Source organism: Opacimonas viscosa, from assembly GCF_024199005.1.
GTDB lineage: Bacteria > Pseudomonadota > Gammaproteobacteria > Enterobacterales > Alteromonadaceae > Opacimonas > Opacimonas viscosa.
The window spans coordinates 1-52,251 of sequence record NZ_JANATA010000022.1 but is presented as its reverse complement, the minus strand read 5'-3'; the positions used below and the strand labels follow the sequence as shown (position 1 = coordinate 52,251).

The 52,251-nt window shown below is 42.4% G+C and carries 46 protein-coding genes; 22 read left to right on the top strand and 24 right to left on the bottom strand.

Annotation, left to right across the window (positions count from 1 at the left end; translation table 11 throughout):
- Window positions 1-77: 77 nt before the first annotated feature.
- Together NLF92_RS11135 and NLF92_RS11130 are read right to left on the bottom strand one after the other, a co-directional pair.
- Entirely contained in the window at window positions 78-1,829 is a 1,752-nt protein-coding gene (locus NLF92_RS11135) for a GGDEF/EAL domain-containing response regulator (protein WP_254101915.1), read from the bottom strand.
- Window positions 1,822-4,089, bottom strand: coding sequence for a GAF domain-containing protein (locus tag NLF92_RS11130; protein ID WP_254101913.1), 2,268 nt, complete (start codon window positions 4,087-4,089; stop codon window positions 1,822-1,824). Before NLF92_RS11130 ends, NLF92_RS11135 begins: the two co-directional genes overlap by 8 nt.
- A 365-nt stretch (window positions 4,090-4,454) precedes the next feature.
- Here NLF92_RS11130 and NLF92_RS11125 point away from each other — a divergent pair, with 365 nt between their 5' ends.
- On the top strand, window positions 4,455-5,114 hold the full coding sequence (locus NLF92_RS11125; protein WP_254101911.1) for a hypothetical protein: 660 nt from the start codon (window positions 4,455-4,457) through the stop codon (window positions 5,112-5,114).
- Between the two features lie 25 nt (window positions 5,115-5,139).
- On the opposite strand, the gene NLF92_RS11120 is transcribed toward NLF92_RS11125, so the two are convergent.
- Entirely contained in the window at window positions 5,140-6,561 is a 1,422-nt protein-coding gene (locus NLF92_RS11120) for a phosphomannomutase (protein ID WP_254101909.1), read from the bottom strand.
- Between the two features lie 189 nt (window positions 6,562-6,750).
- Between NLF92_RS11120 and NLF92_RS11115 the strand changes: the two genes are divergently transcribed.
- The gene (locus NLF92_RS11115) at window positions 6,751-7,950 is read left to right on the top strand and encodes an FIST signal transduction protein (RefSeq protein WP_254101907.1); all 1,200 of its coding nucleotides are present in this window, start codon (window positions 6,751-6,753) and stop codon (window positions 7,948-7,950) included.
- Entirely contained in the window at window positions 7,947-9,392 is a 1,446-nt protein-coding gene (locus tag NLF92_RS11110) for a sensor histidine kinase (protein WP_254101906.1), read from the top strand. Before NLF92_RS11115 ends, NLF92_RS11110 begins: the two co-directional genes overlap by 4 nt.
- Window positions 9,393-9,421: 29 nt before the next feature.
- On the opposite strand, the gene acuI is transcribed toward NLF92_RS11110, so the two are convergent.
- Both acuI and NLF92_RS11100 read right to left on the bottom strand, forming a co-directional pair.
- Window positions 9,422-10,387 (bottom strand): acrylyl-CoA reductase (NADPH), encoded by a 966-nt coding sequence (acuI, locus tag NLF92_RS11105; protein WP_254101904.1) that lies wholly within the window; start codon window positions 10,385-10,387, stop codon window positions 9,422-9,424.
- Window positions 10,388-10,459: 72 nt separating this feature from the next.
- Complete coding sequence (locus tag NLF92_RS11100; protein WP_254101902.1) at window positions 10,460-12,346, bottom strand: propionyl-CoA synthetase; 1,887 nt, start codon at window positions 12,344-12,346, stop codon at window positions 10,460-10,462.
- Window positions 12,347-12,671: 325 nt separating this feature from the next.
- On the opposite strand from NLF92_RS11100, the gene NLF92_RS11095 reads away from it, so the two are divergent.
- From NLF92_RS11095 to rimI, 4 genes are read left to right on the top strand one after another with little or no spacing between them, the layout of a single operon-like run.
- The gene (locus tag NLF92_RS11095; protein ID WP_254101900.1) at window positions 12,672-13,613 is read left to right on the top strand and encodes an SPFH domain-containing protein; all 942 of its coding nucleotides are present in this window, start codon (window positions 12,672-12,674) and stop codon (window positions 13,611-13,613) included.
- A 2-nt stretch (window positions 13,614-13,615) separates the two neighbouring features.
- Window positions 13,616-14,074, top strand: coding sequence for an NfeD family protein (locus tag NLF92_RS11090; RefSeq protein ID WP_254101898.1), 459 nt, complete (start codon window positions 13,616-13,618; stop codon window positions 14,072-14,074).
- A gap of 30 nt (window positions 14,075-14,104) precedes the next feature.
- Entirely contained in the window at window positions 14,105-14,530 is a 426-nt protein-coding gene (locus NLF92_RS11085) for a hypothetical protein (RefSeq protein WP_254101896.1), read from the top strand.
- A gap of 9 nt (window positions 14,531-14,539) precedes the next feature.
- Complete coding sequence (gene rimI / locus NLF92_RS11080; RefSeq protein WP_254101894.1) at window positions 14,540-15,043, top strand: ribosomal protein S18-alanine N-acetyltransferase; 504 nt, start codon at window positions 14,540-14,542, stop codon at window positions 15,041-15,043.
- Here the strand turns inward: rimI and NLF92_RS11075 are convergent.
- Window positions 15,035-17,677 (bottom strand): response regulator, encoded by a 2,643-nt coding sequence (locus NLF92_RS11075; protein WP_254101886.1) that lies wholly within the window; start codon window positions 17,675-17,677, stop codon window positions 15,035-15,037. The genes rimI and NLF92_RS11075 overlap by 9 nt on opposite strands.
- Window positions 17,678-18,084: 407 nt before the next feature.
- Here NLF92_RS11075 and prfC point away from each other — a divergent pair, with 407 nt between their 5' ends.
- The 5 genes from prfC (at window position 18,085) to lysS (ending at window position 25,023) form a co-directional block, all read left to right on the top strand.
- Window positions 18,085-19,671 (top strand): peptide chain release factor 3, encoded by a 1,587-nt coding sequence (gene prfC, locus NLF92_RS11070; RefSeq protein ID WP_254101884.1) that lies wholly within the window; start codon window positions 18,085-18,087, stop codon window positions 19,669-19,671.
- 58 nt (window positions 19,672-19,729) lie between these two features.
- Window positions 19,730-21,460, top strand: coding sequence for an arginine--tRNA ligase (gene argS, locus NLF92_RS11065; protein WP_254101876.1), 1,731 nt, complete (start codon window positions 19,730-19,732; stop codon window positions 21,458-21,460).
- 61 nt (window positions 21,461-21,521) lie between these two features.
- The gene (locus tag NLF92_RS11060; protein WP_254101874.1) at window positions 21,522-22,100 is read left to right on the top strand and encodes an NADPH-dependent FMN reductase; all 579 of its coding nucleotides are present in this window, start codon (window positions 21,522-21,524) and stop codon (window positions 22,098-22,100) included.
- Between the two features lie 250 nt (window positions 22,101-22,350).
- A protein-coding gene (gene prfB / locus NLF92_RS11055) for a peptide chain release factor 2 (RefSeq protein ID WP_254101872.1) occupies window positions 22,351-23,449 on the top strand; the annotation gives its coding sequence in 2 pieces (ribosomal slippage) (window positions 22,351-22,425 and window positions 22,427-23,449; 1,098 coding nt in all).
- Window positions 23,450-23,472: 23 nt separating this feature from the next.
- The gene (gene lysS, locus NLF92_RS11050) at window positions 23,473-25,023 is read left to right on the top strand and encodes a lysine--tRNA ligase (RefSeq protein WP_254101870.1); all 1,551 of its coding nucleotides are present in this window, start codon (window positions 23,473-23,475) and stop codon (window positions 25,021-25,023) included.
- A gap of 76 nt (window positions 25,024-25,099) precedes the next feature.
- Here the strand turns inward: lysS and NLF92_RS11045 are convergent, their stop codons facing one another.
- The 3 genes from NLF92_RS11045 to NLF92_RS11035 are packed head-to-tail and all read right to left on the bottom strand — an operon-like array spanning window position 25,100 to window position 27,282.
- The gene (locus NLF92_RS11045) at window positions 25,100-26,047 is read right to left on the bottom strand and encodes a ketopantoate reductase family protein (protein WP_254101869.1); all 948 of its coding nucleotides are present in this window, start codon (window positions 26,045-26,047) and stop codon (window positions 25,100-25,102) included.
- A gap of 8 nt (window positions 26,048-26,055) precedes the next feature.
- Window positions 26,056-26,727: a pseudouridine synthase gene (locus NLF92_RS11040; RefSeq protein ID WP_284700420.1), complete on the bottom strand. Its 672-nt coding sequence runs from the start codon at window positions 26,725-26,727 to the stop codon at window positions 26,056-26,058.
- Window positions 26,728-26,733: 6 nt separating this feature from the next.
- Complete coding sequence (locus tag NLF92_RS11035) at window positions 26,734-27,282, bottom strand: Hpt domain-containing protein (protein ID WP_254101859.1); 549 nt, start codon at window positions 27,280-27,282, stop codon at window positions 26,734-26,736.
- A 300-nt stretch (window positions 27,283-27,582) separates the two neighbouring features.
- On the opposite strand from NLF92_RS11035, the gene gshA reads away from it, so the two are divergent.
- The 3 genes from gshA to NLF92_RS11020 all read left to right on the top strand — a co-directional run bounded on the left by gshA (window position 27,583) and on the right by NLF92_RS11020 (window position 30,533).
- Window positions 27,583-29,196 carry a glutamate--cysteine ligase gene (gene gshA, locus NLF92_RS11030; RefSeq protein ID WP_254101857.1) on the top strand — a complete coding sequence of 538 codons (1,614 nt, stop codon included), beginning with the start codon at window positions 27,583-27,585 and terminating at the stop codon, window positions 29,194-29,196.
- A gap of 375 nt (window positions 29,197-29,571) precedes the next feature.
- The gene (locus NLF92_RS11025; RefSeq protein WP_254101855.1) at window positions 29,572-30,210 is read left to right on the top strand and encodes a transglycosylase SLT domain-containing protein; all 639 of its coding nucleotides are present in this window, start codon (window positions 29,572-29,574) and stop codon (window positions 30,208-30,210) included.
- 197 nt (window positions 30,211-30,407) lie between these two features.
- The gene (locus NLF92_RS11020; protein WP_254101853.1) at window positions 30,408-30,533 is read left to right on the top strand and encodes a DUF3149 domain-containing protein; all 126 of its coding nucleotides are present in this window, start codon (window positions 30,408-30,410) and stop codon (window positions 30,531-30,533) included.
- A gap of 102 nt (window positions 30,534-30,635) precedes the next feature.
- Here NLF92_RS11020 and smrB read toward each other — a convergent pair whose 3' ends face one another.
- A complete protein-coding gene (gene smrB, locus NLF92_RS11015) occupies window positions 30,636-31,193 on the bottom strand; it encodes an endonuclease SmrB (protein WP_254101851.1) in 558 nt (185 codons plus the stop codon).
- 97 nt (window positions 31,194-31,290) lie between these two features.
- Here smrB and prmB point away from each other — a divergent pair, with 97 nt between their 5' ends.
- The 3 genes from prmB to NLF92_RS11000 are packed head-to-tail and all read left to right on the top strand — an operon-like array spanning window position 31,291 to window position 34,540.
- Window positions 31,291-32,259 carry a 50S ribosomal protein L3 N(5)-glutamine methyltransferase gene (gene prmB, locus NLF92_RS11010; protein WP_254101849.1) on the top strand — a complete coding sequence of 323 codons (969 nt, stop codon included), beginning with the start codon at window positions 31,291-31,293 and terminating at the stop codon, window positions 32,257-32,259.
- Window positions 32,260-33,357 carry a chorismate synthase gene (gene aroC / locus NLF92_RS11005; RefSeq protein ID WP_254101845.1) on the top strand — a complete coding sequence of 366 codons (1,098 nt, stop codon included), beginning with the start codon at window positions 32,260-32,262 and terminating at the stop codon, window positions 33,355-33,357.
- The gene (locus NLF92_RS11000) at window positions 33,347-34,540 is read left to right on the top strand and encodes an MFS transporter (protein WP_254101843.1); all 1,194 of its coding nucleotides are present in this window, start codon (window positions 33,347-33,349) and stop codon (window positions 34,538-34,540) included. The genes aroC and NLF92_RS11000 overlap by 11 nt, the downstream gene beginning before the upstream one ends.
- Window position 34,541: 1 nt before the next feature.
- On the opposite strand, the gene NLF92_RS10995 is transcribed toward NLF92_RS11000, so the two are convergent.
- The 5 genes from NLF92_RS10995 to NLF92_RS10975 form a co-directional block, all read right to left on the bottom strand.
- Window positions 34,542-35,387, bottom strand: a complete 846-nt coding sequence (locus NLF92_RS10995; protein ID WP_254101836.1) for a crotonase/enoyl-CoA hydratase family protein — start codon at window positions 35,385-35,387, stop codon at window positions 34,542-34,544.
- A gap of 304 nt (window positions 35,388-35,691) precedes the next feature.
- Window positions 35,692-37,233, bottom strand: coding sequence for a SpoVR family protein (locus NLF92_RS10990; protein WP_254101834.1), 1,542 nt, complete (start codon window positions 37,231-37,233; stop codon window positions 35,692-35,694).
- A gap of 1 nt (window position 37,234) precedes the next feature.
- On the bottom strand, window positions 37,235-38,521 hold the full coding sequence (locus NLF92_RS10985; protein WP_254101832.1) for a YeaH/YhbH family protein: 1,287 nt from the start codon (window positions 38,519-38,521) through the stop codon (window positions 37,235-37,237).
- Window positions 38,522-38,524: 3 nt separating this feature from the next.
- Window positions 38,525-40,447, bottom strand: a complete 1,923-nt coding sequence (locus NLF92_RS10980) for a PrkA family serine protein kinase (RefSeq protein WP_254101830.1) — start codon at window positions 40,445-40,447, stop codon at window positions 38,525-38,527.
- A gap of 303 nt (window positions 40,448-40,750) precedes the next feature.
- Window positions 40,751-41,335, bottom strand: coding sequence for a Fe-Mn family superoxide dismutase (locus NLF92_RS10975; RefSeq protein WP_254101829.1), 585 nt, complete (start codon window positions 41,333-41,335; stop codon window positions 40,751-40,753).
- A gap of 249 nt (window positions 41,336-41,584) precedes the next feature.
- Here NLF92_RS10975 and NLF92_RS10970 point away from each other — a divergent pair, with 249 nt between their 5' ends.
- Entirely contained in the window at window positions 41,585-41,920 is a 336-nt protein-coding gene (locus NLF92_RS10970; RefSeq protein WP_254101827.1) for a Grx4 family monothiol glutaredoxin, read from the top strand.
- A gap of 166 nt (window positions 41,921-42,086) precedes the next feature.
- Here NLF92_RS10970 and NLF92_RS10965 read toward each other — a convergent pair whose 3' ends face one another.
- Entirely contained in the window at window positions 42,087-42,281 is a 195-nt protein-coding gene (locus tag NLF92_RS10965; protein WP_254101825.1) for a (2Fe-2S)-binding protein, read from the bottom strand.
- Between the two features lie 171 nt (window positions 42,282-42,452).
- Between NLF92_RS10965 and NLF92_RS10960 the strand changes: the two genes are divergently transcribed.
- A complete protein-coding gene (locus NLF92_RS10960) occupies window positions 42,453-43,058 on the top strand; it encodes a peroxiredoxin (RefSeq protein ID WP_254101823.1) in 606 nt (201 codons plus the stop codon).
- 58 nt (window positions 43,059-43,116) lie between these two features.
- Here the strand turns inward: NLF92_RS10960 and rnt are convergent, their stop codons facing one another.
- Window positions 43,117-43,788 (bottom strand): ribonuclease T, encoded by a 672-nt coding sequence (gene rnt / locus NLF92_RS10955; RefSeq protein ID WP_254101821.1) that lies wholly within the window; start codon window positions 43,786-43,788, stop codon window positions 43,117-43,119.
- Window positions 43,789-43,962: 174 nt separating this feature from the next.
- On the opposite strand from rnt, the gene NLF92_RS10950 reads away from it, so the two are divergent.
- Both NLF92_RS10950 and NLF92_RS10945 read left to right on the top strand, forming a co-directional pair.
- Window positions 43,963-44,850: a flagellar protein MotY gene (locus NLF92_RS10950; RefSeq protein WP_254101819.1), complete on the top strand. Its 888-nt coding sequence runs from the start codon at window positions 43,963-43,965 to the stop codon at window positions 44,848-44,850.
- 178 nt (window positions 44,851-45,028) lie between these two features.
- Window positions 45,029-45,850, top strand: coding sequence for a 2OG-Fe(II) oxygenase (locus NLF92_RS10945; protein ID WP_254101818.1), 822 nt, complete (start codon window positions 45,029-45,031; stop codon window positions 45,848-45,850).
- A gap of 56 nt (window positions 45,851-45,906) precedes the next feature.
- Here NLF92_RS10945 and nth read toward each other — a convergent pair whose 3' ends face one another.
- From nth to rsxA, 7 genes are read right to left on the bottom strand one after another with little or no spacing between them, the layout of a single operon-like run.
- Window positions 45,907-46,587, bottom strand: a complete 681-nt coding sequence (gene nth, locus NLF92_RS10940; protein ID WP_254101816.1) for an endonuclease III — start codon at window positions 46,585-46,587, stop codon at window positions 45,907-45,909.
- A gap of 53 nt (window positions 46,588-46,640) precedes the next feature.
- Window positions 46,641-47,342: an electron transport complex subunit E gene (locus tag NLF92_RS10935; protein WP_254101814.1), complete on the bottom strand. Its 702-nt coding sequence runs from the start codon at window positions 47,340-47,342 to the stop codon at window positions 46,641-46,643.
- The gene (gene rsxG / locus NLF92_RS10930; protein WP_254101812.1) at window positions 47,342-48,010 is read right to left on the bottom strand and encodes an electron transport complex subunit RsxG; all 669 of its coding nucleotides are present in this window, start codon (window positions 48,008-48,010) and stop codon (window positions 47,342-47,344) included. Before rsxG ends, NLF92_RS10935 begins: the two co-directional genes overlap by 1 nt.
- On the bottom strand, window positions 48,007-49,071 hold the full coding sequence (gene rsxD, locus NLF92_RS10925; protein WP_254101810.1) for an electron transport complex subunit RsxD: 1,065 nt from the start codon (window positions 49,069-49,071) through the stop codon (window positions 48,007-48,009). Before rsxD ends, rsxG begins: the two co-directional genes overlap by 4 nt.
- The gene (gene rsxC / locus NLF92_RS10920; RefSeq protein WP_254101808.1) at window positions 49,071-50,699 is read right to left on the bottom strand and encodes an electron transport complex subunit RsxC; all 1,629 of its coding nucleotides are present in this window, start codon (window positions 50,697-50,699) and stop codon (window positions 49,071-49,073) included. Before rsxC ends, rsxD begins: the two co-directional genes overlap by 1 nt.
- A complete protein-coding gene (gene rsxB, locus NLF92_RS10915; RefSeq protein ID WP_254101806.1) occupies window positions 50,699-51,271 on the bottom strand; it encodes an electron transport complex subunit RsxB in 573 nt (190 codons plus the stop codon). Before rsxB ends, rsxC begins: the two co-directional genes overlap by 1 nt.
- The gene (gene rsxA / locus NLF92_RS10910) at window positions 51,268-51,852 is read right to left on the bottom strand and encodes an electron transport complex subunit RsxA (RefSeq protein WP_254101805.1); all 585 of its coding nucleotides are present in this window, start codon (window positions 51,850-51,852) and stop codon (window positions 51,268-51,270) included. The genes rsxB and rsxA overlap by 4 nt, the downstream gene beginning before the upstream one ends.
- Window positions 51,853-52,251 lie beyond the last annotated feature (399 nt).

Sequence of the window (52,251 nt, the reverse complement as noted above, 5' to 3'; positions counted from 1 at the left end):
AAGCTTTACAGCCGAAGCCCCGTGATCAGACTTGCTCTGTCGCGGGGTAGTTCACTAAGGTGAATGACCTTGTAAAACTAGCTTGCTAAGCGCAACTCAAAGTCATTAAAAGACAGGGGTTTTGCGAAGAAATAGCCTTGGGCTTCATCACAACCCATATCGTTCAATACTTCTGCTTGGACACGTTCTTCAATGCCTTCGGCAACAATTTTAAGTCTAAAAATTTGTGCTAGATGGATGATGGCTTTGACCAGCATATTGGCTTCTTGGTTCTGAGTGATATCGCGAATAAAACTGCGGTCAATCTTCAAAACATCGATGGGGAGTTCGCGTAAATAACTCAATGATGAGTAACCGGTCCCAAAGTCATCTAAAGCGACTGAAATTCCAGCTTGACGCAATATATTTAATTGGTTGTGGATCCACTGAGTATCTTCAATCATGAGGCTTTCAGTGACTTCAACTTGAATATTTTGGGGATCTATACTGCTTTGATCAACCAAATCTAAGAAGATCCCGGTGAAGTCTTTCTCCAATATTTGTGTGACGGATAAGTTAATCGCTAAACAAAAATGGTCATCCACCTTAGGGTGCTGCAAAAACACTTCGAGATCGTGCAAAGCACGTTTAATGATCCAGGTACCCAAAGGCAAAATATCTCCAGTATGCTCTGCAATACTGATAAACTCATTGGGCATGACAAAGCCTAAAGTAGGGCTGTGCCAGCGGATCAAGGCTTCAGCGCCCGTAATTTTATTGGTCGCCAGGTCAATTTTGGGTTGGTAAACCAGCTCAAATTCATTCTTAATAATGGCGTTTACCAAAGCTTGTTTTATGTGGTTTTCACGTTGGATTTGCATCGCTAACTCTTGGCTGTATAAACATATTTTTTCTTTGTCTGTTTTTTTCGGTAAGGCAATAATGCACCGATGTAGCAGCTCTGATTCATTTTTCAATACACTAGAGTTTAAACACGCTCCCATGCGGACTTTGACTCGTAGCAACATATCTTCAACTGCAAAGGTGCCGTTGAGTAATTCATTGATATTGTGCAAGTAATTTTGTACCGCATGCAAGTCGTGGGTGCGCGACAACAGCATTAATTGATACCCAGACCAGCACCCTAAAAAAGGATTTTTTAACGCTGAAGTCACACTACAGATATCAATCACTTGTTTAAATAAAATCTCGGTAATGTTGTGCCCATGAATATTTTCAATATCTTCCATGCCATCAATACTGATGAGGATCGCACTGAGCGGATTTTGTTGGCGATACTGTTCTTTTATATGCAAAGAAATAGCAAAACGGTTGGGTAATTCAGAAATGGGATCTTGTATCGACATCTCAGAGAGTTCATCGATAGAATTCGTTAACAATCGAACGAGCTCTTTGTTGTGCGCGGTTTTTTCTTTGATTTGTATCCCATGGACCAATAAGTTACTGACTTTGCTAACCAACTCTACTTGATCAAACGGCTTTAACAAATAGTCAATGGCGCCCATATCCAGTGCTCTGGTTTTAGCGCTAGCATCATTTTCAGCAGTCAAAACGATGATAAATGGCAATGCGTCTTGATAGTGTTCTTGTAACAACGCCAACACGTCTAGACCCGATAAGTGAGGCATTCTAATATCGAGCAAAATCATATCCGGGTTATGTTGCTGGCAATACTTTAATACCTTACGAGGATCGGTCAACGTCGCGATATTTTGATACCCTTCGTCATCTAAAATATCGGCAACGAGTTGTACGTTGGCTAGTAAGTCATCCACAATCAGAATATGGGCCGACTCTACTTTATTTACAGCATCTATAGAATTAGTCATTGGCTTCTCCAAAGTTAGGGAAGTAGCTTTCAATGACACTGAGCAAATTGGGAATATCGACTGGCTTGACAAGGTAATGTTCAAACCCTGCCGCTTGGCCTCGTGCAACATCTGTTGGCATCGCATTGGCAGACAAGGCGATAATAGGACATGCTTTTGTCTCAGGTTGGTTCTGCAACATGTCTAATAACTCAAATCCATTAATATCAGGAAGGTTGATATCTAGAATGATTAAATTGGGTTGTGTTGTTTTCGCTATTTCAAAACCAATCAGGGCGTCACCGACACACGTCAGTTGGAGTGCGTCTAGATCTTCAAAAATATCTTGCATTAATTCTTGGTTGGCAGGGTTATCCTCAACATACAACACACTCTTTTTCTGTAAACTCGTATCAATTTTATGATTTTTGAACTCTCCGAGATCCGCAATATCAATCGCACTTTGTATACTTTGCTCTGAAAGTGGAAACAGAACAGTAAAACAAGAGCCCGTTGGGCCGCTATCTACCCTGATACTCCCATTCATCGCTTCAATGAGTTTATGGGTGAGTGCAAGCCCTACACCGGTACCTTCAATGCCACTGTTTTCAGCCCCTAAACGATTAAACGGTTCAAATAGGTAAGGCATATCCTCGGGCTTAATGCCTTTACCCGTATCTTTGATGGATATTGCCGCGGAAATATCTTCAACATCAACACTGATCAATACACTGCCATTGGGACGATTATATTTCACAGCGTTACTTAAAATATTAATCAGGACTTGCTTCACACGCGTGTAATCGGCCAAGATCACAAGTTCATTGGTCACATTATTTTCAATGCTAATGTGTGCAGGACTCGCCAAGGGTTCGATGGTCACTAAAGACTCTTCTAGCACCGTATTGATATCTGTCGGTTCGATGGATAAAGACAGCTTGCCGGCTTCAATCTTGGATAAATCGAGGACTTCATTGATTAAATTTAATAAATGCTTACCACTATTGTGAATTTGGTCAATTTGGCGGACGTGTTTTTCCGACAAAGGATGCTTTTTCTGAGTTAGCAATAATTGTGAAAACCCAATGATAGAGTTTAATGGTGTGCGTAACTCGTGGCTCATGGAGGATAAAAACTCCGTCTTCGCCTTGTTCGCACTTTCCATCAGATCTTTTGCTTGCTGCAGTTCAATATTAAATTTTTCAGATGATTCGATCATACGATGCAGCCGAATAATTAAGACACAGGAAGCAATAAAAGGCTGTAACCACTGTTCGAGCGCTTCATCTACACCATGTTTACAATTTGCGATAGCTATCATCCCTAACACTTCTTTGCCATCACTGATGGGGATCCCCAGGTAATTATGTAATTTGGGGTGTCCTTTGGGGAATCTGCGCTGAGGTGCGGTTAAATCAATATTATTCATCAACACCGTCTCGCCTTTGGTAAAGACTTGACCGATTAAGCTATTAGCACTCCCTAAAGTGGCTCTTCCACTGATAAAGTCCTCATACATTACCCGCGAATTTTCATCCCATGACATATCCGTAATCGATAACAGTTTTAGGCGAGCTTCGTCATTATCAACAATCTTTTCACCGATAAAGGCATATTCACTATTAGTCAGTTCTTTTAACGATTGCTGCAAAAAATCCCACAGTAAATTGCCAGAGACTAAGGCGTCAAAATCTGAAATTCCCTTGTGGAGATTACTTAATAAAGCTCTATCACGCAGCAGGTTACGCTTTTCTTGGTTCAGTTTGTCATTGAGTTTGATGGATTGGTTCTGAACTCTATTTAGCTGTAACAAACTTTCGGTCTGTTCAGCAAGCATACGCAACTGTTGAATTTGTTGTTTGCTGTATTCTCTGACACGGGTATCTATCGCGCAGAGCGTACCTACTACCTCAGTGCCACCTGGACGCAATGGAATACCGATATAACTGCGAATAAAAGGACTATCGGTCACCAAAGGATTGTCGGTAAAACGTGGGTCTAAGTGTGTGTCGGGTACATGCATAATGTTTTCATGAAACACCACATGTCCACAAAAAGAGACATCTCGTCCTGTTTCACACACATCCAAACCCACCGTTGATTTAAACCATTGACGGTCCACATCCACCAAGCTCACGGCGACGATTGGGACATCTAATAGTTGACTAACTAACTGGGTAATATTATCAAAGGAGCGACTTTTCTCAGAATCCAAAATCTTCAGTTCTCTGAGTAACGCTAAACGACGCGATTCATTTTGTGGGATAGCAGGTTCTAACATGAGTATGCTCCCTGCTTGGTCATTTGAACACTGTGTTCAAAGGCTGTTTGATTGTGTGCTAGTGCGAATTTTGTTATGCGCTTAGCGGTATATTTTGTTTTGTTTTTTAATAGGCGTGACGAGCCAACTCCTGGCGTAAATATCATATCCATACTGCAACTACTTCTCTATTGTTATGATGTTAAAAGGGACATCAATAAAGATAGTGCTTAAGCGCAGTTCTGCCAGCGCTAGTGGATAGTTCTATACTTTTGTTTAATGCATATTTTTAGTGTTTGATTTAATAAAAAAACACTTTAATAGATTTTTTTATTGAGCTTTATCCTCTATAGTATTGATTAATCAATGTATTTAATGGGAACTTAATGATGAAAAAAATACTGTTAGTCTCTTTATGCGTTGCCCTTAGTGGCTGCGTGAGTACCGATACACTCTTTTCTGGTACGACTGAATCTGCCACTGCTACCGAACAACCTAAAAAGCGAAGTGCGACGAGTGATGAGCACTTTATGTTTATGGCTGGGGATTTAGATGATAAGCAAAATGAGGAGGTAGAGGTCCGGGTTGTAGAGCGTTCTGAGAGCCCTCAAGAAAATGTAGAAAAACGCATAGTAAAAGTTATCCAAACGACCAAATCAGTCAATGATGACAACATGATGCTAATGGATACTGATACTTATGTGATGCCATTTGTAGAATCTGAAACCGAAGTTGACAATACCTCTGCAGAAACCAAGGTGTTTGTTGTGGAAAAAAATACAGCGAAGAACGAAGATGTCAAAGTGTGGGTAACTAAAGGCGATGCAACAGAAGAAACTATTGAAGTGGAAATGGAGCGCACTGAGCCGGGGCAAGTAGTAGCCAAAAAAGTCATGATCGTGACCGCTGATGGAACACATACCAAAGAGACTCATGCAGAACAAAAACTCAGTACAGATATGGCAGATATTATTATCAAACTCGTACAAACTGCTGATTTGTCAGCCGCCGAAAAAGCACGCATTAAAGCGGCTTTAGATCAGTAGTTGGCAATCATTGAGTCCTTCACTCTTACAAAGTTTGGATAGCCTCTAGCGCTGCAACGACTAGCTTCTTGGCCTGGGCACTGGTATTGCTCTCGGCATAACAACGCAATTCCGGAGCATTACCACTGGGGCGTAAATGTACAATGTCCCCATTGGTAAGTGTCAAACGTAGACCGTCAACGGTGTTGGTATCCACAACTTCATCACGCAACGACATAGCATTGAGTAGTTCTGTGCTGTCATTGGTTAATCGAGCCAAGATAGCTTGGCTTTGTTCAGTGGCAAATGCTTTGATACGGTCACTTTCAGTAAACCGTTGTGGCAGAGCTGCAACGATTTGACTGATACTTGCGTTTTCTGCAAGTGCAGCCGCTAGGACCAAAATGCCAGGTAACAATGCATCTCTGGTAGGCAGAGCAGCAATATGCTTGGCGTTGTACTGAACACTAGAGCCTAACAAAAAACCACCGTTAGCTTCAAAGCCGCCGACACTATTATGATCTTTGGCTAAATCAAGAAATTCAGCGATCACATAAGGCGAACCAATCCGAGTGCGCTCTACTTTGGCAAAGCGCTGGGTCTTTTCAATCGCAGTATTACAACTTACCGGCACTGCAAGGGCCTCTAACCCTAAAAATTGCGCGCTGATTAAACCGACAATATCACCGCGAAGCCATTGACCATGTTCATCACTGATCAGTGGACGGTCTCCATCTCCATCTGTGGAAAAAATCATATCGAAACCATATTGCTCAGACCACGCGAGCGCTTTTGCTTGATCAGCATCGCTCACGGCTTCTGTATCAATTGGTACGAATTCATCAGAGCGTTCTAGTGCAACGACTTCTGCACCTAATTCTGTAAAAATCGCAGCGTAAATATCACGCCCAGCACTAGAGTGCTCATAAATACCGATTTTTTTGCCAGCAAAAATAGTTGCAGGGAAAAGCTCAGTGATACGTTGGGTATACGTTTCAATTGCTGCGCTATTCACCACAGGCAATGGGGTTAATGGTAACTCCTTCACAGGGATAGGCGCAGATAAAATAGCTTTTTCATCCGCTTTGCTAATTTCACCCTCTGGGGTATAAAATTTTAAACCGTTACGATCAAAAGGAATGTGTGAACCTGTCACCATGATGCATGGGATATTCTGTTGCATTGCACTGAACGCTAGTGCAGGCGTCGGTAAAACACCGTAATAAGCGACCGCAAATCCCATGGCTTCCAAAGTAGTTATAATGGATTGGGCCATTTCTGGAGAGCTGGGACGGTTATCAATACCGACAGCTACAGTTTTGAATTCAAAGTTTGCTTGCATGGCATGCAAAAAAGCGAGGGTAAATGCTTGGCAAGTAAGAGGGGTAAAATCACTCACTAAACCACGAGCACCTGAAGTGCCAAATTTAACGCCACTATTGGCAATGACAGAACTGCACGTTGTCATCATTCTTCCTTGAAAAGAGGTAAACAAAAAGAACCCTTATTGTAACGGACATAAAAATAAGCACAAGTTCCACTACCGCTTTCTTCAAAGAATATTAGGGGCTGGTCGATATATTATATGGAAAAAAATTTTGGTATTGTAATCCGTCCTTAGGACTCGGCTTAATGCCATCAATAATATGGATATCACATGAATATTATCACTGCGTTTTCTAACCATAACGACACTCATCAGTTGTGCCAGGACGTCATTGCAACCTTACGCAAAGGTTCTGCGCAATATGACTCTGAGCAGTTTAATATCCTCGTAGTTTATTTTAATGTTGATCATGATGTACATTTGATTCATTCAGCGCTAACAGAGGCTTTCACTTGCCCAGTGATCATGGCTAGTTCTTGTCAAGGGGCGTTTGCTATCACTCCAACAGGGCAACACCCTACAGCAAACTTGAGCGTATTTGGCATCATAGATCCGCTTGGTCATTACGGAGTAGGATATGCGAAAGTCAACCCTGCATCACCTGACATAGCCGCCCAAAAAGCAATGCAAATGGCAGTCTCTAATTCTGGTCGGCCCTACGACGCTCCTTCGTTAGTGTGGACGGTTATGCCGCCTGGACAAGAAGAAGCATTAATTGCTGGTTTTAGCCAAATTATTGGCCCAAATGTACCGGTATTTGGTGGTAGCTCCGCGGATAATGATGTTTCTGGAAATTGGTTTCAAGCCACTTGTGATGTGGTGGCCCAAGACCTCGTTTTGGTCCTTGTCATGCACCCTAGTTCTGCCTTGGGATATAGTTATAGTTCTGGCTATGAGCCAACAGAGGTTAACTTAGTCGCACAAAATTGCTCAGCTCGTAAGATTGGCCTACTCAATGGTCAAAACGCGGCACATGAATATAATGCCCATACTTGTGGGAGTATTAGCGAAGCGTTGACGGGCGGTGTGGTTTTGGGTAATACGACACTCCATCCTTTGGGGCGTCCTATTGACAGTAAGATGGGGATCACCGAGTACTTACTATCCCACCCAGACTCGGTCACAGCCGAGGGTGAACTGTGTCTGTTTTCTACCGTTGCCGAAAATCAAGAATTTGTCTTGATGAAAGGGAGCATCGAAGGTTTGGTAAAACGCGCTGCGGTAGTAGCACAAAACGCCTTAGACGTTTTACCAGAAGGCAGAAAACCAGTTGGGATACTAATGATTTACTGTGCGGGTTGTCGCTTGACGATTGGCGATGATGTCGCTGCAATGCAACAAGCTGTACTCGAACAGATTGGTTCTATACCTGTAGTGGCTGCTTACACGTTTGGTGAGCAAGGGTGTTTCTTTGATGGTAAAAATCGACATGGGAATTTAATGATTTCAGCGGTAGCATTTAGCCAATGAATAATGAAACAGAAGTTTTAAGAGAAAATTTTGCCTTAATCCTGCGTTTAAAAGAGCAAGCTGAAGCGCTGCGCAAAGAAAGTGATATGTTGCTTTCTGGCATGCGGGATATATTAAGTGCACAAACACCAGAAGCCTTGTATCAGAATATGTTTGATGTATTCGCTTCGCTGATACCGTATCAAACCTGTTTTATATTAGCGCATGAAACACCTGGTTTTATGGTCTGTAAAACTGCTACAGACTCCCGCTTTTTGGATACAAAATGGGCTGTTGATGATGTTCTTAAACGGACTTTACTGGGTACGCCTACCGCTGTTTTTAATGCGCGTATACAACCAGCCTGGCAAACACTAGAACACTTAACTGAAACAACGGCGGCTGTGTTGTATTGCCCTTTCATAGACAATAATAAAACGTCTATCATCGTGTTTTGTGCCACTGAAATTGGTTTTTATACCCAAATGCACGTTGCGACAGCCGAGCGTTATAGGGAGTTTACGGAACAGACTTTGATGTCAGTTCAAGCAAAGTTAGAAGCCTTACAATCACAAAAACTCAAAAAAGAACGCGAACAAGTCGAATTATCCATGGTGCAATCTGAAAAAATGGCCTCGTTGGGCTTACTTGCCGCAGGTGTGGCCCATGAAATAAATAATCCTTTGGCATTTGTGAATTCAAATTTTGATGCCTTATCTGGATATATGCCATCGTTGGCTAAATTTTTTGCTAAGACGCACTGCGTATTGAAATCAGAATTACCCAGCGAAGAAAAATTGCTACAAATAGAAGCACTATTCAATGAATACGATATCGAAATGCTTATGGAAGATCTTCAAGAGATCAGTGAAGACTCCAAAGAAGGGATCGAGCGGGTCTGTGATATTGTGAAAAGTTTACAAGCCTTCACCCAAGATAACGATCAGGACGAAGCAGCAGTGTTTGATTTGAATCAGTGTGTTGCAGACTCTTTAAGATTACTAAAATCGAAAGTTAAAAATACGGTCAGTATTACGCAAAATTTACAAAAACTTCCCAAACTGAAAGGGAGTGCTGGTAAGGTCAATCAAGTTTTGGTGAACCTGATGGTCAACGCTTTACAAGCCATGGATAGCTCGGCTCAACTCCAGATCACCACCGGACATCTTGATGCTCCTGAAATACAACAGTTACATCCAGATTCTGAATGCCATACCGCAGGTGTAACTGAGCAGCATGCTTTTGTTGCAATTCGAGATAATGGTTGTGGTATAGCTGTAGATAAACTCGACAGTATTTTTGAACCGTTTTTTACGACGAAACCCATCGGAGAAGGTACCGGTTTAGGCTTGTATATCACATACACATTGGTACAAGCCTTGGGTGGAGAGATTTCTGTAACCAGTGAACTCAATGTTGGCACTGAATTTACCGTCACCTTCCCGATACCTTTCACATCTTGAGTGAAGCTGTATTTTCAGCTTAACGAGATTTACAGCTTAACGAGGTAGCGTCCAGTGACCGTTCCGGCCATCATGTTTTTAGCCGCAGCAATACACTCATCCAAGCCTATCGTATGAGTGAGTTGGGCAAAAACACTAGGGTCAATTTCGTTGGCGAGGTCATCCCAAGCACGTTGACGTTTGTCTTGTGGGCAGTACACAGAATCTATCCCCAACAAGCTAACGTTCCGCAAAATAAATGGCGCCACAGAAGCGGGCAAATCCATCCCTTGAGCTAAACCACAAGCTGTTACCACACCACCATATTGGGTATTCGCAATGATGTTGGCCAGTGTATGACTGCCCACTACATCAACTGCACCGGCCCAGTCTTGTTTGCCCAACGGGCGGCCTTTTTCGGCATAGACAGAGCGGTCCATAATCTCATTTGCACCTAGGGCTTTGAGGTAATCCGCTTGGTCTGGCTTGCCACTTAGCGCGGTGACGTCGTAACCGCGTTTAGCTAAAATCGCCACAGCAATAGAGCCAACCCCGCCCGTCGCACCAGATACAATAATTTTACCTGCATCAGGCGTCACGCCTGCATCTTTTAAGGCATTACAACACAGCATAGCGGTATAGCCTGCGGTACCGATACTCATAGATTGTTCTGCACTCAAGCCTGCTGGTAATTTAATTAACCATTTGGCTTTCACTCGTGCTTGTTCCGCTAGACCGCCAAAGTGTTTTTCACCGACTCCCCAACCATTTAACACAACCGTATCACCCACCGCAAAATCAGCTGACTGAGAGTCTGTGACTTCTCCCACAAAATCGATGCCTGGCACCATTGGGTAAGATTTGGCAATCGGTGCGGATGCTGTTAAAGCCAAGGCATCTTTATAGTTTAGGGTAGAATAAGTTACCTTTACCGTTACATCACCTTCAGGGAGTAATGCAGGATCTAACGTTTCAAGTGCTACTTGTTTGTCTTCACGTAATACCAACGCGCGCATATTATTATTCCTTTCGTTCTGTCATTAAGTACCGTTTATTGGTGTCAAAGAAGACCCAATAAGCCGCTTTATTTAGATTAAGCCCTTGCTTTGCATGATGTCTTTTATTTCATCCAAGCTGGCTGGGTCATCAATAGTAGAAGGTACCACATAAGGTTGGTTATCTGCCATCTGACGCAATATTTTTCGCAAAATTTTACCAGAACGGGTTTTCGGTAAGCGGCCGACAATTAAGGCCTCTTTAAAACATGCGATAGGACCAATCTGCTTCACCATCATCGCCTTTAGCTCAGCAAAGAGTGTTGCTTCGTCAATCTCGACACCATCTTTTAAAATCACCAGACCGACGGGGAGTTGCCCTTTCAGTTCGTCTTTAACGCCAATCACGGTACATTCAGCCACAGCGTTATGATCGGCCACAACCTCTTCCATTTCACCAGTACTCAAGCGGTGACCAGCAATATTGATGACATCATCGGTTCGTCCCATGATAAAAACATACCCATCGTCATCAATGTAGCCACCATCACCAGAGCAGTAGTACCCAGGGAATTCACTAAGATAGCTCTCTTGGAAACGTGGGAAATTATTCCAGATAGACGGTAAACAACTTGGTGGGAGCGGCAGTTTGATAGCAATCGAACCTTGGGTATTCGCCGGTAATGCATTGCCATCATCGTCTAAAATAACAACATTGAAACCAGGGGTAGGGACGGTTGCTGACCCCGGTTTAGGGGCTTTGGTTTCCACACCTAATAAATTACCACAGATAGCCCAACCCGTTTCGGTCTGCCACCAATGATCGATGACCGGCTTACCTGTTTTTGCAACAGTCCACTCGTAAGTAGGTGGATCTAAACGTTCACCCGCCATGAAGATATTGCGCAGGTGACTGAGATCATATTGGCCAATGAGTTCCCCGTTAGGATCTTCTTTTTTAATCGCACGAAAGGCAGTCGGCGCAGCAAATAAAGTAGTAATTTTATACTCTTCGCACATCCGCCAAAAACCACCTGCATCAGGTGTTCTGACTGGCTTACCCTCATAAACCACCGTCGTACAACCTTTTAATAAAGGGCCGTACACAATATATGAATGACCCACTACCCAGCCAACATCAGATGCCGCCCAATACACGTCACCGACATCCACGTCATAAATCGCTTTCATCGAATAATGCAAGGCTACCGCATGTCCACCATTGTCTCTAACTACGCCTTTGGGCGTGCCGGTGGTCCCTGAAGTATACAAAATATAAAGTGGATCAGTGCCTTTTACCGGTACTGGTGCGACGGGTTTTGCTGCGGCAACACACGCAGTCCAATCTGCATCATGGGCGCGGTCTAATTCAGCGACGACTTGTGGGCGTTGCAGGACAATTACACTGTCTGGTTTGTGTTCTGCTAACTCAATCGCCTCATTAATCAAAGGTTTATATGGAATGATTTTTTGAATTTCAATGCCACATGAAGCGGTTACGATCACTTTGGGCTGAGCATCGTCGATACGCACCGCTAGTTCATTGGGGGCAAAGCCACCAAATACCACTGAGTGGATAGCGCCTAATCGAGCGACGGCAAGCATGGCGACTACAGCTTCTGTAATCATGGGCATATAGATAACAACACGGTCGCCTTTGGTGACGCCTTTGTCCTGCAAAGCACCAGCAAAAATGGCGACTTTTTCTTGTAGTTCGGCATAGCTGACAGTGTATTTTGTGTCAGATACTGGTGAGTCATAAATTAACGCAGCTTGTGCGCCTCGCCCTTGCTCAACATGATAATCCACTGCCATGTAACAGGTATTCATTTCACCGTCCGCAAACCAACGGTCCATCCCGTTTTCGTCTTTGCTTAAGATGTGTTTAGGTTGGGTAAACCAGGGCAGTGCAGCAGCTTTTTCTTGCCAAAAAGATTCAGGTTGATTAACGGACATGCCGTATTCATCTTGGTAAGTCATGTGTAGGGGACTCCGGAGGTAAATTAATTGTAATAAGTATGTTGCATGTTATACGTTAAAATCCCCCCAAATGGCTATAGTTTTACGACTAATGGCTAGGCAGTAATGTCTGTTTTTCTAAACTATTTGAAGCAAGAATTACCTTTGGCAATAAGTGCTTACACTTTGCTCTAGCAAAAGGATTGATAATTAAGTGATTAAATTTATACTCGAGTAATATGTACTAGGTGTGTGCTAAGATCATAAGTATCTTAGTGACTGTTGTGAAGAGACAGCTAGCCGAGTGCAGTGTTATTTGCACCTTATATTGTTACAAGGAACCGTCATGCCAGCAGAAATTTTTGAAATTTTATTCAGTATTCCTTTTTTCTTGATTATTTTAGTGATTTTGTTGCTGAAATTTTCAATTAAATTTGTGCCACAGAACCGCGCCTTTATTATTGAGCGTTTTGGTAAATATCAATCCACGCGAGAAGCTGGCCTAAACTTTTTGTTCCCGTTCATTGATTTAGTTGCAGCTGATCGCAGTTTAAAAGAGCAAGCGGTAGATGTACCTGAGCAGTCTGCCATTACCAAAGACAATATTAGTTTATCCGTTGATGGCGTCCTGTATTTTCGCGTCTTGGATCCGAAAAAAGCCACTTATGGCGTAGAAGATTATGTATTTGCTGTGACCCAACTCGCACAAACCACAATGCGGAGCGAAATTGGTAAAATGGAACTCGATAAAACGTTTGAAGAACGTGACATGCTCAATGCCAATATTGTTGCATCGATAAACCAAGCCTCAGCGCCTTGGGGGATTCAAGTATTACGTTATGAGATTAAAGATATCACACCTCCTTCATCAGTGATGGAAGCTATGGAAGCACAGATGAAAGCGGAACGTGTCAAACGTGCTCAGATTTTAGAGTCGGAGGGTGACCGCCAAGCTGCAATAAACCGCGCTGAAGGTGAAAAACAATCCGTTGTTTTATCCGCTGAAGCAGATAGAGCTGAACAAATTTTGAAAGCTGAAGGTGAAGCCAAAGCGATTATAGCGGTTGCTGAAGCTCAGGCAGAAGCCTTAAAACTGGTAGGTGAGCAAGCCAATACCACCGAAGGTCAAAAAGCAATTCAGTTGGACCTAGCGACTAAAGCGATTGAGGCTAAACAAGCTATCGCCAAAGAATCATCTGTGGTTTTACTGCCGGATTCGACCCTAGATGCTTCTTCTATTGTCGCTCAAGCTACCACTATTATTAACAAATTAAATGCAGGGAAATGATCATGAATTGGCTCTTTGCTAATATGGCTGAAACCCTTTTTATTGTTGGGTTACTCTTATTAATTGTCGAAGTAACGGTATTGAGTTTTTCCACCATTATTTTGTTTATGATCGGTGCTAGTTTTATCCTCACCAGTATTTTTGTGTTTATGGGGTTGGTTGAGCCGAGTATTTTAAATGCCCTGTTTAGTGTGGCTATATTGACGGTATTGTTGAGTATTACACTTTGGAAAACATTTAAAAACTTGCAAAATCAACAAGAGGATAAACCTGTCACATCGGATTTAGTCGGGTTGGTGTTTATTCTGTCTGATGATGTGGGACCCGGTAAAGTCGTGCAGCACCAATACTCTGGGATCCAATGGCAATTAGTGGCAAATGAGGACATCCCTGCGAAGACGAAAGTCGTTGTTACCCAAGTTGATGTAGGCACTTGGACGGTCAAGATGTTACAATCCTAAAAAATTGTGAGGTAATTGTGAGGTAATATTGTGAGCGAACAGACAGAACCATCTATGGCGTTTCCGGAATTAAGTGCTTATCAAAAAGCTATCTTGACGGCTATGGAGATTACCTTGTTTGTCTCACGAGCTGAGCGAACGTCTGAACTCGCTCCAGAATTCGCTCCAGAACTAAGACCTGATAAAGCCTCCGACCAAAAGCTTGGCCATATTCAAGTAGACAAATCCTCGGTAGCCGTCACTGAAAACAAGGTGCTCACGCCACATCCTTTGTTGACAATGACGGCTGATCTACAATTATTTTTAGCCGATACTCATTCTGCAATGACAGTGTTTGTCCATGAGGATGTTGTTTTGGATGAACGCGGTATAGGTTTACCGATTGAAGTCAATGCGACTCACAAAAAACGTGTTTGGGCATTGTTACAAGCACACCTCGCTAAGCTGTCTAAATAAGCACTCCACATGGAAGCTCCCACAAACTACACAAGAGACAACATCAAGATCCGTTATTTGGGCACCCAAGATCGTGCCTTGGCTTATTCAATTATGGTGAATGCCCAACCACACCCTTGGAGTGAAGCGACATTTACGAGTTGTCTAGCGCACCCATATTCGGCTATTGGCATTTATGTCGGCGCTGTCTTGCAAGGGTTTTACATCACTTTAGAAACCGATATTGCGGATCATAAAGAACTCACCTTGATGGAAATTGTGATTGCTACGCACAGTCAAGGGCGAGGTTTAGGGGATTATTTGCTCACTTATTTAATCGCACAAGCAAAGCATGCTAAAGCAGCTGAGATTTGGTTGGAGGTAAGAGCCAGTAATGCATCCGCTATTCATTTGTATAAAAAACACGGCTTTGTCCAAGTGCAAGTACGCAAAGGTTATTACCCTGACGCGTCGTCTGGCTCCATAGGTAGAGCCAGAGAAGACGGTTTGGTACTCAAACTTAGCTTACTTTGACTCTTTATTATGCGACATAACGGCATATTCAGTAATGATTGTAGATAGTTGTACCTGGTCAAATGGTTTCGCCAAATGGTCATCCATGCCTGCTTGTAAACACGTTTGCTTATCTGATTCTTGAGCATTAGCAGTTAATGCAATGATCGGAATTTTACTGCAGTAAGGAATATCACGGATCAGTTTGGTTGCACTAACCCCATCCATAACAGGCATTTGCATGTCCATAAGAATAAGATCATATTTGCAATCCCCTTTAGATAACTCATCAACGGCTTGTTGGCCATTATCCAGAACCGTCACAATCGCATTTAATTGCTGCATCATATTGACCACGACTTCCTGGTTGATGAAGTTATCTTCCACCAACAAAATATGTAAGCCACTCAAATCAGCTTTAAATGTTTTTGGTAAAACAGGCATATCTTCTAGTTTAACCTTTCTCATGACACGACTAATCGTATCGAATAACGTCGAAGGGGTGATAGGTTTAATAAAATGTCCATCTAACAAGAGTAATTCTTGTTTTTCATATGCGTCATTCAACTCAGTGTTGAGTGTAACGACCATGAAAAACAATGGCATATTATGGTTTTCACAGAGTTGCTTAAGATGCTTGACCAATGCCCAATCATTCATTGCCGCAAGCTTTTTATCAATCATAACGATATCAAATGGTTTGGAGTCAAAGCTGTTGAACATAGCCTTTGCTGCATCTGACGGTGCGCTCGAGGTGACGGTCGACCATGAGAATTGATGACACATACGCTCCAAAAATTCAGCGCCAATTCCACTTTGACAGACCAGCAAAAAGTGCAGGTTTTTCATATCGGGGATACTGTCAGATAATGCAACAAAACGATCTCTGCGCGTATCTGCATCACCGGCATGTTTCAATTTGACTTCAAAGGAAAAGGTAGAACCGATGCCGACCGTGCTGACAACCTTGAGTTCACTGTCCATGAGCTCGAGCAAGCCTTTGGAAATACTCAAACCCAATCCGGTGCCCCCAAAGTCTTTAGAGATACGTTTATCCGCTTGTTCAAAACTGTCGAAAATACGGTGAATTTGTTCACCGCTCAAGCCGATACCTGAGTCTGCAATTGAGAATTCAATTGTGCTACTGTTTTGACTATTTGCAATTCGCGTAATGCGAATGATAATAAACCCCTCATGGGTAAATTTTATTGCATTATTCGTCAAGTTGACCAAAATTTGTTTCAAGCGAACATCATCACCCAAGAAGTGAGTTGAGAGACTTTCATCAATATCAAACCAAATATCTAAAGGTTTGTTTTCTAAATTTGCAGTCATTAACACGCCGACTTCACGGACCAATTCATCCAAAGAGAATCGCGTGTGATTCAGCTGCATTTTTTGGACTTCTAACTTACTAAAGTCCAAAATATCATTAATGATTTGCGTCAGAAGTTTGGTGGTATTAAACCCTTCTTTGGCATAGCGTAGTTGCCGTACAGACAGTGGTTCGTTGACCAGTAACTGGAAAAAGCCCATGATACCGTTCAATGGAGTACGGATCTCATGACTCATATTAGCTAGGAATGTACTCTTGACTGCTAATGCTTGTTTGGCTGCTTCTTCTGAGGCTTGAGCACGTAAAGTTTGTGCATGTAAAGCGGTCAAAGATTTAGAAATATAAAACACCATAGACAAGAATAAGAGGCTGGAAAAAAGCACTATCCAAAACCAAATATCTCCCATTATTTGGGTGATTGATAACGTATACAGCGGTAGCTCAAAGCTCAAATAAATAGGCTTGGCGTTGGGGGCTAGGTGAGCAAACGAAAGTTTGGTGATAATGCTTTGATTTTTTTGTTCTAGTTGACCGGACTTGAGGTTTTGTAGTTCAGCCCATTTTTGCGGATTTTGTTCCTTTAATGATCCTATCCCATCAAGCAACCAACTCCATGCGTTTTGACCATTAAGATAGAAACCTTCGTGGTTGATAATATTTAAGCGACTGTCCGCCAGTTTCGCTATGTCGGTAAAAACGCTTTCTGCATAATAGTTAATAACTAAAATACCTGATTTGTAGTCAGCATAGTCCAGTTTATAAATAAAGCGGATAGTCGGCATGATGGGTTGTTGGATTTGGCCAAATTCTTGATTTAAATCGAAGGGAGTTATCGCCAAAGTATTGGGGATCATATTTAATGACGATTGCACATAATCTCTAGCAATTTTGTTCTGCATTTGGGTCGGAACCATCGGTTGTTCACCTATGGCGTCCCGAGATACTCTAATTTTTTCAAAACCCGTACTATCTAGATAGCGAACTTGTTGGATGTTGGAGCGATACTTCACCAAAGCTAGCCAGTCAGCCTCTAGTTGTTCCTTGTTTTGTGTGTTTGGCGTCGTGAGGTAATTTGTTAAAGGAGTGGAGTAGGCAACGCGCTGCACTTCATTACTGACAGCGTTCATTTCTTTGTTTAGAGATTGTGTGACTAACTGAATTTGGTTAGTACCATCTAATACATTTTTCTCGTTGAGACCTTGGTTTACAGAGTTGTACTCGTTGTACAAAAGTAGCCAGAATAGGGTCACAAAAATACCGGCAGGCAGCAGCAGGTGCAAAGCTGAATGGCGTTTAAATAAGGAAAGCTGAAACGGCATACTACATCCTGTAAAATAGAAAAATGATTTCTCCTATAATATAGGTTCTTTTTAGCCAAAAGTATAATTTTTAGTCCATTTTTGTTTATGATGGTGGTGTTTTACAACGAACTGGTGGCGCTACTGAAAGACGTTTGAAGCATTCTCCAGGCTTATAGCGTGTGATTCTGACTCTGCTTAATAGTCTTAATGCGCTATACAGCCGAAGCCCCCGTGATCAGAGCCTAGTGATGTCGCTGGGTAGTTCACAGTACTTCGTTATTTTGCTAGAATAGTGTTAAAATTTTTCAATGCTTTGATGGGAGGTTTTGCTGGCCGTAAGCCGTGGCAATCTGCTTGATGATCAGAGCTTAGAGTTAACTTTATTTTTTGTACAAATAGTTGTACAAAAAAGGGAATGCACATACATGGCAAACGCCGATTTTCTTAATGAAATCAACAAACGAAGAACATTCGCTATCATTTCTCACCCTGATGCGGGTAAAACCACGATTACTGAAAAGGTCCTATTGTTTGGTAATGCCCTACAAAAAGCGGGTACCGTAAAAGGCAAAAAATCGGGACAACATGCCAAATCTGATTGGATGGACATGGAAAAAGAACGGGGTATCTCAGTCAGTACATCCGTCATGCAGTTTCCATATGGTGATAAATTAGTCAACCTGCTAGACACTCCTGGACACGAAGATTTTTCTGAAGATACTTACCGTACTCTGACCGCTGTGGATTCTTGTTTGATGGTAATCGATGCCGCGAAAGGGGTTGAGGACCGTACGCGTAAATTGATGGAGGTCACTCGTCTTAGAGATACGCCGATTGTGACTTTCATGAATAAGTTAGACCGTGATATTCGTGACCCTCTCGAACTTTTGGATGAAGTTGAGGCCGAACTCAATATCATGTGTGCACCTATTACATGGCCGATTGGCTGTGGCAAATTATTCAAAGGTGTATATCACTTAGCCAATGATGAAACGTATCTCTATCAAACGGGGCTGGGGCATACCATCCAAGACGTGCGGATTATCAAAGGCATCGATAACCCAGAACTGGATGACGCTGTGACGAGTGATTTGGCGGCACAATTACGGGAAGAATTAGAATTAGTCCAAGGTGCGTCGAACCCGTTTGATCAAGAAATGTTTATGGCGGGTGAGTTAACCCCGGTTTTCTTTGGCACTGCATTGGGTAATTTTGGCGTAGATCATATGTTAGACGGATTAACTCAATGGGCGCCAAAACCTCAATCACGAGCTACGGAAGGTCGTGAAGTGACCGCAGAAGAAGAAAAGTTTTCCGGCTTCGTGTTCAAAATCCAAGCGAATATGGATCCCAAACACCGAGACCGTATTGCGTTTTGTCGTATCGTGTCTGGCAAATACAAAAAAGGCATGAAAATGCGTCATACTCGCACCGGTAAAGACGTCCGAGTATCGGATGCTTTGACCTTTTTAGCTGGTGATCGCTCATTGTTAGAAGAGGCTTATGCCGGTGATATCATAGGCTTGCATAACCATGGTTCGATTCGGATTGGCGATACGTTTTCTTCAGGTGAAGATTTCCGTTTCACTGGTATTCCTAACTTTGCACCAGAATTATTTAAACGCATTCGTCTCAAAGACCCTTTGAAAATGAAGCAGTTACAAAAGGGTTTGATTCAGCTTGCTGAAGAGGGCGCGGTCCAAGTATTTCGCCCACTGACCAATAATGATCTGATTGTGGGCGCAGTCGGTGTGCTGCAGTTTGATGTCGTGGTGGCGCGCTTAAAAGCAGAGTATAACGTCGATGCTTTGTATGAGTCTGTCGGTGTCTCGACAGCGCGTTGGGTGTATGGTTCGGAAAAAGATGTGGATGATTTCCGTCGCAAAACACAGTCTTATTTGGCCTTGGACGGTGCTGATAACTTAGCGTACATTGCACCGACGATGGTGAACCTATCGTTAGCCCAAGAACGTTACCCAGATATCACTTTTGCCGCAACCCGCGAACAATAACACGTAAACAGTAACCCTTAAACAATGACGCGCGTACAATAACACCGGATTTTTTTATATGAATATACAACACTTACTCATTGCTCGTTTTCAAGCTGCTCTAGCGAGTTTAGATGCCGCTGACGCACCTGTTCCTGTTAGCAAGTCTACTCGCCCAGGTTGTGGTGAATACCAATTCAATGGCGCGATGGGACTAGCTAAAAAACTCCAAAAAGCACCACGTGATATTGCGCAAATGATAGTGGATGCTGTGGCGTTAGATGATGTGGCTGAGCAGTTAGAAATTGCGGGTCCAGGATTTATCAATATTCATTTAGCACCCAAATGGTTAGCGCAACAAAGCCAAATATCTCTGGCCGATCCACGTTTGAATATACCGCCTCAACCTGCACAAAACATTGTCGTCGATTACTCGGCACCCAATTTAGCCAAAGAGATGCACGTTGGACATTTGCGTTCTACTATCATTGGTGACGGTGTGGTCAAAGCTCTTGAATTCATGGGGCATAACGTCATCCGACAAAATCACATGGGAGATTGGGGGACGCAGTTTGGTATGCTACTTGCGCATTTGAATGACAAATTAGCTGCTAACGAAGTCGCAGAAACCGCGTTAAGTGATTTAGAAGATTTTTATCGCCAAGCGAAAGTGCGCTTTGATGAAGAAGAAGGATTTGCCGAACGTGCGCGAGAGTATGTAGTGCGTTTACAGGGTGGTGATGCAGAGTGCTTAGCCCTATGGCAAAACTTTATTGATGTCTCTATCCAACACTCCGTGGATGTTTATGAAAAGTTGAATGTGTCCCTACAAACTTCAGATGTTATGGGGGAGAGTGCTTATAATGCCGATTTAGCGAATGTCGTTGCGGACTTAAAAGAACAAGGTGTTGCCGTCGAAGATCAAGGCGCACAAGTGGTCTTTTTAGATGAATTAGCGGATAAAAATGGTAAACCTGCCGTTTATATTGTCCAAAAATCAGGTGGCGGGTATCTCTATGCGACGACGGATTTAGCAGCAATTCGCTACCGCTCGCAGCAATTAAACGCTCAGCGTACTCTTATTTTTACCGATGCACGACAAGCCTTACACTTTAAGCAAACCGAAATTGTTGCGCGTAAAGCAGGTTTCATTGGTGCAGATGAAGAATATCAACATTGTCCTTTTGGTATGATGTTGGGTAAAGACGGCAAACCCTTTAAAACCCGTACCGGTGGTACAGTGAAATTAGTCGATTTACTCGATGAAGCGGTTGACCGAGCACAGACCTTGTTAAACCAAAGAGACAATGACTTTTCTGCGGATGAACTAGCGACAATGGCCCAAAAAATCGGGATTGGCGCAGTCAAATACGCCGATTTATCAAAAGCAAGAACAACGGACTATATCTTTGATTGGGATACTATGTTGAGCTTTGAAGGGAATACTGCCCCCTATCTGCAATATGCCTATACGCGGATCCAAAGTATCTTTGTAAAAGCCGGAGCAGACGTTGATACCCAAGCAGAAATCAACATAGCCGCAGACCAAGAAAAAGCATTAGCCACTAAGTTATTACAATACCAAGAAGCGATTGAAACGGTAGTGACTGAAGCAACGCCACATGTGTTATGTACTTATTTATACGAGTTGGCGAGTTTGTACATGAAATTTTATGAAGCATGTCCTATCCTCAAAGAAGATGTAGCAGAAGCTGATAAACAAAGCCGTCTGCAGTTGTGTCGTTTAACCGGCAACACGCTTGGACACGGACTCAGTCTCTTGGGCATTGATACTTTGGAACGGATGTAAGTACAATAACCAAACATACAACCAAACATACAACCTATAAAAACAACAAAAGGGGTACAATATGGCAAAATTATTAGCATTTAGTGGTTCTTTACGTGCAGGTTCATACAACCAAACGGCGTTAAAAGAAGCCGTAAAGGGAGCAGAGTCAGCCGGCGCAGAAGTAACGGTTGTCGAATTAAATGATTATATTGCGCCATTGTTTAGTGAAGACATTGAGGCCGACTCGGGGATCCCTGCCCAAGCTCAGGCATTTAAAGAACTCATGATCACACATGATGGTATCCTGCTCGCTTCGCCAGAGTACAACGGTTGTTTTACTGCCGCGTTGAAAAACGCGTTGGATTGGGCATCTCGTGCCACTGGAGATGAACCGATGATGGCAGCTTTTCGTGGTAAAAGTGCCGTGTTGATGGCTGCCTCACCAGGCGCTCTTGGGGGGATGCGTGGATTAGCAATGACACGTACACTTTTGGCCCAATTAGGTATGACGGTCCATGCGACACAACTGACCTTGGGTAAATTTACCACTTTGTTAGATGCAGCAGGAAACTTAGTTGATGAAAAGGCCATCGAGAAGTGCCATAAACACGGTGCACTAGCTGCCGCATTTACGGCCAGTTTTTCACAAAATAGTTGAGCGTTAGAACGACAGCGCTCATTGGTTCCAGTGTCATGAGTCAATCTTCTTGGCTCATGGGATTTGTGTCTTGGGACTAAGCTCAAGCGAAAGAGACTATCTAGATTAAGCACTACCATTTTTACCCGAAATTAGGTACTATCCACGCCCTTATTTGAAATTCAATCACTGGCATTATTCTCCTCGACCAATAGCAATAAAATTGCTCAATCATCGAATAAGCGAGTGAACTTAGGACGTGACATAAGACATGTTTGAAATAAATCCTATCGTTTTAGCGATTGCTGATATTCGTGAGCGTACCACAGCGCTTAGGGGGTATCTTTGACTTTGCTGCAAAGCAAGAACGTCTAGAAGAAGTTTCCCGTGAATTAGAAGATCCTGATGTCTGGAATAATCCTGAAAAGGCACAATCTTTAGGGAAAGAAAAAAATACGCTAGAGCAGATTGTCGAAACGATTCTCGTACTTGATCAAGGTACTGAAGACGTCGAAGGGTTATTGGAGCTAGCCGTCGAAGCCGAAGATGAAGAAACCCTTGAAGAAGCCCAATCTGAATTAGCGGAACTGACGAAAAAACTCGAAGTGTTGGAGTTTCGTCGGATGTTCTCAGGCCCTAATGACAGCAACGATTGTTATATTGACCTGCAATCTGGTTCTGGTGGTACGGAAGCTCAAGATTGGGCCAATATGCTATTGCGGATGTATTTGCGTTGGGGTGAAGAGCATGGCTTTAAAACAGAGTTACTAGAAGTCTCAGATGGTGATGTCGCAGGGATCAAATCTGCTACCATTCGGTTATCAGGTGAGTATGCATTTGGTTGGTTACGCACCGAGACAGGCGTCCATCGCCTCGTGCGCAAATCTCCGTTTGATTCCGGTAATCGCCGTCATACTTCATTTGCATCCGCCTTCGTGTATCCAGAAATAGATGATGATATCGATATTGATATTAACCCTTCAGACTTACGGATTGATACTTACCGTGCGTCTGGTGCCGGTGGTCAGCACGTCAACCGAACTGATTCGGCAGTGCGAATTACTCACGTGCCGACCAATATAGTCGTGCAATGTCAAAATGACCGTTCACAGCATAAGAATAAAGACCAAGCGATGAAACAACTCAAAGCGAAGTTGTATGAGTTTGAACTACAAAAACAAAACGCAGAAAAACAAGCTCTTGAAGACAGCAAGTCTGATATAGGGTGGGGGAGTCAGATACGCTCTTATGTACTTGATGATTCCCGTATCAAAGATTTACGTACCGGTGTTGAAAACCGAAATACCCAAGCCGTCTTAGATGGTGATTTAGATAAATTTATAGAAGCCAGCTTAAAATCTGGGCTTTAGACTGCAAATAGATAGGAATAAACATGACTGACCAACATCAAGATGAAAACAAGCTCATTGCTGAGCGTCGTGCAAAATTAGCTCAAATACGAGAAAATTGTAGCGCGAATGGTTTTCCTAATCAGTTTCGTCGTGAAGCTTATGCAGCTGACTTGCAAGAGCAATATGGCGCTGAAGAGAAAGCAGCTTTAGCTGAACAAGGTACCGTCGTCGCGATTGCTGGTCGAGTTATGGCGAAACGTGGTCCGTTTTTATTACTCCAAGATATGACGGGACAAATCCAAAGTTACGCAGATAAAAACACTCAAAAAGATATCAAGGAAAACTACGGTACCTTAGATATCGGCGACATTATTGGTGTTAAAGGTGTACTGCATAAGTCAGGCAAAGGTGATTTATATGTGAATATGGATGAATATATCCTGTTGACGAAATCTTTGCGTCCCTTACCAGAGAAATTCCATGGTTTGAGCGATCAAGAAACCAAATATCGCCAACGTTATGTCGATTTAATTACCTCTCCAGAGACCCGCGAAACGTTCTTTATGCGCTCTAAAATCGTCAACGGTATTCGCAACTTCTTGACCGAAAGAAAGTATATGGAAGTTGAAACACCGATGTTACAAGTCATTCCAGGTGGTGCATCGGCGAAACCTTTTGTCACGCATCACAATGCTTTAGATATCGATATGTATTTGCGTATTGCGCCTGAATTATATCTAAAACGTCTAGTGGTAGGCGGTTTTGAGCGTGTGTTTGAAATCAACCGCAACTTCCGTAATGAAGGTTTATCGACGCGTCATAACCCTGAATTTACGATGCTAGAGTTCTACCAAGCCTATGCTGATTATCATGACTTGATGGATCTTACCGAAGAGATGTTGCGTTACTTAGCTCAGTCAGTACTGGGTACAAACATTGTGACGAATACGATTAAAAACTCAGATGGTGAAGTGGTTGAAACCAAGACTTACGATTTTGACCAGCCGTTCCAGCGCTTGACGATGGGAGATGCGGTACTTAAATATTGGCCTGAAGCCAATGCCGCAGCGATTAATGATCCCGAAAATCATTTACCAGAACTCAAAGCGATGGCCAAGCAGTTACATATTAAAGAGCCAGAAGTAGATGGTATCTGGGGCCCAGGTAAGTATTTATGTGAAATTTTTGAAGCGACAGCGGAAGAGCAATTAGACCAGCCTACCTTTATTACCGCTTACCCTTGGGAAGTATCACCCTTGGCACGACGCAATGATGACAACCCATTTGTCACCGACCGTTTTGAATTTTTTGTGGGTGGACGTGAATTAGCCAATGGCTTCTCGGAGTTAAATGACTCAGAAGACCAAGCCGCACGCTTCAAGAAACAGGTTGAAGAAAAAGATGCGGGCGATGATGAAGCTATGCACTTTGATGACGACTATATCCGCGCACTTGAATATGGTTTACCACCAACAGCGGGTGAAGGTATTGGGATTGATCGCTTGGTCATGTTGTTTAGTGATAGCCCGACGATCAAAGATGTTATTTTGTTCCCACATATGAAACCTGTGCCAAGCGATAACGACGCATAAGGTTTTATGCCCTATAGGGAAACCACATGTATTGACTATCAAGAGCATCCTAGCTTAGGTGTTCTTGATGAAATACTTATAAACGCTCCTCAAGGATATGAATATGCTTGAGGAGTTTTTCATTTTCAGGCACGTTTAACCCTATCTTTTGTGCTTCACGCACGACAAAACCATTGATAAAATCCACCTCTGTACGCCGACCGTGAGTAATATCTTGGTGCATGGATGAATAATTATCACCAGTAGCATGCACGATCCCCAATACGATGTTCCAGATCTGTGTATAACTTAAAGACAGGTTTTTGTGTTTGGCCAACATGACAATTTCTTGTGTGATTGCCTGCATCGTCATCATATATTCTGAATCAGCCAAACGTCCGTTTTTGATGTTGTGTATGGCTGTCAAAGGGTTAATCACTGCATTGACTGCTAGCTTGGTATACAAGGCCTCTAATATAGAGGTTTTGTGGTGTAGTTCAGGGATGATGGTACTCAAATAGGAGAGTGTATTGTCCTGTGTTGAGTCGTTGGCTGACCTAGCGTTTTGAATGTTACCAATCTGGGTTTGCCCCCAAGCTGTGTGCTGAATACAGGTCAAAGTATCAGTAGTGGTAGTAAATGCATAGCCCGCCATACTAGTAGTAGCGGCATAAATGGTATGCTTGGGAAACAAAGCTTGTGCTGTTTCATGTGTACCTAAGCCATTGTGTAGCAATACTAAGACCGCATCGTCGGCAATGAGGTTTTGTAGGTCAGTCAGAACATTCGCAACTTGATATGCTTTGGTGGGAATGATGATGATCCCCGACATGCGTTTAGTGCCAGCGACTGCATGGTTTAACACTGTCGCCGTGGGCAATGCGTAGTTTTCACCCGATAACCAATACATGGTCGGAGCGGTGCGCTGTGTTCGTACATATTGTGTAAAAGGGCGTTGTGCGAGGAGTGCATGGGTCGCAATAAGTGAGCTAATCACCCCTTGGCCAATGAGATGAATATGCGGTGCAGCATTGCGCTGGTTCATGTGCTGATTCATACTGCAGGCCAGGCTAGGGATGAGACATTGTCCGAGTGCAAAAATTCCGTTGCTGTAGCTAGTGCATGAAAATCGGTGCCTGAATTCGGTGAGGCGCTAACATGGATGTTTGTGCCATCGTAGTCAAACTCTAGGGCAAAGGCATGCAAGTATAATCGATCTGCAGATGTCCCTTTATAAACCGTATCGCCAAGAATAGGGCTGCCATTGCTTTTGAGTGCCACTCGGATTTGATGCGTTTTGCCGGAAAACGGACGCACCCAAAACAAATAACGTCCATTGCCTAAACCTTGTCTAATGAAATAACTCACTGCTGGGTTCGTCTGGGTGTTTTTTAATCCCCATATTCCACTGCGGATATTTGCCATATCACCTTTGACCCAGCCCATTTTGCGTTTGCCTTTTTGGTCAGATAACGCAATATATGTTTTTTGGATGGTATGAGAGGAAAACAATACTCGAAAACGCTCAGCTGCCTCTGCTGATTTTGCGAGTATCAAACAACCACTAGTCTGGTCATCAAGTCGATGCACGATAAAATACTGTTGAGCAAGTTCATGGTCTAGTAACGCTGGACATACAGACTGTGAACTTTGGTGCATGGTTACACCTCTGGGTTTGTGAATAATGACAAAGTCACAATGGTCGTACAAAATGTCATACTGCATAGAAGCTTAGATCTTGCGTAATATATCGAGAGCATCCTCGTAGTTTAATTGTTGAATGTAAACAAGTAAATCGTCTTTTTCAGACTGGCTTATGTCAATATTTTGCATATAACTAGCGAGTTTATCACTGGGTACAAACTGGTTTTTTTCGAGTACACTGATCAGTGAGGCAACGGTATCTGCTTTGTTGGCATTTAGTTCATAAACCGTTTGGGGCGCCACTTCAGTGTTAATAAAATGGTTTACTTCTTTTATGGTCTGGGCGATCAAATTACCTAAGTCTTTTAACTGCTGTTCAGTTAGCGTCTGAGCTTTGGCGGCTTCTTCTAAAGCTTTACTTGCGTCGTATAACGCTTCCAGTCCTAAGTTACCACTAATACCCTTAATGGTATGAATGAGTAAGACGGCAGAATCCCATTGTCGCTGTTCCAACATATCGAGCAATTTGGACTGTGCACTTTGATAATCATCAATAAATTTTGTTAGCAAGCGACATAACAATTCATGATTTTGATTAAGCTGATTTAAGCCGAACTCTGAATTAAAAATTTCCATTTTACAACCAATTCTATAGATGAAGTACCTGAACATTGCGATGTAAGACATATCCGTTCAGTGTCTGGTATGTCTTGTATTCTATCTTGTAGAATACTTAGGCTTTTATGATTTAAATGTATTTTTTAAATAAATATAACTGCCTAGCCATACATCAAAATAAAATACATTTGTTGAGAACATTACAAACAACACATTTATTTAAAGAGTTGGAATGTCGATAGGGTAATAGTAGCTAATATCTCCCAAATAACCACTTTTATTTTATCACAACCAAGGTAATTTTCTTCATAGTGCGTTATGATCCAGACTATAAATCATCTGATGGACTCTACATTGAATACAGGTACTGCTGCTTTTGAAACAAGGCTGACTGATCTTAACCAATCTTTAGACGCTTTTGCACTTTCAGATATCCAACACGGGATCGAACGAGAATGTCTGCGCGTATCCCCTGAAGGTCTTCTTTCCCAAGATACACATCCTATCGAGCTAGGTGCAACACTCACGCATTCCTTAATCACAACAGATTATGCAGAGTCTTTGTTAGAGTTTATTACACCGCCGAGTAATGATATTTCTCTGACTATAAAGCAACTGGATGACATCCATACTTTTACTTTGCAAACGCTAGGTGATGAATATTTATGGCCGTTTTCTATGCCGTGTTTTGTGGGGACAGAAGACGATATTCGTTTGGCCGAATACGGTACGTCAAATATTGGCCAAATGAAACATGTGTATCGGGTTGGGTTAAAACATCGCTATGGAAGTATGATGCAGGTCATCGCAGGTGTACATTTTAACTTTTCTTTACCAGAACAGTTTTGGCAGAGTTGGTGTCGCTCCCAAAATCTAACGTATTCACAAGATACCATTTCCGCCGAATATTTCGCAATGATCCGCAATTATCGTCGCACATGTTGGTTAATTCCTTATTTATTTGGTGCATCACCGGCTATTTGTCAGTCGTTTCTCCAAGATCAACAAAGCACTTTACCGTTTAAAAAATTAGGTAAAGGGACATTGTATTTACCCTATGCTACTTCTTTACGGATGTCTGATTTAGGCTATACGAATGCGGCTCAATCCTCTTTGAATGTTTGCTATAACAATCTTGAAACGTATATTAAAGGCGTCCGAGAGGCGATAGAAACCCCCTCTGATTTGTATCAAGATATTGCCTCTGGTGAGAATGGTGTGTTTGACCAGCTCAATAAAAATATCTTACAAATAGAAAACGAGTTGTATTCACCTATTCGTCCCAAACAAATTGCTAAAAGTGGAGAAAAACCTTCTCAGGCCCTTGCGGAACGTGGTGTTGCTTATATAGAAGTGCGTGCGTTAGACCTTGACCCGTTTTCTAAAATTGGTGTCAATGAACAGCAAATCCGCTTTTTAGATGCTTATCTATTGTATTGTTTGTTACAACCTTCTCCAGAAATGTCTCGTGCTGACTATGACCAAACCGAAGATAACTTGAATCTGACAGTGATCCAAGGGCGTGACCCGGCACTGTTACTGAAAAATGGCTCAGATTGCGTTTTGTTGACTCAGTGGGCGCACGATTTATTCAGTGATATTCAAAAAGTCGCCAAACTGTTAGATAGTGCGAACCAAACTACTGCTTATAGTGAAGCGGTTCTGGCTGAATGGGAAAAAGTGCACAATAGTGACCTAACTCCATCAGGCAAAATGTTAGCTAAAATGCTCGCTGAAAACCTCGACAACAGCTTATACGGGAAGGAAGTCGCGAGACAACATAAAGACGCGTCAAAGAGTCGGGCATATGCAGTATTTAATTCAGACTATTTTATAACGGCGGCAGAAGAATCTATTCGTGCCCAAGCTGAGATTGAAGCGAATGATACATTACCATTCTCGGAATTTTTGGCGAATTATTTTAAGTATTAGCATGGTATTGCAAACTAGCACAATGTGATGCAAAAAAGCGTTATTGTGGTGGTTTTAAAATAGCAGATAAAAAAAACCTGGCGTCTTAGTGAAAAGATAAGCCAGGTAAACATTTTAGGAAAACACATACTACATATTGATAGAGTAGGTAGTTGGTGATTAGTTCAATAAAAAATGATTTTTATAAGATGATTTTTATACGATGATTGTTACTCAATGATTATTGATGAAATGGTTTACCCTAAAAATATTAAAGATAAAATTAGGGCACAGAAAATATTAGGGCAAAAAAAACCTGGCGTCTTAATTAAAAGATAAGCCAGGTAAAGATTATTTCAGGGAAAACACATACTACACAATAATAGAGCAGGATTAATGATTAAAGTTCCCCATACATATAAAAAAATTCAGATTATTTTTCTGACCATCGTCTGTGTCTTATTCCTCGGGGCTTGTACGAGCACGCCGCCGAAAAATCCAGATAATTTATGTGAAATTTTCTTTGAAAAAGACGATTGGTATGACGCTGCTGTGCAGATGCGAGATAGCTGGGGAGTGCCCATTCATGTGCCTATGGCCATCATGTATCAAGAAAGTTCTTTTAAAGCTAAAGCTCTGCCGCCCAAAGATTATATTTTCTTTGGGTTAATTCCATGGGGCAGAGTGTCTTCTGCTTATGGTTTTTCTCAAGCGAAAACACCTACTTGGTCCGATTATATTCGAGAGTCTGGTAACTCTGGTGCTGATAGAGATGATTTTGATGATGCGATTGATTTTATGGGGTGGTTTATTAGTAAATCAGCCAAAATTAATGGTGTATCCAAGTGGGATGCTTATCAACAATACTTAAATTACCATGAGGGATGGGGAGGCTATAAACGCAAAACTTACCTTAAAAAAGGTTGGTTGGTTAAAGTCGCAGCAAAAGTGAAACAGCGTTCCTTAAAATATGCCCAACAACTCAAAACGTGTGAAGATGAACTAGATTCCGGTTGGTTTTTTGGATTTTTCTAAACTAACACAGAAGATTTGTTGATCTACATCAAGACAATTTAGCACAGCGTCTCTATCATTTTTTTTCGTTGATCCAGATCAAATCTGATGCCCTGCTCTAAGGCTATATTTACTGCATAAAGGTTCGATAGTCAGTGTCTTCACTGATTGATGAGCGCAATACAGTAAATTAATACAGTAAATTTTAGAGGTGACTTATGATTGATTTATTATTAACAGATCCAGTGGCATGGGGCAGTGTGCTAGGCATTTTTATTATAGTAGTTATGTGTGCTTACTACGCATATATGTTTATTCATAACAGTGCCGATGAAAGCAAATAAGCGCACTGGCACAAAACTATAGCGCACCCACACAAGACCATAGCGCATAGACATAAACCAGAAAAGCCCATAATCCTCTAGGTCTGGCTTAAAGGTTTTGCGCTAACGTCGTATGAGTTCTTCAGGGATATCCATTAGGACTAAGATAGCGGCACTTCCACCATCCCCCTTGGGAGCCTGACAAAAACCTACGATATCAGGATGTTGGACTAGCCAGTTTGGAATGGCTTGTTTTAGCCTACCAGTACCATGGCCGTGTAAGATTTTCACACAAAGGCAATTTTCACGTTTGGCTGTAAATAGTAAATCGGCAATTTCTCCTTGAGCATCAGCAAGGGTTAAACCATGTAAGTCACATTCAATATCAGGTGGGAAGTTACCTTTGCGCAGATGCTTGATTTGTGAACTTTCTGCTTTATCTCCGCGGTGCCAAAACAAGGGTTCATCTGGATTAAAGTATGCTTGGTACCCATCCGAAAAGGCAAAAGCTGCGGCTTGTTTTTTTTCTTTGTCAGCCAGGCTTGGCGCCAGGACCATTTTTACTTTGTGCGGTTTTGGCGGAATGATTTTATCTTGTTGCAATGGCTTAACGTCACTAAATAAGCCCGCAAAAGATGCGTTCTCATCTGTATTTGTATATTTATCATCTGTTTTTTTCATAGTTTTCCAGAATTAAGCCAAAAAGACATGTAACCAGATAGTGTTTTAGGTATTATAACACCATATTAAAAATAGCCATATAATGACTGCCAAGTAAATGACTACCCTTCTGCCTGAGACGCCTTCCGCGTTGCCTGAAACCTACGACGATAGCTTAGATGCTTTAACCAGTTTATTGGATTGGGTACGCTTTTGTGCTTCGCGTATGAATGAAGCTGACGTGTTTTTTGGTCATGGTACTGATAATGCCTGGGATGAAGCCATTGTCTTGGTGCTGTATTGTGTTGCTTTGCCGCCAGATATGGCCCAAAAAACCTCTGATGCTTTGTTTTCTGCACAGCTCACTCGGGTTGAAAAACAACGTATTTTTGCAATGCTCATGCAGCGTATTATATCCAATGAACCACTGCCATATTTAACCAATCAAGCGTGGTTTGCGGGCTATCCATTTTATGTTGATCATCGGGTATTAATTCCGCGTTCACCATTTGCTGAGCTCATTCATGACCGCTTTGCTGAGTGGTTGACTCAACCGCCACAGCTCATCATGGATTTATGCACAGGAGGCGGCTGTATTGCGATTGCGTTAGCTCATGCTTTTGAGTATGCCCAAGTTGACGCTTTAGATATTAGTGAAGATGCACTAGATGTCGCGCGAATCAATATTGTTGAGCATGGCTTGGAAGAACGTGTCTTTGCTGTCTCATCAGATGTGTTTTCAGGCGTGATTGGGCAACAATACGATCTGATTGTCTCGAATCCACCGTATGTAGATGCCGAAGACATGGGGGATTTACCTCAAGAATTTTTACATGAACCTGCTTTGGCTTTGGCCGCAGGTCATGATGGTCTGGATATTGTCGAAACTATCTTACAACAAGCTCCAGAACACTTAACAGATAATGGTTGGTTATTTGTTGAAGTTGGTAATTCATCTGTACATATGCCACATCGTTTTCCCGGTTTAGATGTTCAGTGGATTGATTTTGAATTAGGTGGTCAAGGCGTGTTTGCCGTAGCAAAACAAACACTGGTTGATTACTGGCAAGCACAAAAGGTGAAATAGGTGTCAGGTAATACATTTGGAAAGATTTTCTCAGTAACAACATTCGGTGAAAGCCATGGCATTGCGATTGGTGGTATCATTGACGGTTGTCCTCCAGGTTTAGCCTTAACCGAAGCCGATCTGCAAATTGATTTAGATCGTCGCAAACCAGGTACCTCGCGTTATACGACAGCCCGTCGTGAAGATGATGAAGTACAAATTTTATCAGGTGTTTTCGATGGTGTGACTACTGGAACCAGTATCGGCTTGCTGATCAAAAACAAAGACCAACGCAGCCAAGATTACTCCAAAATTGCAGACCGTTTCCGCCCAGGCCATGCGGATTATACCTACCAACAAAAATACGGTACACGTGATTACCGTGGGGGAGGTCGAAGCTCCGCTAGAGAAACGGCTGTGCGTGTTGCTGCCGGTGGGGTCGCCAAGAAATATTTAAAACAAGAATTTGGTATTGAAGTGCTAGGTTACTTGTCCCAACTAGGGCCCATCAAAGCTGAAACGATTGATCATAGCGTGACGAATACAAACCCATTCTTCTGTCCTGATCCTGATAAATTAGCAGCATTAGATGAATATATGCGTGATTTGAAAAAATCAGGAGACTCGATTGGGGCTAAGGTTTCTGTGCAAATTACCAATATGCCAGTAGGTCTTGGTGAGCCAGTATTTGATCGTCTAGATGCAGACTTAGCACATGCTATGATGGGGATTAATGCGGTCAAAGGTGTTGAAGTCGGTGACGGTTTCTCGGTGATTGAGCAAAAAGGCAGTGAGCATAGAGATACATTGACGCCGGAAGGCTTTGCTTCAAACCACTCTGGTGGCGTTTTAGGTGGCATTTCTACCGGGCAGGACGTGATAGTGCATATGGCGCTTAAGCCGACTTCAAGTATAACCGTTCCTGGAGAAACGATTACCACTGAGGGTAAAACGACTGATGTTATTACTAAAGGTCGTCATGACCCATGTGTTGGGATCCGTGCTGTACCGATTGCTGAAGCAATGGCTGCTCTAGTTATCATGGATCATTTGTTACGCCATCGTGCTCAAAACGCCAACGTCCAATCCTCGACACCAGTGATCCCTGGTGCCATTTAACGTTTTACCATCAAGTAAAACCAATCTAATATTACTCGGGCTGACCTATTTTTTTTACTACGGTCAGCTGGGTGTGTTAGTCCCCTATATCGGTGTCTTTTTGGATGGTAGAGGTTACTCTTCTGAGCAAATTGGCCAAATCCTTGCCTACATAACGGTTGCCCGTATTATCGGACCTAATATTTGGTCAGTGCTAGCCAATTATTGTAAACCCGGTTTGTTTATCATGCGACTGGGAGCGATCTTAGGCTTTATTTGCACGTTTCTCGCTTACTATTTTTATGGTTTTTGGGCAGTTACCCTAGCATTAGGCCTAATGATGATGTTTTGGACTGCCATCTTGCCACAGCTCGAAGTGGTCGCCATGGATTGTTGTCAAGGTAATGCCCAAGGTTATGCTAACCTCAGAATGTGGGGCAGTATTGGGTTTATTGTGTTAAGTATCATATTGGGGGCTCTACTCGATGTGACTTCAACAGAAGTCATCCTCTATGCGATGACGCTAGTGTTGTTTGCACTATTTGTGATGACCTGTTTGATAACCGCACCAGAACACCCGATTGAGCATACTGACCAATCTGCACACAACAAAGCCCAATGGCAATTAGCCCGCAGTACCCCTTTTGTGCTATTTATCCTCAGTGCACTATTATTACAATTTTCTTTTGGACCGTTTTATACCTTCTTTGCTTTGTATACCGAAGATTTAGGTTATACCGGCACACAAACTGGTTGGCTAATCGCTCTAGCTGTCATAGCTGAAATCGGTATGTTTGTTGTTGCTGGGCGATTGTTACAGCGCTATTCATTAAATAGTATGTTGATTATCAGTATGATGTTGACTGCATTGCGCTGGTATTTACTGGCATACTGGGCAGAATCAGCTGTGTTGGTTGTCATTTCCCAACTCTTACATGCGTTTAGTTTTGGTTTGACACATTGTGCTTCCATAAGCTTTATCCATCGTTATTTTGCCAAATCATTTCAAGCACAAGGGCAAGCCATTTACGTCAGTGTCGCATTTGGTATTGGCGGTGCGGCAGGGAGTTATTTGAGTGGGGTATATTGGGATCAAGGCGCAGGGGCCCAATTTACCTTTAGCTTGTCTATGGGCATTGCTTTACTAGCCGGTGCGATACTGTTATTTGCCAAGCATCCTTTGTTACAAAGCCCAGCAAAATGACTTAGTCTTTTTTAGGATGGAGTTCCGCATATACAGGTGGCGTTTTAGTTTTTTCTGCATGTAACGCCGTTTGAATATCCGGCATCTGCAACATCCCAGATTGCCATGTTGCCATGTAATTGAGACTATCGGCAACGGTGTGGTCACGTGCATAATTTAACATGGCTTTACTGCCTGTGACAGCTACTGGAGAGTTCGCCGCTATTTGTGCAGCAATACGCATTACATCGTCTAACATAGCCTCTTTGTCTGTGTAAATACCATTGATAAAGCCGTGCTGTAATGCTTCTTTAGGGGTGAAGTTTCTGCCGGTATACGTTAATTCTCTAACGAAACCTGGCGACATAAGTTTGGGTAAACGCTGTAGGGTGCCTACATCCGCAGCTAATCCCAATTGCGTTTCTTTGATGGTAAAAAAACTATCTTGCGTTGCATAGCGACAATCACAGGCACAGATCATATCAATAGCTCCGCCAATCACGCCACCATGCACAGCAACTAGAATAGGGATACGGATCTCTTCTAGCGCGGTGAAACTTTCCTGGAGTCCCAACACCATGCGTCTAACTTTCTCGGCTCGACGGGCAGGTTCACCGGTGTAGTGCTTATCTAAATTGTGTAATACTTCTAAATCCAAGCCTGCACTAAAATGCTTACCTTGCGCGGAAATGACAATCACTCTGGCCAAACTATAGTCGTCAATGTGGTGAACAGTCTCTGGCAACTCTTGCCAAAAAGCATGATTCATTGAGTTTAATTCTGCGGGTCGAGATAGCTCGATATGGGCAATTTTTTGGTCGATAGAGACGCTGAGAGTCTCAAGATGAGCAAAAGAATGAGTCGACATGGTAAATCCTATTGTTTAATTAATGAGTCTAATATAAAAACTCAAAGTAAACCAAGCGACACAATGAATATATATTTATTAACTTTATAAATAATTACTTTTCTAAATTTAAAAAACAGTAGACACAGCTGTGTCTACTGTCTAATTTCTTGTAAAACTTTAACATGATCTGCTAACTACATATTACAAACTCTTGTAATACCTTCAGTATAATTATTATAGCCACGATACAGACAAACACATTGCCGAGGGCTAAATACATTAATACCTATAACCTAACGTTGTATGACGACGACTCATAATCTTACGTAAACTCATTAGGGCAACGAGCTAGCGTTTTAACACTCCCATCGGTCTGTTCTTCTTCGATTTTGACATCAAAACCCCACAAGCGATGCAAGTGTTTCAACACCTCATGACGAGATTCTCCCAATGGGATTTTATTGTGTGGGACGTATCTGAGTGTTAAGGAACGATCCCCCCGCATATCCACATTATAAACCTGAATATTGGGCTCCAAGTTACTCAGGTTGTATTGTGCAGATAGTTTTTCCCTGATTTGACGATAACCCATTTCATCGTGGATTGCAGAGACTTCTATATATGTTTTTTGTTCATCATCATGTACAGCAAATAATTTGAAATCCCGCATCACTTTAGGTGATAAAAACTGACTAATAAACGACTCGTCTTTAAAGTTTTGCATGGCAAAATGCACGGTCTCTAACCAATCTTTTCCTGCGATATCTGGCATGTGTTCATAGTCTTCTTCGGTCGGTTCTGTACACATCCGTTTTATATCCATAAACATTGCAAAGCCCAACGCATAAGGGTTAATGCCTGAGTAATAAGGAGAGTTATATTCTGGTTGGCTCACAACAGAAGTATGTGAATGCAAGAATTCCATAATAAAACTATCACTGACTTTGCCTTCATCGTACAAGTGATTCAGAATATGATAATGCCAAAAGCAGGCCCAACCCTCATTCATAACTTGGGTTTGTTTTTGCGGATAAAAATACTGTGATACTTTACGGACGATGCGGACCAGTTCGCGTTGCCATGGCTCCAACAAAGGCGCATTTTTCTCTATAAAATACAAGATGTTTTCTTGTGGCTCAGAAGGAAAGCGCACTTCTTTTACTTTCTTTTCGGTATGTTCTTTGGGCAAGGTACGCCATAGATCATTGATCTGAGACTGCAGATATTCTGCTCTTTGAGTTTGCCGCGCTCGTTCTTCTGCCATGGATATTTTACTGGGGCGTTTATATCTATCTACACCATAATTCATCAAGGCATGACAAGAGTCCAAAACACTTTCCACATCTTCAATGCCGTATTTCTCTTCACAATCAGCAATATACTTTTTGGCAAAGACCAAATAGTCAATGATTGAACTGGCATCAGTCCATGTTTTGAATAAATAATTGCCTTTGAAAAAAGAGTTATGGCCATAACACGCATGAGCCATAACAAGGGCTTGCATAGTAATCGTATTTTCTTCCATCAGATAAGAGATACACGGATCGGAATTAATCACTATTTCGTAAGCAAGGCCCATTTGACCTCGGCGATACCCCTGTTCAGTAGAAATGAATTTTTTGCCAAAGGACCAATGCGTATAGTTTATCGGCATACCAATACTGGCATAGGCATCCATCATTTGTTCAGCAGTAATAATTTCAATTTGATTTGGATAGATATCCAACTTATATAATTTGGCGACGCGATCAATTTCTTTCTCGTATTGACTGAGCAAATCAAAGGTCCAATCTGGTCCGTCTGATAACATCCCTTCAGGTGCTTGTTGTGGGGATGGTTTGGGTGTGACATTGTCTAAAGGCATGTTACCCCTCCGTTTGTTTGGCTTGTTCTTTTTTGAACAACTCACGGAATATCGGGAAGATATCCTGTGGATCTTGGATGTGTTTCATCGCGAAATTGCCATTGCTTTGAGCAACCGATTCGTACTCACGCCATAAGCTTTGATGAGAACGCGTGGTAATTTCGATATAGGCATAATAACGCGTGTATGGCAGCAAGGCTTTACGTAATAATTCACCACAAGTCGGTGAGTCATCTGCCCAATTATCGCCATCAGAAGCTTGGGCTGCGTAAATATTCCACTCCTGCGAGTCATAGCGTTCCTGAACGATTTGGTCCATCAGTTTGAGCGCACTGGACACAATCGTTCCACCGGTTTCTTGGGAGTAGAAAAACTCCTGTTCGTCAACCTCTTTTGCCTGGGTATGATGACGAATATAAACGACATCAACGTCTTTATAATTACGGGTCAAAAAAAGATACAGCAAGATATAAAAACGCTTGGCGACTTCTTTGGTAGCTTGGTCCATCGAACCTGATACGTCCATCAAACAAAACATCACCGCCTTGCTGGTAGGGATAGGGCGTTTATCATAGTTTTTGAACCGCAGGTCAAATGTGTCGATAAAAGGGACGCGCTTAATACGTTGTTGTAATGCTTCAATTTCTAATTCAAGTGCTGCAATTTCAATGGGGTGTTCATGTGTGTCAGCCTTAAAGGCTGCAATCTTTTGTTGCGCCTCTTTAATTGCTCGCTTTTTGCCTGCCGTCAAAGCGATGCGTCTAGCAACAGAGCCTTTGAGTGAGCGGACAATATCTAAGTTGGCTGGGTTACCATCAGTCTGGTAACCAGCGCGATAAGTTTCGTATTGAACGACTTTGTTGTATTGGGTCTTTTTAAGGTTGGGTAATTCAAGATCATCAAACAACAGATCTAGATATTCATCCTTGGAGATTTGAAATGAAAATTCATCTTGTCCTTCGCCTTGGTCTGAAGCATCCCCTTGGCCAGAACCGCCACCACCTTCATTATCTTCAGGACGCTCAATCCGGTCGCCTCGGGTAAATTGGTCATTACCTGGGTGAACCATATCGCGAACGCCTCCTTTACCGGTATGAAATACCGGCTCAGAGACATCTCTTTTGGGGATGGTAATACTTTCTCCACTGTCAACATCGGTTACAGAACGTTGGCCAATAGCATCCGCTACTGAACCTTTGATTTGTTTTTTATAGCGGCGCAGAAAACGCTGTCTATTGACGGTACTTTTCCCTTTGCTATTTAACCTTCGATCAATGAAATGGGCCATAGGCTACGACGCCTTTCTAACACGCAAATACCATTCACAAAGCAATCTGACTTGCTTCGCTGTATATCCTTTACTTACCATGCGATCAACAAAATCGTCATGTTTTTTCTGATCATCCGCTGAGCTTTTGGTATTGAATGAAATCACCGGTAACAGATCTTCTGTGTTAGAGAACATCTTTTTCTCAATGACCGTGCGCAGTTTTTCATAACTGGTCCATGCTGGGTTTTGTCCGTCGTGATTTGCTCGAGCACGCAGCACAAAGTTGACAATTTCGTTTCTAAAGTCTTTCGGATTAGAAATGCCCGCAGGTTTTTCGGTTTTTTCTAGCTCGTTATTTAACGCTTCACGGTCGAATAATTGTCCCGTTTCAGGATCGCGATATTCTTGATCTTGGATCCAAAAATCAGCATAAGTCACGTAGCGGTCAAATAGGTTTTGTCCGTACTCTGAATACGATTCTAAATAAGCGGTTTGAATTTCTTTGCCAATGAATTCTACATATTTAGGAATGAGGTATCCTTTGAGAAACTCCTTATAGCGCTCGGCAATGTCGACAGGGAATTGTTCACGTTCAATTTGTCGTTCTAAGACATAAAATAAATGCACCGGATTTGCTGCAACTTCTGCGTGATCAAAATTAAATACTCGCGATAAAATTTTAAATGCAAAACGGGTAGAAAGCCCATTCATCCCTTCATCAACACCTGCATAGTCGCGATACTCTTGATAAGATTTCGCTTTGGGATCGGTATCTTTGAGGCTTTCTCCGTCATACACACGCATTTTAGAATAAATACTCGAGTTTTCAGGGTCATGAATGCGCGACAACACTGTAAATTGAGCCAATATCTCTAAGGTATCTGGTGCACAAGGTGCACCGTGAAGTTGCGAGTGTTCCAGTAACTTTTTATAGATATTAATTTCTTCGGAAACCCGCAAGCAATAAGGGACTTTGACGATGTAGACACGATCCAAAAAGGCTTCGTTGTTTTTGTTATTACGAAAAGTTTGCCACTCAGATTCATTTGAGTGAGCTAAAATTAATCCGTCAAAGGGCAGGGCTGAAAAGCCTTCTGTGGGATTGTAATTACCTTCTTGAGTTGCTGTGAGGAGAGGATGTAAAACCTTGATGGGGGCTTTGAACATCTCTACAAACTCCATCAAACCTTGGTTGGCCTTGCACAACGAGCCTGAATAACTGTAAGCATCTGGATCATTTTGGGCAAAGTCTTCCAAACGACGAATATCGACTTTACCAACCAGTGCAGAGATATCTTGGTTATTTTCATCACCCGGTTCAGTCTTAGCGATGCCCACTTGGTCTAAAATAGACGGGTATACTCTCACTACTTTGAACTGACTAATATCACCGTTGTATTCATGCAAGCGCTTCCGGGCCCACGGTGACATAATCGTTTTTAAATATCGTTGGGGGATCCCATATTCACTTTCTAGAAGATGACCATCTTCGGCAGCATCGAACAAAGCAAAGGGGTGATCATTTACCGGAGAGTCTTTGATGACATAAATCGGAATTTTCTGCATTAATTCTTTCAGTCTTTCTGCCAAGGATGATTTACCGCCACCCACTGGTCCTAACAAATATAAGACTTGTTTCTTTTCTTCCAAACCTTGTGAAGCATGCCGTAGATAAGACACGATTTGTTCAATCGCTTCTTCCATGCCATAAAATTCTTTAAATGCTGGATAACGAGCAATGACACGATTCGAGAAAATACGACTTAACATTGGGTCCTGAGAGGTATCTACCATCTCTGGTTCACCAATCGCCTGAATCAAACGCTCTGCTGAATTTGCATAGGTGGTTGGATTGGTTTTACAAAGCTCAAGATATTCTTGAATGGTGAGTTCTTCTTGCTTGAATGATTCGTATCGTTGCTGATAATGCTCAAATATTCCCATGACTTCTCCAATAACACATTAGGTATTTTTTATGCTTATACTTTAAGCTTAGACGGCTTTTAAGGTCTCGCTAAAAAAAATTAAAGTCTAAACTTAGGTGTAAACTTTATTTCTACGTTGCTTTGGTCTATCTGTTGGTGCGTATATTTTGTGGCGAAAATTTTCACTAGTACACTATAATGGCTACATCTTGAGTATAAGAATGGTTTAAAAAATAAGCATTTATTTGTTTTATGGCACAAAAAAGCCTGCTATATAAAGCAGGCTTTACAAAGGGTAGAGGCGGAAATCGCCGCAAATTAATTACGCACCGAAGTTCGCTGCTGCAAATTCCCAATTCGCTAATGCCCAGAAACCTTCAAGGTAGTTAGGACGTACGTTACGGTAATCAATGTAATAAGCATGTTCCCACAAATCGACAGTAATTAGTGGTGTTACACCTTCTTCTGTGATTGGTGTGCCTGCATTAGATGTATTAACGATATCTAGGCTACCGTCAGCAGTTTTTACTAACCATGTCCAGCTTGAACCGAAGTTGTTAACTGCTTTGTCATTAAACGCAGCTTTAAACTCTGCAAAAGAACCCCATTTGGCGTTGATTGCATCAGCTACCGCACCAGTAGGCTCACCGCCACCATTTGGGCTCAAGCTGTTCCAGTAGAACGTGTGGTTCCAGATTTGTGCTGCATTGTTAAATACGCCACCTTCAGAAGTCTTAACGATTTCTTCTAATGATTTGTCCGCTAGATCAGTACCTTCGATAAGACCATTTAATTTAGCAACGTAAGTTGCATGGTGCTTACCGTGGTGGAAATCTAACGTTTCTGCAGAAATATGCGGTTCTAGAGCATTTTTTTCATAAGGTAATGCTGGTAATTCAAAAGCCATGTGGTTCTCCATTCGTTGCCATATTGATTAAATTGTCGAAACTCGCTCAATGGCTGGGGCCAGTTTCAATAAATCTAGTGAATAATATAAGGACGTATTGCCTTGATTCAAGTCTTATCGTGTACAATCGTAAACAAAGACACACTAACATATATGTTTTTTTACTAAATAAGTTCATTTTACACTGCGATAAGCTTATTTTTTCATTTATAATGTGTGCAGTTAATTACACAATTTTAGGAAGTCACCATGGAAACTATTGATAAGATCAAAGAACAAATTGCTGAAAATCCGATCCTTTTATACATGAAAGGTTCACCTAAGTTACCTAGCTGTGGTTTTTCTTCACAAGCAACTCAAGCTCTCATGTCGTGCGGTGAGCAATTCGCGTATGTCGATATTTTGCAAAACCCCGATATTCGTGCCGAATTACCGAAATACGCAAATTGGCCAACCTTCCCTCAGTTATGGGTAGATGGCGAATTAGTCGGTGGCTGTGACATCATTTTGGAAATGTTCCAACAAGGTGAATTGCAAGAGTTAATCAAAGAAACAGCAGCAAAATATCCGAGCGATGCAGAATAAATTTCTGGTACTGAACAATCAGCTAGTCTGATTACTAAAGTTACGTTGGTTTATCTAATAGCAACCCAGTATTCACATTGTTCAGTAGCAACGTTTAGACATGAAAAAGGCGACCCCAAGTCGCCTTTTTTTATGCCTGTCAACTATACGAATGAGAGAAGAATAGTTAACCGACGTTTTTAAACAAGGTTTCATCAACGATAACATCATCGATGATATTTCTAGCCATATTGATACATTTACCGCATTGTTCACCTAATGTGAGGTGTTGCTGTAACTCACGGATATTTCCAATACCCTGTTCAGTCACTGCCTCTTTAATCATTTTATCGGTAACACCGTAGCACATGCATACAAACATTAATGGCCTCATAACTCCGCAAATCTTTATGTTAATAATAATAGTTCTCATTTACGATTAATGCAACTTTATTTTTTATTTCATATTGAATAATGTTAGTTAAACCTTATATTGTTAACTAACGTAACAATGTGCTGTTACATAACACAAAACAAAAATTGGAGAACCATAATGAGTGTTTTAGTCGGTCGTCAAGCCCCTGATTTTACAGCTGCTGCCGTTTTAGGTAGTGGTGAGATTGTTGATTCATTTACGCTAAGTGAAGCTATCAAAGGCAAAAAAGCTGTTGTTTTCTTTTATCCATTAGATTTCACATTTGTCTGCCCATCAGAATTGATCGCGTTTGATAAGCGTCTAGCTGAATTCACTAAGCGTGGTGTGGAAGTGATTGGTGTATCTATTGATTCTCAGTTCAGCCACAACGCATGGCGTAACACTGCCATCAACGATGGTGGTATTGGTCAAGTAGGCTACACGTTAGTTGCTGATACTAAGCATGAAATTTGTAAAGCATATGATGTTGAGCATCCAGAAGCGGGTGTTGCGTTCCGTGCATCTTTCTTAATTGATGGTGATTTCGGTGTACGTCACCAAGTGGTTAACGATTTACCATTAGGTCGTAACGTTGATGAGATGTTACGCATGATCGATGCGCTAAACTTCCACGAAGAGCACGGTGAAGTTTGTCCTGCTGGTTGGCAGCAAGGTGATAAAGGTATGAACGCATCTACTGAAGGTGTAGCGGCATACTTATCAGAGAATTCTGACAAATTATAATTTTGTTACAGAAGTAAAGTTTCTAATGATAAAAACCCAGCTATTGCTGGGTTTTTTGTTATTTGTCACCAGGCGTTTCGGTGTTTTCTGAGGCAGATTCACTTTGCTCTGGTTCTGCTAAAGGCCAACCGCCTAATGCGTGATAACGGTTAATCATAAAACAAAATAAGTCAGCGGTTCTTTGTGCATCGTACAACGCGCCATGTGCTTGTTTTTGATCAAAGGGAATGTTCGCGGCTTGGCATGCTTTTACTAATACGGTTTGTCCAAGCGTTAGCGCAGCCATAGTCGTAGTATCAAAGGAAACAAAAGGGTGGAAGGGTGAGCGTTTTTGCTCTGTTCTAGCAAGTGCAGCGTTGATAAAACTCATATCAAACGTCGCGTTATGTGCAACGATGACAGAGCGTTGACAGTCTGCGCTTTTCTGGGCTTTACGGATGTCTTTACACAACCCTTTCAGCGCATCCTTTTCACTGATTGCACCACGTAGTGCACAGTGAATATCAATACCATTAAAATCCAATGCAGCTTGTTCTATATTCGCCCCATTAAACGGTTCGATATGATAATGAAATGATTTATCTGGAGTAATGAGTCCTGTCTTTTCATCCATTTTTACAGTGACAGCTGCCAGTTCTAATAACGCATCAGTACTTGCATTAAAACCAGCGGTTTCAACATCAATAATAACTGGGAAATATCCTCTAAAGCGTTTGTTGATTTCTGCCACTTAAGTCTCTAATTACATCAAAAGCTTAGTATCTCAATTATTTTTCTCATATGCTAGTTTATGTTGCAGGAATAGCTTCACAGGTAATATTTGTTCTTTAATTCAACACATTTTGATAAATATTCATGTTTTTTTTTGCGTGGACGATACAAGCTTTGTTGGAAGAGGATTAATATGTTGAAGTTGTCTATCAAAGCTCACGCACTTTTCATTGCCGTATTTATTACAGGACAAGCAGTGGCTGGTGTGCGTCACTACGTGGCTCCAGTAGAACAATCAACATGGCAATTAGATCCTTCATCAACACCCTTACAATGTGCACTAACTCATAATGTAAGGAATATTGGCGAAGCCCGTTTTGTGAGCAAAGCGAGTAAGTCATTAAACTTGGAGTTTACTCTTGATATGCTAATGCTACCTGATACTTATGCTCAGGCAGCTGTGTATTCAATGCCTCCCAAATGGATGCCGGGAGAGAGTAGCAGATTGTTGTCGCACATGGAATTGCAGCAGCAGTTTGATCCTAGTTTGCATAAAAAGCTGAGTTGGACGCTTTTGACTGAGCTTGAAAAAGGTTTTTGGCCAACATTTACTTACCAAGACTGGTATAACAGTCAAGACATAGTCAAAGTCAGTTTGCATAGTGCTAATTTTAGACCTGCATATCAAGATTTTGTGGGGTGTGTGGCTGAATTACTGCCATTTAGTTTGTCAGATATTGCTTTTACGGTATTGTCCTATGAATACAAAAGCGAAAAGCTCACTCCATATTCACAAAAACGTTTGAATATGATTGCGGATTATTTGCGCTACGATACTGAATTGAGTCTTGTACTCGTCGCGGGTCACAATGAACCGACCGCGGAATTTACCCAAAATGAGACGCTAGCCCAAGCTCGTGCAGAACAAATTCAATCGTTCTTTACTGCACAGGGGATCCCCGCAGGGCGTATCGAAGTATCTGCTTTTGGCGAAAAACGCAATATTGCTCCAGATACGCGGACCTCGACAGGATTAAACCGTCGTGTCGTTATACAAATGAACAAAGCCGTGAACCTCTAACCGCTCACATCTTTCCTATCGTTAATATTTTGTCTGATGAGACTTTTTCCCCATGGGTAAAAAGCGCATAATAGCGATCCAACAAAATGACTTTGACAGATAATCCATAATGTCTAATCAACAACCCATCGTTGGTTAGACGATACCAACGCATGAGACTGATGAATTGAATGCTACGATGAATCCAGCACAACAGTGGTTAAATCTTGATAAAATTCGACCAGCATGTATCGAACTTTATCAGTCACAACTGAGACACAATACCCCTCACTACTTGGTGCTTGATGGGTTATTTGAGCAGCACATGCTCTGTGAGGTTGTACGGGAGTTGCATGCATCGCCTCAGTGGTCTGTACAGCAACACACTTATGCTCAGCTATATGTCGATGCAGAACAGTGGTCTATCGCTGATAAAGCAGAACGCTTTGTGCAACGAGCTGTTTGGCAGCGTCCCCAGAATACTGCAGACATAGAGGCCCACCCAAATACCAACTCAAATGCTGGCCGTCCCAACGAGCGTCGCTCTTATCCTGAACGCTCTGTTTTAGCTGAAGGCTCTGTTTTAGCTGAAGGCTCCATTTTAGCTAAAGATAGTATCGCTGAACAATTCTTGTGTTATTTACGCAGTCCCGAGTTCTTACAGGTCATTTCACGTATTTTTAAGGTGGAACTGACTGATATTCATGTGGCTGAACCCACCTTAAATACGAATTTCTTTCGTTTATCTGCGCATGATTTTATTGGTGTACATGCCGATGATTCGCCGGGTCGAGAAGTCTGTATGCTATTGTATTTGAATCATGATTGGCCTGAAGATGCCGGTGGGGACTTGGTTTTTCAAGGGGGCTCAGAGGGCGCAATCCAGATAGCCCCGGTGTTTAATCGGTGTATCTTGTTTGATCCTGCTTCTGCAGGTTCAGAACACTTGGTCAATCAACTAAACCCCAAATATGCCAACCAATATCGGTACAACGTTACCAGTTGGTACTGGTCATTTTAGCGGCTATTTTAGCGGTCAAGTTAACAGTGAACGTTGTCATAAATTTAGCAATCTGGTCAACGTTTTTTCTTGGCTTGTTGTTTCAATACTTCGTTGATAAAACTTTTACGGCCATACTGGCGCGTAATGATGCATTTGTCTAAGTCAAAACCTCTGGCAGGGCAGTACTCACGCCCATAAAAGATAATCTGCAAGTGTAAATCATTCCAACGCTCTTTGGGAAAGAGACGTTTGCCATCACGTTCAGTTTGTTCCACACTTTTACCGTTGGATAATCCCCAGCGATACATTAATCGATGTATGTGCGTATCAACCGGAAATGCAGGGACATTAAAAGCCTGAGCCATCACTACCGACGCCGTTTTATGGCCCACCCCTGGCATCGCTTCAAGCGCTGCAAAACTCTGTGGTACCTCACCACCATGTTGGTTAATAATCATCTCTGACAGATGCCAAATGCCTTTTGATTTCATGGGCGATAAACCACATGGTTTAATGATTGCTTGGATTTCCTCTATGCTCATTTTGACCATATCATAAGGATTATCCGCTTTGGCAAAGAGTTTAGGTGTGATTTGGTTGACTCTTTCGTCAGTGCATTGTGCCGATAGTAAAACGGCAACTAACAGAGTATAAGGGTCAGTATGGTCTAACGGAATAGGGACTTCAGGATATAAATCATCCAAGATGTCGATAATCGCCTGTACCTTTTCTTTTTTGGTGATGGGTGAACTCATACTGATGACCTTCTCATTCCTAAGCGTGGGTGTAGTAGGGTTAATAGGTTAACCTAACTTTCTTCTAAAGTGACACGTGCACGTTCAACGACCTTTTCAGGTTGCGGGGCAAATGTCTGTTCTAACTTAGGGTGCAGGAGGTTTTTCAACGCGATGATCAAACCCATACCAATAAATGCACCAGGCGGTAAGATGGCAAGCAGAAAGGCTTGTTCAAATTCAAATACTTGGACTTCCAAGACACTCGCCCAATCACCAAGCAAGAGATGCGCACCTGATAAAAATGTACCATTACCCAGTAATTCCCGCATACCCCCTAATAACACCAGGACCAGTCCAAAGCCAAGTCCCATAATAAAACCATCATAGGCTGAGGCTTTAACTGGATTTTTTGACGCAAAGGCTTCCGCTCTTCCGATAATGGCACAGTTCGTGACGATGAGCGGGATAAAGATACCTAATGTGAGATATAACTCATAGGTAAACGCATTCATCAGCAGTTGCACCACTGTGACAAAAGCAGCAATAACCATGACAAAAATAGGGATACGGATTTCATTTGGCACTAACTCTCGAACTAGCGAGACAGTGATATTTGACCCCATTAAAACAATTAAGGTCGCTAGACCAAGCCCCAACCCGTTAATGGCTGTAGTGGTGACGGCTAGTAAGGGGCATAAACCCAACAATTGGACGAGGGCAGGGTTATTGTTCCACAATCCTTGCCATGTTAACTCTTTATATTGAGGTTGCATTAGATTGTCTCCTGGGCACAAACATTGTCGGCTGCAAGCAGATAATCTGCATTGTTTTGTGCATACATAGCGGTTTGGTGGATGGCTTGCACTAATGCTCTAGGCGTAATCGTCGCTCCGGTAAACGCATCGAATTGTCCACCTTCTTTGGTCACCGTCCATGTTTTGGCATTTTCTGCTGTTGCGCTGGTATTCGTAAAACCCAAGATCCAATCACTGATCCGCAAATCTATTTTGTCACCTAACCCCGGCGTTTCTTGATGTTCTAGCACTCGTACACCAGTGATTGTCGAAAAATCACTAGCGAGTCCCACTAAGAAACGAATATCACCGCTGTAGCCGTTAGGTGCCACAGATTGAATGGCGATCCCAGTGAGCGCTCCAGAGTCGCTGTAACCTCTGTATGCTTTTAAGTCTGTTTTATTACCCAATGCAGCAACATCTGGCAAAACAATACAGTTGTGTTGTATATCATTCACAATTTGCGTTTGGTCAACCACATCAAAAATAACGGCGAGTAATTTAGCTTGTTTTTGTTCCGCGATCGTCTCTTTTGTTAGTGTAAACGTAAGCGCTATTGCTAACGTTGTCACTACCGCAAATATCGCAAGTATACCGGCATTCCGCCGGCTGTTTAAAAGGGGATTCAAACCTTTCTGTTCAGTCATTTTTGGACATGTCCATAGGTGCGAGGTTGTGTGTAATAATCGATTAATGGCACAGCAATATTCATTATTATGACAGCAAAAGCGATCGCATCTGGGTAGCCACCAAAGGTCCGAATAATGACAGTCCAAAAACCAATCAGTGCACCAAAGATAATTCTACCTTGGTTAGTTGTGGAACCCGATACAGGATCGGTAACAATAAAAAATGCGCCAAACATCACTGCTCCAGAGAGCAGGTGAAATAATACACCTCCTGAAGCATCTGGTAGTAGCATATTTAAAAACAACGCGGTGAGCGCCACACCAGCAAGAGTACTGACTGGCATTTGCCAGTTAATGACTTTGGTCCACAGCAACCACAAACCACCTAATAAATAAGCCAAAGCTACCCAAGTCCAGCCTTTGCCTAGGCCCCAGTTTGAGCCACCAAAAATCGAAGCGTTCAGTGTTTCAGAGTATGTTTGACCGGCGATTAATCCAGATCGGACGGCATCTAAAGGCGTTGCTTGGGAGGTACCATCAGCAATCTCTCGCAGCTGATTTACATCATAGCCAGCAAGGTTGTAACCGGTAAAAATGACGCTAATTGCATCACTGAAACCATATGGATGTAAAGCCAAACTTTGTACGGGCAGCCACATCGTCATTGCCATGGGGAAGGAGATCAGAAGCATAACGTATCCGGTCATGGCAGGATTAAACATATTAAAACCCAAGCCGCCGTAGAGTTGCTTGACGATAGCAATAGAAAAAAAGCTACCAATAACCACTAACCACCATGGTGCAAGTGGTGGTAAGCAGATACCCAGTAACACACCCGTCAACACTGCAGAGTAATCGTTAATGACAGCGCTGATTGTTTTTCCACGTAACGAGACAATCAATGCTTCCGTTAACACTGCCGTCAACACCGCGAGCAATATCTGGATCAGCGTCCCCAAACCAAAAAAGTAGGTTTGGGCGATGATCCCTGGAATGCAGCCCAGGCAGACCATTTGCATGACCTGTTTGGTATCTCTGCGGACGTGGTTATGTGGTGAACTAGATAGTGAAAATTGCATTAATTTGCATCGTCCTGCTGGTTGTCTTGAGCAGCTTTAGCTGCCGCTGCTCGTTTTGCTTTCGCACGTGCTAGGGCTGCGGCAATTTTATCTTTTGCGTCATTGCCTTTATTTTCCATGGCAGCTTTGCGCGCTTCAGCCGCTTTTCTATGTTTTTCTTCACGGGCTTTTTTATCAGCCAGTAGACGAGCTTGTCGAGCTTCAAAACGTTCTTTCGCCTTGTCTGACTTGGCCTTGTCATCTGCCTCTTGCCTGATGGCCGCTTTAGTCTGACGATAATACTGGACTAAAGGAATTTCTGACGGACAGACATAAGCACAAGCACCACATTCGATACAATCATGGATATGATAATCTTGAGCTTTGTCGAGTTCTTTAGCTTTGCTATACCAGTAAAGTTGCTGTGGTAGAAGTCCTGCAGGACAAGCATCTGCACAGACACCACAACGGATACAGGGCTTTTCGTCATCAATATCAGGTAATTCATCCTGCGCGGGTACCAATAAACAATTCGTAATTTTCACTACCGGAACGGTGTCATTGAGGACCGTAAAGCCCATCATGGGTCCGCCCATGATCACTTTTTGACGTTTTTGTTGGTCAGGCTTATAACCTGCATGCTCTAATAAATGTGCGATGGGAGTACCGAGTAGCGCCCACACATTTTGTGGTTTTGTTAACGCTTGGCCGGTCAATGTAACGACTCTTTGCGTTAATGCTTTACCATATAAAACGGCGTCAGCAATCGCAAAACAGGTGCCTACATTATACATGAGAATACCCAAATCTATGGGTAAGCCGCCATTGGGAACTTCACAGCCGGTCAAAACTTGAATCAGTTGTTTTTCGCCACCTGCTGGGTATTTGGTGGGGACACTCGCCATCAACATGCGCTCATCATCACCACATGCTTCAGCTAAGGCTTTGTAAGCTTCGGGTTTATTGTCCTCCACTGCCACAATGACCCTTTTGGCTTGGGTGATATGACACAAAATATCGATCCCTTGCTTAATTTGTAAGGCATGTTCGCGCATGATGCGATCATCAGAGCTGATGTAAGGTTCACACTCAATCCCGTTGATAATGATACATTCAACCGATTTTTGAGTATTGGTTTTGATGTAAGTTGGGAAGCCTGCACCACCTAAACCACTGATCCCAGCATCACTAATGCGTTCTAATAACACCATGGCTGACGCTGTTTTGTAATCTTCAATTACGGGGAGCAAGTCCCAAGTATCTTTGCCATCAGGTGTTAACACAATCGTCGTTTCGGGCAGCCCGGAAGCATGGGCACTAGGGTGCTCCATAATATCTGTGATCGTACCTGAGGTACTGGCGTGTACAGGTACTGAAAATGGATGGCTACTGAAGGTCAACGCTTGCCCTTTTTTGACCTGATCACCGATGCTAACACTGATGGTGCCAACCACACCTGAGTGTTGTTTGATTGGAATATACAACACGTCCGGTAGATTTGGGGTGGCTATAGGTGTTGTATTTGACAGTGCCTTGGCCTGGGGGGGATGAACTCCTCCAGGAAAATCCGTCATTTGCCCTTTGTTTAATTGAGCAAAAACACTGTCCCAATCAGGAACTAGGTGAGAATTAGGTGCAGAGACTCCCATTAAGTTAACTCCTTAATGTTGATATCACCGACTGTACCACCGGCATTTTTGCCTAATTTCCACTGCCAATTGGTAGGGGTTTCTTTGACCGGGATCATATCAATACAATCAACAGGGCAAGGTGCAACACATAAATCACAACCCGTACATTCATCAATAATCACTGTATGCATTTGTTTCGAAGCACCAATAATCGCATCAACCGGACACGCTTGAATACATTTGGTACAGCCAATACATTCTGCCTCTCTAATATAGGCGACTTTTTTGACATCTTCAGTACCATGAGCACCATCTAATGGTTTTGCTTCAACGCCCATCAAATCGGCAAGATGTCTAATCGTTGCTTCTCCGCCAGGAGGGCATTTATTAATTTCATCCCCATTAGCAATTGCCTCGGCATATGGCTTGCATCCAGGGTAGCCACATTGACCACATTGGGTTTGTGGTAAAATAGCATCGATTTGTTCAACCAGCGGATCCGCTTCTACTTTAAAGCGAATCGCCGAATAGCCAAGGATAGCACCAAAAATCAGAGCCAGGATTCCGAGTGTAATGAGCGCTGCAATCATGAGAACTTCACCAAACCAGTAAAGCCCATAAACGCTAAGGACATTAAGCCCGCTGTGACCATACCTATTGCCGCACCTTTAAAAGGGGAGGGGACATCTGCCGCAACGAGTCTTTCACGCATCGCGGCAAATAAAATGAGCACCAGAGAAAATCCAACCGCAGCACCAAAACCATAAACGATGGATTCGAACAAAGAGTGTTGCTCTTTGATATTTAATAACGCGACACCCAGTACTGCACAGTTAGTGGTAATGAGCGGTAAAAAAATACCAAGTAAGCGATACAGTGAAGGGCTGGTTTTTTGTACAACCATCTCGGTAAATTGGACAACAACGGCGATGACCAAAATAAAACTAATCGTACGAAGGTATTGGATTTCAAGTGGGATCAGTAAATAGTACTCGATGAGATAACTACACAAGGAAGCTAATGTCAGTACGAATGTCGTCGCCATGGACATCCCGATAGCCGTTTCTAGCTTACCCGATACGCCCATGAACGGACACAATCCTAAAAACTGTACAAGCACGAAGTTGTTCACTAACACAGTGCTAATAAGTAATAAGATGAATTCTGTCATGAGTGTGCTGTGACCCGTTAATTAAGTAGCGTTATTATCTTATTAAACAAAGGAATGCACAATGCTTGAGGGCAAAAACTCTGCAAAAGTGTGCACATTTAAATACTTTGCCATGAGGTGTTTGGATCCTTGCTGCAAAAATTTCAAGGAATTAGCATTTTTGGGATGAACGAAAATCAGAACAGAGGACTTCTGCAATGATATATTTAATAAAAGTTTCATCATTGAGTTGCCATTTTTCTATTATAAATACATGTATAAAGAAACAGACTAATGAACTTGTATGGTGCTAACGTGGGTGAAGTATGAGATTTAATGAAGAATAGATATGAGCCAAGGATGTTATGGCTCCCCCTCCCCGATTCGAACGGGGGACCTGCGGATTAACAGTCCGTCGCT

Coding starts and splice junctions, on each gene's coding strand:
- prfC (WP_254101884.1), top strand. CDS start 18,085: ATGGCAAACGCCGATTTTCTTAATGAAATCAACAAACGAAGAACATTC.
- NLF92_RS11060 (WP_254101874.1), top strand. CDS start 21,522: ATGGCAAAATTATTAGCATTTAGTGGTTCTTTACGTGCAGGTTCATAC.
- NLF92_RS10950 (WP_254101819.1), top strand. CDS start 43,963: ATGTTGAAGTTGTCTATCAAAGCTCACGCACTTTTCATTGCCGTATTT.
- NLF92_RS11095 (WP_254101900.1), top strand. CDS start 12,672: ATGCCAGCAGAAATTTTTGAAATTTTATTCAGTATTCCTTTTTTCTTG.
- NLF92_RS10990 (WP_254101834.1), bottom strand. CDS start 37,233: ATGCCTTTAGACAATGTCACACCCAAACCATCCCCACAACAAGCACCT.
- NLF92_RS11115 (WP_254101907.1), top strand. CDS start 6,751: ATGAATATTATCACTGCGTTTTCTAACCATAACGACACTCATCAGTTG.
- NLF92_RS11100 (WP_254101902.1), bottom strand. CDS start 12,346: ATGACTTACCAAGATGAATACGGCATGTCCGTTAATCAACCTGAATCT.
- NLF92_RS10970 (WP_254101827.1), top strand. CDS start 41,585: ATGGAAACTATTGATAAGATCAAAGAACAAATTGCTGAAAATCCGATC.
- NLF92_RS10985 (WP_254101832.1), bottom strand. CDS start 38,521: ATGGCCCATTTCATTGATCGAAGGTTAAATAGCAAAGGGAAAAGTACC.
- rsxG (WP_254101812.1), bottom strand. CDS start 48,010: ATGACTGAACAGAAAGGTTTGAATCCCCTTTTAAACAGCCGGCGGAAT.
- NLF92_RS11125 (WP_254101911.1), top strand. CDS start 4,455: ATGATGAAAAAAATACTGTTAGTCTCTTTATGCGTTGCCCTTAGTGGC.
- rimI (WP_254101894.1), top strand. CDS start 14,540: ATGGAAGCTCCCACAAACTACACAAGAGACAACATCAAGATCCGTTAT.
- NLF92_RS11135 (WP_254101915.1), bottom strand. CDS start 1,829: ATGACTAATTCTATAGATGCTGTAAATAAAGTAGAGTCGGCCCATATT.
- acuI (WP_254101904.1), bottom strand. CDS start 10,387: ATGCGCGCGTTGGTATTACGTGAAGACAAACAAGTAGCACTTGAAACG.
- NLF92_RS10965 (WP_254101825.1), bottom strand. CDS start 42,281: ATGTTTGTATGCATGTGCTACGGTGTTACCGATAAAATGATTAAAGAG.
- NLF92_RS10980 (WP_254101830.1), bottom strand. CDS start 40,447: ATGGGAATATTTGAGCATTATCAGCAACGATACGAATCATTCAAGCAA.
- rsxB (WP_254101806.1), bottom strand. CDS start 51,271: ATGATTGCAGCGCTCATTACACTCGGAATCCTGGCTCTGATTTTTGGT.
- NLF92_RS10960 (WP_254101823.1), top strand. CDS start 42,453: ATGAGTGTTTTAGTCGGTCGTCAAGCCCCTGATTTTACAGCTGCTGCC.
- NLF92_RS11040 (WP_284700420.1), bottom strand. CDS start 26,727: ATGCAGTATGACATTTTGTACGACCATTGTGACTTTGTCATTATTCAC.
- prmB (WP_254101849.1), top strand. CDS start 31,291: ATGACTACCCTTCTGCCTGAGACGCCTTCCGCGTTGCCTGAAACCTAC.
- NLF92_RS10935 (WP_254101814.1), bottom strand. CDS start 47,342: ATGCAACCTCAATATAAAGAGTTAACATGGCAAGGATTGTGGAACAAT.
- rsxC (WP_254101808.1), bottom strand. CDS start 50,699: ATGGGAGTCTCTGCACCTAATTCTCACCTAGTTCCTGATTGGGACAGT.
- NLF92_RS11120 (WP_254101909.1), bottom strand. CDS start 6,561: ATGACAACGTGCAGTTCTGTCATTGCCAATAGTGGCGTTAAATTTGGC.
- NLF92_RS11025 (WP_254101855.1), top strand. CDS start 29,572: ATGATTAAAGTTCCCCATACATATAAAAAAATTCAGATTATTTTTCTG.
- nth (WP_254101816.1), bottom strand. CDS start 46,587: ATGAGTTCACCCATCACCAAAAAAGAAAAGGTACAGGCGATTATCGAC.
- NLF92_RS11035 (WP_254101859.1), bottom strand. CDS start 27,282: ATGGAAATTTTTAATTCAGAGTTCGGCTTAAATCAGCTTAATCAAAAT.
- NLF92_RS11075 (WP_254101886.1), bottom strand. CDS start 17,677: ATGCCGTTTCAGCTTTCCTTATTTAAACGCCATTCAGCTTTGCACCTG.
- lysS (WP_254101870.1), top strand. CDS start 23,473: ATGACTGACCAACATCAAGATGAAAACAAGCTCATTGCTGAGCGTCGT.
- NLF92_RS10945 (WP_254101818.1), top strand. CDS start 45,029: ATGAATCCAGCACAACAGTGGTTAAATCTTGATAAAATTCGACCAGCA.
- NLF92_RS11045 (WP_254101869.1), bottom strand. CDS start 26,047: ATGAACCAGCGCAATGCTGCACCGCATATTCATCTCATTGGCCAAGGG.
- NLF92_RS11090 (WP_254101898.1), top strand. CDS start 13,616: ATGAATTGGCTCTTTGCTAATATGGCTGAAACCCTTTTTATTGTTGGG.
- gshA (WP_254101857.1), top strand. CDS start 27,583: ATGATCCAGACTATAAATCATCTGATGGACTCTACATTGAATACAGGT.
- argS (WP_254101876.1), top strand. CDS start 19,730: ATGAATATACAACACTTACTCATTGCTCGTTTTCAAGCTGCTCTAGCG.
- NLF92_RS11020 (WP_254101853.1), top strand. CDS start 30,408: ATGATTGATTTATTATTAACAGATCCAGTGGCATGGGGCAGTGTGCTA.
- NLF92_RS10975 (WP_254101829.1), bottom strand. CDS start 41,335: ATGGCTTTTGAATTACCAGCATTACCTTATGAAAAAAATGCTCTAGAA.
- NLF92_RS11110 (WP_254101906.1), top strand. CDS start 7,947: ATGAATAATGAAACAGAAGTTTTAAGAGAAAATTTTGCCTTAATCCTG.
- rsxD (WP_254101810.1), bottom strand. CDS start 49,071: ATGCAATTTTCACTATCTAGTTCACCACATAACCACGTCCGCAGAGAT.
- smrB (WP_254101851.1), bottom strand. CDS start 31,193: ATGAAAAAAACAGATGATAAATATACAAATACAGATGAGAACGCATCT.
- NLF92_RS11130 (WP_254101913.1), bottom strand. CDS start 4,089: ATGTTAGAACCTGCTATCCCACAAAATGAATCGCGTCGTTTAGCGTTA.
- NLF92_RS10995 (WP_254101836.1), bottom strand. CDS start 35,387: ATGTCGACTCATTCTTTTGCTCATCTTGAGACTCTCAGCGTCTCTATC.
- rsxA (WP_254101805.1), bottom strand. CDS start 51,852: ATGACAGAATTCATCTTATTACTTATTAGCACTGTGTTAGTGAACAAC.